We start from the raw sequence: 56,571 nt of genomic DNA, 5'->3' as shown, positions 1-56,571 counted from the left end.
GTCGGCGACGGTGACCACACCGGTGGTGGCGTTGATGGCGAAGCGGCCGCCGGCGTTGTCCACCAGTTCGTATTGGGTGATGGTGGCACCCGCGTCGTCGTCCACGCCCTTGGCGGTCACACCGACCACGGTGCCGTTGACGGCGTTTTCGTTGACCTGGTTGGCGGCCGTGTCGCTGTCGCTGATCGCCACGCCGTTATCGTTCACGTTGGTGACGTTCACGGTGACGGTGGCGGTGGCGGCGGTCTTGCCGTCGGTGGCGCTGACCTGCAGTTGGTGCCGGGTGGCGGTTTCGTAGTCCAGCGTTTTGCCGTTGGCTAGGGTGATGACCCCGGTGCTGGCGTTGATGCTGAACAGGCCGGCGTCGTTGCCGCCGGTGATGCTGTAGAACAGCGGCTCGCCGTCGCGGTCCTGGTCGGTGCCGGTGAAGCGGTCGCTCAGGTCGGCGATGGTGGTGCCGGCGCCGGTGTTCTCGGCAAAGGTGACGCTGCTGTCGGCCAGGCCGGGCGCGTCATCCAGATTGGCCACCTGGATGGTCATGGTATTGGGCTGGGTCGAGAACTGGCCGCTCTGGTCCTGCACGGAGAAGCTGAAGGAGCCGTTGCTGCTGCCGCTGGCGGTGGGGGTGTAGACCAGTGAGGCGATCTGCGCCGCAGTGACCAGCATGCCCACGGTGACGGCGGTGCCGTTCAGGCTCAGGCTGCCGTTGCCCGGCAGACTGTTGATGCGGATGGCCTTGAGGCTGTCGCCGGCATCCACGTCGCTGAAGCCGAACTCGGCGGCACTGAAGCTGCGCGGGGTGCCTTCGTCGGTGCGCACGCTGTTATCGGCGCCGGTGGGGGCATCGTTCAACGGGTGTACGGTGACCGGCAGGGTCAGCGAGGTGGAGGCCTTGTCGCCGTTGGCGCCTTCGGTGGCGGTAGCGGTGACCTTCAGGTCGAAGCTGCCGCTGTAGTTGGCCGGCGGGGTGATGCTCAGGTTGCCCAGGTTCCAGCCGCTGATGTCGGCGGTGGTGGTGCTGCTGGTGGCGGTGAAGCTGTTCACGCCGTCGGTCAGGGTGGCGCCCTCGGGGATCTGCGAGATGCCCACGGAGAGGCTTTCCGAGCCGTCGGTGTCGTTCAGCGAGGCGGTCAGGCGCGACAGCGGGATGCTGCTGTCCTCGTCGCCTTCGTTGGCGTTGTAGAGCTGGTAGTAGCCCTTGCCGTCGCTGCCATGCAGATCCGACAGGTGCAGGCCGTTGCCGGTCAGGTCGCTGGCTTTGGTGTAGAGCTGCACGTTGGCGCTGGACAGGTCCTGCACCGGGCCGTTGCCGACCTTGACGTTGACGTCCAGGGCGCCCGGGCCGCTCTGGTTGTGCTGGTAGATGTCCAGGGTGTAGTAGCCGCTCTGCTGGGCGGTGTAGCTGCCGCTGAACTGGCCGCCGTTGCCGCCCCAGGTGGCGCTGCCCACGGTGGTGCCGCCGACCACGACCATCACGCTGTCGTCGCCGGTGCCGCTGAAGGTGTAGGTCTGGCCCGCTTCCAGGTAGATCAGGCCGGAGAGCTTGTTGGCCACGCCGGCATTGACGCTGTCGATGTGGGCATCGCTCAGGTTGCCGCTGCTGGTGGGGGTGCCGGCGGCGTCGATGGCGCTCTTCAGGGTGGCCGGGTTGACGCCATTGCCGCCGCTGCCCAGGGCCAGGTTGTTCCAGCTCTGCTGCAGCAGACCGGTGGCTGCGGGGGCTGTGCCGGAGCCGGGTGCCTGGGTGCCCAGGTTCGGGGCATCGGCCACGGCCTGGATGCCGACCTGAACGGTGGCCGTGCTGTTGCCGCCCTTACCATCGGTGATGGTGTAGGTGATGGTGTCCGCGCCGCTGTAGTTGCCGGTGGGGGTGTAGACGAGCTTGCCGTCGACGATGCTGACGTTGCCGTGCTGTGCGGTGGCACCGGTCAGGGCCAGGCTGTCGCCATCCACGTCGCGGTCGTTGGCCAGCACGTCGAGGGTGACGGTGGTGTCTTCCTGGGTGGTGGCGGTGTCGTTGACGGCTGTCGGGGCATCGTTCACCGGCTTGACGGTGATGTCGACCACGGTGTCGACCACGCCGCCCTTGCCGTCGCTGACGGTGACCACGAAGCGATCCGGGCCGTTGTAGTCGCCGTTGGGCTTGTAGGTGTACTCGCCGGTGTTCGGGTCGAGGGTCAGGGTGCCGTTGGCGGTACCGGTCTTCACGGTGTAGGTGAGGGTGTCGCCGTCCACGTCGGTGGCGGGGATGCGGCTGGTCAGGGTGCCGTCCTCGTCCACGTTGGCGGTGCTGTTCGGGGCCACCGGGGCATCGTTGACCGGCTTGACGGTGACGCTGACCACGCTGGTGGTGGTGCCGCCGTTGCCATCGCTGATGGTGACGGTGAAGGTATCGCTGCCGTTGAAGTCCTTGGCCGGCTGATAGGTGTAAGTGCCGTCGGCATTCATCACCACGGTGCCGTGCTGCGGGCCGTTGCCGTTGGCGATGCTGTAGGTGAGGGTGTCGCCGTCGATGTCGTTGCCGGTCACGCGGCCGTCGACCGGGGTGTCCTCGTCGGTGCTGATGCTGGACGGGGTGGCGGTCGGGGCGTCGTTCACCGGTTTGACGGTGATGTTGACCACGGTGTCGGTGACACCGCCTTTGCCGTCGCTGACGGTGACCACGAAGCTGTCGTTGCCGTTGTAGTCCTTGCCCGGTACGTAGGTGTACTCGCCGTTCGTGTTGAGGGTGAGGGTGCCTTGGGTGGTGCCGGTCTTGAGCGTGTAGGTGAGGCTGTCGCCGTCCACATCGGTGGCCGGGACACGGCTGGTCAGGGTGCCGTCTTCGTCGACGCTGGCGGTGTTGTTCGGAGCCAGCGGGGCATCGTTGACCGGATTGACGGTGACGTTGACCACGCTGGTGGTGGTGCCACCGTTGCCATCGCTGATGGTGACGGTGAAGGCGTCGCTGCCGTTGAAGTCCTTGCCCGGTTGGTAGGTGTAGGTGCCGTCGGCGTTGAGGGTGACGGTGCCGTGCTGCGGGCCGTTACCGCTGGCGATGCTGTAGGTGAGGGTGTCGCCGTCGATGTCCCGGGCGATGACCTTGCCGTCGACCGGGGTGTCTTCGTTGGTGCTGATGTTGGACGGGCCGCTCACCGGTGCGTCGTTGATCGGGTTGACCTTGATGGTCACCACAGAGTCGGCGTAGGCGCCTTTGTCGTCGTAGACGCGGATGGTGAAGGCGTCGTTGCCGTTGTAGTCCTTGTTCGGCGTGTAGGTGTACTCGCCGGTGACGGTGTTGAGCAGCAACGAGCCGTGGTTGACGCCGCTCTGGATGGTGTAGGTCAGCTTGTCGCCATCCACGTCACTGGCGACGATCTTGCCGTTGACGCTCTGGTCCTCATCGGTTTCCTTGGCCTGGTCAGCGGTGACCGGGGCATCGTTGACCGGATTGACGGTGACGTTGACCACGCTGGTGGTGGTGCCGCCGTTGCCATCGCTGATGGTGACGGTGAAGGCGTCGCTGCCGTTGAAGTCCTTGCCCGGCTGGTAGGTGTAGGTGCCGTCGGCGTTGAGGGTGACGGTGCCGTGCTGCGGGCCGTTACCGCTGGCGATGCTGTAGGTGAGGGTGTCGCCGTCGATGTCCCGGGCGATGACCTTGCCGTCGACCGGGGTGTCTTCGTTGGTGCTGATGTTGGACGGGCCGCTCACCGGTGCGTCGTTGATCGGGTTGACCTTGATGGTCACCACGGAGTCGGCGTAGGCGCCTTTGTCGTCGTAGACGCGGATGGTGAAGGCGTCGTTGCCGTTGTAGTCCTTGTTCGGCGTGTAGGTGTACTCGCCGGTGACGGTGTTGAGCAGCAACGAGCCGTGGTCGGCGCCGCTCTGGATGGTGTAGGTCAGCTTGTCGCCTTCCACGTCGCTGGCGACGATCTTGCCGTTGACGCTCTGGTCCTCGTCGGTCTCCTTGGCCTGGTCGGCGGTGATAGGCGCATCGTTGACAGGGGTCACATCGATGCTGACGAGGCTGGTGGTGGTGCCGCCTTTGCCATCGCTGACGGTGACGGTGAAAGCATCGGGCCCGTTGTAGTCCTTGTTCGGGCGGTAGGTGTAGCTGCCGTCGCTGTAGAGGGTGAGGGTGCCGTTCTGCGGGCCGTTACCGCTGGCGATGCTGTAGGTGAGGGTGTCGCCGTCGATGTCGCGGGCATCCACCTTGCCGTTCACCGGGGTGTCTTCGGCGGTGCTCAGGTTGGCCGGGTTGGCGGTCGGTGCGTCGTTGACCGGGTTGACGGTGATCCGCACCACGGTGTCGACCACGCCGCCCTTGCCGTCATCGATGGTGACGGTGAACGAGTCCGGGCCGTTGTAGTTGGCATTGGGCTTGTAGGTGTACTGGCCGGTCGCGTTGTCGAGCACCAGGGTGCCGTTGCTGGTTCCGGTCTTCAGGGTATAGGTCAGGCTGTCGCCATCGGCGTCGGTGGCGTTCAACTGACTGGTGAGGGTGTCGTCCTCATCCACGCTGACGTTGGCGTTGTTGACCACCGGCAGGTCATTGATCGGGGTGACCGCCAGGTTGATGGCGCCGCTCACGGTGCCGGTGCCGTCGTTGACGCTGTAGGTGAAGCTGCCCACGGTGTCGCCGGCCTTGTAGTCGGCGGGGGCGTTGTACTTCAGCCCCTGGAGCTGGGTGCTGGTGAGGGTCTGGCCATTGCTGACCAGGGTGCCATCGGCGAGGGTGACCTGGCCGACCACCGGCAGGCCGGTGACGGTGATGGTGAGTGCGTCGCCGTCCACATCGGTGGGCGCTGCGATGTTCAGCGGGGTGCCGACGCTTTCCTCGTTGACGGTGAGGGCGTGGCTGTCCACTACCGGCAGGTCGTTGACCGCAGTGACGCCCACCTTGACGGTGGCGGTATCGGTGCCGCCCTTGCCGTCGCTGACGGTGTAGGTGAAGGAACCGGTGCCGTTGAAGTTGGCGGCCGGGGTGAAGACGACCTTGCCGTTGACCAGGGCCACGGTGCCGTTGACCGCGTTCTGCACGCTGACGATGGTCAGGCTGTCGCCGTCCACGTCCGTATCGTTGCCCAGCAGGGTGGCGGGCTCGATGGTCAGCGGGGTGTCTTCAGCGGTCACCAGGCCGTCGAGGCCGTGGCTCAGGCTGTTGCCGCCGAGCACGGTGTAGCTGCCGCCTTCGGGACGCATTTCCACCTTGAGCAGGGCCTGGCCGCCCTGGTCCCAATAGATGATCTGGATCTGGTGGGCGCCGCCGGCGGGCACGTTGAAGGTGGCGAACTCGCGGGCGGTCGGGCCCTGGTTGCCGTTGTACTCGGCCACCACCTTGCCGTCGATGACGATGCTGAAGCCGTCGTCGGCAGTGACGCGGAGCTGGTAGTTGCCAGCGGCCAGGTTGATCGAGCCGCTCAGCTCGACGATGGCGTCGGAGCTGTTGGCCGGCGCGGTGCTCAGGCTCGCGGCGTCGCTGCCGAGAAACTTCTGCAGGTTGCCGTTGCCGCCCAGGTGGCTGTTGGTGCCGTTGCCGTAGTTCAGCGAGGTGGCGGTGAAGGTGGCGTCGGCAGCGTGCTTGGCGATGAAGTCCTTGACCATCGCCAGGTTGCTCAGGTTCGGGCCGTCGGTGCCTTCGCGGTAGGCGTAGTAGCTGCCCTTCAGGCCGCTGAGGGTCGGGGCGTCGTCGCGGGCATCGGGGGCATCGTTCACCTGGGTGACGTTGATGGTCACGCTGCCGTTAACGGTGGCGGTGCCGTCGTTGACGCTGTAGGTGAAGCTGCCCACCGGGTCGCCGGCCTTGTAGTCGGCGGGGGCGTTGTATTTCAGGCCCTGGAGCTGGGTGCTGGTGAGGGTCTGGCCATTGCTGACCAGGGTGCCGTCGGCGAGGGTGACCTGGCCGACCACCGGCAGGCCGGTGACCTTGATGGTAAGTACGTCGCCGTCGGCGTCGGTGGGCGCCTTGAGGCCCAGCGGGGTGCCGACGCTTTCTTCGGCCACGGTGAGGGGCTTGCTGTCCACCACCGGCAGGTCATTCACCGGGGTGACGCTGATGGCGACGCTGCCGTTCACAGTGGCGGTGCCGTCGTTGACGCTGTAGGTGAAGCTGCCCACTGGGTCGCCGGCCTTGTAGTCGGCGGGGGCGTTGTACTTCAGGCCCTGGAGCTGGGTGCTGGTGAGGGTCTGGCCATTGCTGAGCAGGGTGCCGTCGGCGAGGGTGACCTGGCCGACCACCGGCAGGCCGGTGACGGTGATGGTGAGCGCGTCGCCGTCCACATCGGTGGGCGCCTTGAGGCCCAGCGGAGTGCCGACGCTTTCTTCGGCCACGGTGAGGGGCTTGCTGTCCACCACCGGCAGGTCGTTCACCGCAGTGACGCCAATGGCCACGCTGCCGACCACGGTGGCCGTGCCGTCATTGACGCTGTAGGTGAAGTTGCCCACCGGGTCGCCGGCCTTGTAGTCGGCGGGGGCGTTGTACTTCAGGCCCTGCAGTTGAGCGCTGGTGAGGGTCTGGCCGTTGCTGACGGTGCTGCCGTCGGCCAGGGTCACGCGGCCGACCACGGGCAGGCCGGTGACGGTGATGGTGAGCGCGTCGCCGTCCACATCGGTGGGTGCCTTGAGGCCCAACGGGGTGCCGACGCTTTCCTCGGCCACGGTAATGGCGTTGCTGTCCACCGCCGGGGCGTCGTTGCGGCCTTCGATGGTGATGCTGGCACTGGTCTTGACCAGGCCACCCTGGCCGTCACTGACCTCGTATTCGTAGTTCAGGACCAGGTTCTGGCCCTTGGCCAGGTAGTTGTAGGCGGACGGGTCCACCTTGAGGCTGTTGCTGGCGGCGTCGAAGGTCACACCGGCGGCGTTGCCGGTGCCGATCTGCTTGAGGTTGACGACGCTGAGTACGTCCTTGGCGTCGACGTCACTGGCGTTCTGCAGCAGGTCGATGCTGTAGGCCGGGGCGTCTTCGTTGGTCACCGAGGTGACGGCACCGCTGACCACCGGGGCGTCGTTGCTGCCGGTGACGGTGATGGTGACGTCACGGCTGGCGCTGGCGTTGCTGCCATCGGTGACGGTCACGCGGTAGACCAGGGTCAGGGTCTCGCCGGCAGCCAGGTAGTCCAGGGAGCCGGCCGGCACGCTGTAGGTCCAGTGCACGGAGCCCTGGCCGTCGCCGGTGGCGGAGTCGCTGAGGGCGGCGGCGAGGTTGCCCAGGGCGGCTACGGTCTGGCCATTGCCGTTGGTGGCGCTGACCAGTTGGGTGCTGACGCTGTGGGTGTCGTTGAGGTCGGCGTCTTCGAAGCCGATGTCGCCGGTGGCGCTGAGGTTGCCGGCGTTCTCGCCCGGCACGCCGTCGGCACGCTCGGTGACGCTGCCGCTCTGTACGGTGGTTTCCAGCACCGGGGCGTCGTTGCGGCCTTCGATGGTCAGGGTGGCGGTGGTGGGGGTGACGCCACCGTTGCCGTCGACCACGTCGTAGCTGTAGGTGAGCACCAGCTTCTCGCCGGCGGCCAGGTAGTTGTAGGCGTTGGGGTTGACCTGCAGGGTGCTGCCCGAGACGGTCACGCCGGCGGTGTCGCCGCTGCCGACCAGCTTGACGTTGGCCACCGAGAGCACGTCGCTGCGGTCCACGTCGCTGGCGTTCTGCAGCAGGTCGACCTGCTGGGCGCCGGCGTCTTCGTTCGTGGTGGTGGTGATGGCCGCGCTGACCACGGGGGCGTCGTTTACGCCGTCGATCACCACGGTGGCCTGGGTGGTGACCAGGCCGCCATGGCCGTCACTGACCTGGTACTCGTAGGTGAGGGTGACCTTCTCGCCCTTGGCCAGGTAGTTGTAGGCGCTGGGGTCGAGCACCAGGGTGTTGCCGCTGACGGTAACGCCGGAGGCATCGTTGCCGCTGGTTTCGCGCAGGTTGACGACGTTGAGCACGTCCTTGGCATCGGTGTCGCTGGCCTTGGCCAGCAGGTCGATGACCTGGCCGGCGGCGTCTTCGTCGGTGCCGACGCTGATGGCGCCGGTGACCACCGGAGCGTCGTTGATGCCGGTGATGGTCAGGGTCAGCACGCTGTCGCTGCTGAGCTGGCCGTCAGTGGCGGTGAACGGAACCTGGATGACCAGCTTCTCGCCGTCGGCCAGGGCCTGGTAGGCCGCGTTGCTCGGGTCCAGGGTCCAGGTGCCGTCGGGGTTGAGGCTGAAGCCGGCCGGGGCGTTGCCCTTGAGGCTGAAGGTCAGTTTGTCGCCGTCGACGTCGGTGGCGGCGAGCTGGCCGCCCACGGTGGGGCCGTCTTCGGTGGCGCCGGCGCTGGTGGGGCTGGCCACGGGCGCATCGTTGACCGGGGACACGTTGACCGTGGCGGTGGCGCTGGTGGAGGTGGCGCCATCGTTGTCCACGGCCTGGTACTGGAAGGTGGTGGTGCCGTTCCAGTCGCTGTCCGGTACGAAATAGACCGGGCCGGTGACGTTGTCGCCGGCTTTCAGCGGGGTGCCGCCAGTGGCCGAGGTGTAGAGCTGGCCATGCTGGGGCAGGCCGGTGATGACGAAGCCGGTGACGCTGCCGTCGACGTCGCTGCCGGCCAGGTCGACCTGGATGCGTGCGGGCTGGTCTTCACTGCCGCTGACGGACACGGCGCTGGCCACCGGGGCGTCGTTGGTGCCGGTGACGGTGATTTCCAGGTTGGCGGTGTTGCTGGCACCGAATTCGTCGGTGACGGTGACTGGCACCTTGATCACCCGCTGCTCGCCGGCCTTGAGGCTGTCGTAGGCGCTGTGGCTGCTGTCGAAACTCCAACTGCCGTTGCTGTTGAGGGTCAGGCCGTCGACGGTGGCGGGGGTGGTGAAGGTCAGTTGGGCGCCGGTGTCGACGTCGGTGGCGATCATCTGGCCGGTGATGACGCCATCGCCTTCATTGGCTGCGGCGGTGGCGGCGTCGATCTTCGGCGCATCGTTGGTGCCGGTGACGGTGATGGTCAGGGTGCTCTTCGCATTCAGGCTGCCGTCGCTGACGCTGTAGGGGATGGTCAGGGTCAGGACTTGCCCCTTGGCCAGACTCTGGTAGCCGGCGGCGCTGGGGTCGAGTGTCCAGGTGCCGTTGGGGTTGAGCTGGAAGCCGTCCGGGGCGGGGCTGTCGAGGGTGTAGGTCAGCTTGTCGCCGTCGACATCGCTGCCGTCGAGCTGGCCGCCGATGGGGGCGGCGTCTTCTTCGGTGGCGGCGCTGGTGGCGCCGGCCACGGGGGCATCGTTTACCGGGTTGATGGTCAGGCCGATGCTGTCGTTGTCGCTGAGCTGGCCATCGCTGGTGCGCACGTTGAGGGTGTCCGGGCCGTTGTAGTCGGTGGACGGGACGTACTTCAGGCCCTGCAGGGCGGCGTTGATGGCCTGGGCGCTGCCGGAGAGCACCAGGGTGCCGGTGCCGTTGCCGCTGAAGGTCACGCCGTTGCCGAGGCTGCCCAGGGTCAGGGTGCCGTGGCCGACGCTGAGGGTGGTGGTGAGGGTGTCGCCGTCCACGTCGGCGACGCTGATGGCGTTGCCGTTGGCGGTGCTGAAGGTCTGGCTGCCGTCTTCGTCGAGGGTCTGGGCGCCAGGGACGCTGTTGACCGGGGCGTCGTTGATCGGGTTGATCACCAGTTGCAGCGTGCCGGTGGTGCTCAGGGAGCCGTCGCTGAGGGTGTAGGTGACGGCTGGCACCACGCCGCTGTAGTCGGCGTTGGGGGTGAAGGAGAACTCGCCGTTGGCCAGCAGGGTGAGCTTGCCCACCGACAGGTAGGCGGTGTCGCCGGCCTGGTAGTTCTGCCCGGCGATGCTGAAGCCGGTGACGCTCAGTTTGGTGCTGTCGACGTCGCTGTCGTTGGTCAGCACGTTGCCGGTGGCGACGCTGTCCTCATCCAGGGTGACGGTGTCGTCCACGGCCACCGGGGCATCGTTGGTGCCGTTGATGGTGACGGTGACGCTGGTCTTGGTGCCGTCGGCACTGGTGACTTCGAAGGTGTCCACCAGCTTCTGGCCGACGTTCAGCTCGTTGTAGGCAGCATTGGCGACATAGCTCCAGTTGCCGGCGGCGTCGATGCTGAAGGTGCCGTAGGTGCCGGCGGTGCCGCTCTGGGCAACGAAGGTGGCTGGGCTGTCGACATCGGTGATGGTCAGGGCGCCACCTGCGCTGAGGGCGCTGTCGGTCTCGTCCAGTCGCACGTCGGCGCTGCTGAGCACGGCGGCGTCGTTGGTGCCGTTGATGGTGACGGTGACGCTGGTCTTGGTGCCGTCGGCGCTGGTGACCTGGAAGGTGTCCACCAGTTTCTGGCCGACGTTCAGCTCGTTGTAGGCGGAATTGGCGATGTAGCTCCAGTTGCCGGCCGCGTCGATGCTGAAGGTGCCGTAGTTGCCGGCGGTGCCGGTCTGGGTGACGAAAGTGGCCGGGCTGTCGACGTCGGTGATGCTGAGGGTGCCGCCGGTGGTGAGGGCGCTGTCGGTTTCGTCCAGTTGCACGTCGGCACTGCCGAGCACGGCAGCGTCGTTCACGCCGGTGACGGTGATGGTCAGGGTGCTGGTGCTCTTGGCGCCGAACTGGTCGGTCACTTCATAGGGCACGGTGAGGGTCAGCTTCTGGCCTTCGGCGAGGGACTGGTAGGCGGCGTTGCCAGCGTCCAGGGTCCAGGCGCCGGTCTGCGGGTTGAGGCTGAAGCCGGCGGGGGGCTGGTTGGTGAGGCTGTAGCTGAGCACCGCACCCTTGTCGGCGTCGCTGGCCTGCAGGGTGCCGCTGACGGTCTGGTCTTCGGTGACGTCGGCGCTGCTGGCGGTGGCGATCGGTGCGTCGTTGGCACCGTTGAAATTGATGGTGATGACGCGGGTGTCGCTGGCGCCGGAGGGGTCGCGCACGGTGACGACGAAGCTGTCGCTGGCCTGCTCGCCGTCCTGCAGGCCGTTCACGGCCTGGGCATCCACGACATAGGTATAGGTGCCGTCGGCATTGACGGTCAGCTCGCCGTAGGCGCCTTTGCCGCTGCCGCTCCAGGTCAGTTGGGTGTCGTCCACGTCGGTGGCGGTCAGTTGGCCCTTGATGTCGGCGAAGGTGTCCAGGCCGGCAGTGTCGTTGACGTCGGCGGTGTAGGTGCCGCTGGCCACCGGGGCGTCGTTGACCGGGGTGATGCCCAGGTTGACGGTCAGCGGGGTGGAGGCGCCGCGGCCATCGGTGGCGGTCACGACGAAGCTGTCGGCGCCGTTGTAGTCCTGGGCCGGGGTGTAGGTCCAGGTGCCGTTGGGGTTGAACACCAGGGTGCCGTTCGCCGGGCCCTGGGTGACGCTGAAGGTGATCAGGTCGCCGTTGGCGTCGCTGGCGGTGAAGGTGCCGCTGATCGGGGTGTCTTCCGGCGTGCTCAGGCTGAAGGTGGTGATGAGGCCGCCATCGGCACCCGTGAACTGCGGGGCGATGTTGGGCAGCCCGCCCTGGGTTTCGTCGGTGCCGGAGGCTCCATTGGCCAGACCCTGGGTGGCAAAACCGATCTGCGCCTCAACGACACCGCCGGTGGGGTCCAGCAGGACGAAGCTGCGGCCACCGCCGGCTTCACCACCACTGGTGGTGCCGCCTGCGCTGGTGGCGCCGGCTGCGGTGGCTTCGAAGGCCTGGGTCGGGTCGACGCCAGCGGCGATGGCCTGTTGCAGCTCTTCGGCGCTGGGTGCGGTCTGGGCGGCGCCGTCATCGGCGACCTGCGGGGCGAAGTCATTGCTGGCCCAGCGAGTGTCGCGGCCCAGGTCGATCAGGCGGCCGTCGGGCAGCTCGATGGTGACCATGCTGGCCGCACCGGTGACGATCTCGTCACCCTGGAAGATCCGATCTCCCTCGAAGAGCTGACGCTGCACACCCTCGGCGGAGAGTGCAACGACCTGGCCGATGACGCTTTTCACTACGGCTACGACAGTGCTCATGGGGGTGAATCTCCTGGTTTGGCTTCAGCTTGCGGCGCCGAGTCGTTCCAGAGGTGGATCGGCGCTGCATTCCTTCAATGATTCGGTGGTGTTGGAAAGTTGGCGTCAGTAATTTGGCTTATTCTCGTTAGCTATTGAGCATATGCCAAAGTATTGACCAATTGACTGCCATCCTAAACAATTGCCTACGTAATGTCACTTTGATATTCGCAGCTAATTAGGATAGTTCTGACAGAAGGATCAGGACTGACTTGGGTCACGGATTTCTGCTCGCTGTTTGAGCAAAGTTGACGCCAATCCCCTGACGGAATCTTGCCCGGACAGAAACCCATCGAATCTCTGAAAAGGATGCCTTTCATGCGTCTGCGCTTCGCTACTGCCTTGCCCCTTGCTCTTGTCGCCAGCTTCCCCCTGCATGCGCAGACCCTGCAGGAGGCCATGCAGCGTGCGATCGAGTACCACCCGGAAGTCCAGGCCGGGGTGAATGCCCGTCTGTCGGCTGACTACCAGTTGAAGGCTGCGAAGGGCGGCTACCTGCCGCGCGTCGACCTGGTGGCCGGCTACGGCCGTGAAGGCAGTGACAACACCACCACCCGTGGCCAGGGTGACCACTGGAAGACCATGACCCGTGGTGAGTCGGCGCTGAGCCTGCAACAGATGGTGTTCGACGGCTTCGCCACCTCCAACGAAGTGGCGCGCCAGCAGGCTACGGTGAACTCCCGCGCCTATTCCTTGCTGGGCACCTCCGAGCGCACCGCGCTGGACGTGGCGCAGGTGTACATCGAAGTGATCAAGCGCCAGGAGATGGTCCGCCTGGCCGAGGAGAACCTGAAGAGCCACCAGCGCATCTATGACCAGATCACCCTGCGCAGCACCCGTGGGGTAGGGCGCCTGGCCGACCAGGACCAGGCCGAGGCGCGCCTGGCCCAGGCCCGCAACAACCTGATCACCGAGCAGACCAACCTGGCCGACGCCCGCACCAACTACTTCAGCGTGGTGGGCACTGATCCGCTCGAACTGACCGAGCCGTCCGGCCTGCCGGGCCAACTGCCCACCGACTTGGCGGAGGCCCGCCGTGCCCTGCTGGAAAACAGCCCGATCCTGCGTTCGGCCGAGTCCGACGTGGCCGCTGCGGAGAAGCAGTACGACGCCGCCAAGTCCACCTTCTACCCGCGCTTCGACGCCGAGCTGCGCCGTGGCGCCGATAACGACCTGGACGGCCAGAACGGTCACGTCAACGAATGGCAGGCCATGCTGCGCATGCGCTACAACCTGTTCGCCGGCGGCAGCAACAAGGCTGACCTGGAGTCCAAGTCCTATCAGGTGAACCAGGCCCTGGACATCCGCAACAACGCCCTGCGCGTGCTCAACGAAGACCTGGGCCTGTCCTGGAACGCCCTGGCCAACGCCCGCGAGCAGTTGCCCATCGCCCAGCAGTACGTGGACTACAGCAGCCGCGTGCGCGAGTCCTACCAGAAGCAGTTCAGCATCGGCGAACGCACCCTGCTGGACCTGCTGGACAGCGAGAACGAGCTGTTCACCGCGTCCCGTCGCCTGGCCGAGATTCGCTACCTTGAGCTGTTTACTCAGTACCGGATCAAAGCCACCATGGGCGAGCTGCTCAAGAGCCAGGGTGTCGTCGCGCCCATGGCGAGCGTCGTTCAGAGTGAGCTGAAGCCCGAAGTGAACCTGCCGGGCCTCAACTGAGCAGCGCCCAACCCCCGTACCGTTGAAAAGAGTGTTCCAGCGTGGATCAAGAAGCCAGTCGATTGCCCTTCACCAACGATCCACGCGGACAGCTCGATGATCCCCTGCTCGACAGCCTCCTCAGCCTCTGCCTGCAGCACCAGCGCCCGGCCAGCCGGGCCATGCTCACGGCGGGGCTGCCGCTGCCCGGTCAGCGCCTGACCCCCGAACTGCTGCCCCGTGCGGCCGCCCGGGCCGGCCTGCAGGGGCGCCTGCTGCAACGCAAGCTGGAGCAGATCCCGACCATTGCACTGCCGGCGATGTTGATCCTCAGGGAGGGCCGCTGCGCCGTGCTGCTGGGCTGGGAGGCCAACGGCGATGCACGCCTGCTGCTGAGCGAGAGCGACGGCGGTGAGGTGCGCGTCCCCCGCGAGACCCTGGCCGAGGACTACGCCGGCCAGGCCTTCTTCGCCCAGCCTCGGCACAAGTTCGACCTCAACCACGGCACGCTGATCCCCCGGGTCAAGCACTGGTTTCGCGACACTCTCAAGCGCTCCCGCTGGCTCTACGTCGACGCGGTGGCGGCCAGCCTGCTGATCAACCTGATCGGTCTCGGCGCACCGCTGTTCGTGATGAACGTGTACGACCGCGTGGTGCCCAACCAGGCCGCCGCCACCCTGTGGGTGCTGGCCGTGGGCATTTCCGGCGCCTACGTCTTCGACCTGCTGCTCAAGACCATGCGCGGCCTGTGCCTGGACCTGGCGGGCAAGAAGACCGACATGATCATTTCCGCCACGCTGTTCGAGCGCATCGTCGGCATGGCCATGAAGCACCGACCCGCGCGGGTCGGCAGCTTTGCCCAGAACATCCATGAGTTCCAGACGCTGCGGGACTTCCTCGCTTCGCTGACCATGACCAGCGTGATCGACCTGCCGTTCACGGTGCTGATCCTGCTGGTGATCGGCATCCTCGGTGGGCACCTGGTGTGGGTGCCGCTGGTGGCCTTCGTGCTCGCCGGTACCCTCGGCTGGCTGTTGCAGAAGCCTCTGGTGGAGACCATGGATCGCACCATGGCGCTGTCCGCCGAGCGCCAGTCGAGCCTGATCGAGACCCTGGCCGGTCTTGACGCGGTGAAGGTGAACAACGCCGAGAGCGAGCGCCAGTACCTCTGGGAGCAGACCATCGGCACCCTGGGCCGCCTCGAACTGCGGGTGAAGATGCTCTCCAGTCTGTCGCTGAACCTGACCCTGATGATCCAGCAACTGGCCGGGGTGGTGATGATCGTCGCCGGGGTCTACATGATCATCGCCGGTGACCTCAGCATGGGTGGCCTGATCGCCTGCTACATGCTCAACGGCCGCGCCCTGGGTCCGATGACCCAGCTCTCCGGTCTGATCACCCGTTACCAGCAGGCGCGGCTGACCATGATCTCGGTCAACCAGATGATGGCGCTGCCCCAGGAGCGCCACGAAGACGAGCGGCCGCTGACCCGCCAGGGCCTGCAGGGTGCCATCGAGTTCCGCCAGGTCTCCTTCACCTACCCGAACCAGCAGAACCCGGCGCTGAACGCCATCAATCTGATCATCCGTCCCGGCGAGAAGGTCGGCATCGTCGGTCGCAGCGGCTCGGGCAAAAGCTCCCTCGCCAAGTTGATCGTCGGGCTCTACCAGGCTGATTCCGGCAGCCTGCTGGTGGATGGTGTGGACGTGCGCCAGTTGGACGTCAGCGACCTGCGCCACAACATCGGCTACGTGCCCCAGGACATCCAGCTGCTGGCCGGTACCCTGCGTGACAACCTGGTGTCCGGCGCCCGCTACGTCGAGGATGAGGCCGTGCTGCAGGCTGCCGAGCTGTCCGGCGTACACGAGTTCGCCCGGCTGCACCCCCAGGGCTACGAGCTGCAGGTGGGCGAGCGCGGCCAGAACCTCTCCGGCGGCCAGCGGCAGAACGTCGCCCTGGCCCGTGCGCTGTTGCTTGATCCTCCGATCCTGCTGCTCGACGAGCCCACCAGTTCCATGGACAACACCGGCGAAGAACGCCTGAAACAGCGCCTGGCGGCCGTGGTCGCCAACAAGACCGTGCTGCTGGTCACCCACCGCGCTTCCATGCTGTCCCTGGTGGACCGCCTGGTGATCGTGGACAAGGGGCAGATCATCGCCGACGGTCCGAAGGATGCCGTGATGGAAGCGCTGAAGAAGGGGCAGATCAGTGTCGCGTAAGTCGATGGGCGAAGGCCTGCTTGGCTACTTCAAGGGTCAGGAGAGCCTGGCCGACCAGCCATTGCCGGAAGTCAGCAAGGCCCTGGTGGAGGACGCGCCCCGGGTGGTGCGCCTGACCATCTGGACGCTGATCGGCTTCACCCTGTTCCTTGGCCTGTGGGCGCATTTCGCCGAGATCGACGAGGTGACCCGGGGTGAAGGCAAGGCGATCCCGTCGTCCAAGCTGCAGAAGATCTCCAACCTCGAGGGCGGCATCATCTCCGAGCTGTTCGTCCACGAAGGCCAGGTGGTGGAGGTGGGTGACCCGCTGCTGCGCCTGGATGCCACGCGCTTCCAGTCCAACGTCGGCGAGACGGAGGCCGACCGCGTGGCCATGGCCCTGCGCGTCGAGCGCCTGAGCGCCGAGGTGGACGACCGCGAGCTGGTCATCCCCGATGAGCTGCGGCAGAAGGCCCCTGGCCAGGCCGAGAGCGAAGAGGCGTTGTTCCGCAGCCGCCGGCAGCAGCTCAAGAACGAGGTGGCCGGGCTGGAGCAGCAACTGGTGCAGAAGCAGCAGGAGCAGCGCGAGTTCGTCTCCAAGCAGGGCCAGTACCGCAACAGTCTGCAGTTGTTGCGCCAGGAGATCGCCATCTCCGAGCCGCTGGTGGCGGAAGGGGCCATCTCCAAGGTGGAGGTCCTGCGCCTGAAACGCTCCGAAGTGGAAGTGCGCGGCCAGTTGGAGGCCACCAACCTGGCCATTCCCCGGGCCGAATCGGCCATCAAGGAAGTCGAGCAGAAGATCGCCGAGACCCGCTCGCGCTTCCGCAGCGAGGCGCTCACCCAGCTCAACGAGGCGCGCACCGACCTGAACAAGGCCAAGGCCACCGGCAAGGCGCTGGAGGACCGGGTCAACCGCACCCTGGTCACATCGCCCGTGCGCGGCATCGTCAAGCAGCTGCTGGTGAATACCATCGGCGGGGTGATCCAGCCGGGCAGCGACCTGGTGGAGATCGTGCCGCTGGACGACACCCTGCTGGTGGAGGCACGCATCCGGCCCCAGGACATCGCCTTCCTCCACCCCGGACAGAAGGCCATGGTGAAGTTCACCGCCTACGACTACACCATCTACGGCGGGCTGCAGGCCGATCTGGAGCAGATCGGGGCGGACACCATCACCGACGAGGACGGCAACAGCTTCTATCTGATCAAGCTGCGCACCCGCAAGAGCCACCTGGGCAGCGACGAGAAACCGTTGCTGATCATCCCCGGCATGGTCGCTTCGGTGGACATCATGACCGGCAAGAAGAGCATCCTCAGCTACCTGCTCAAGCCGATCATCCGTGCCCGCGCCGAGGCTTTGCGCGAGCGCTGATTCACAGCTCGGGCAGGCGAGGGTGGACAGCTCGCCGTTCGTCACCTAGGGTCTGCGCGGCCGGCGACCGCGCAGGCCGAGAGACCCAGTTTCCACCGCGTACGCAGGAGCGCTCATGGACGAATTCATGCAGGACGCCATCGACGAAGCCCGCCAGGGGCTCGCCGAAGGGGGCATCCCGATCGGTTCGGTGATCGTGCACCGCGGCCGCATCATCGGCCGTGGCCACAACCGCCGTGTGCAACAGGGCAGCGCCATCCGCCACGGCGAGATGGACGCCTTCGAGAACGCCGGCCGGCAGAGCGCCAGTATTTACCGCGAGTGCGTGCTGTACACCACGCTGTCGCCGTGTGCCATGTGCAGTGGCGCCATCCTTCTTTACGGCATTCCCAAGGTGATCGTCGGCGAAAACCACACCTTCCTCGGTGAAGAGGCGCTGTTGCGCTCGCGCGGGGTCGAGGTCGAGGTGCTGCAGGACGCCACCTGTATCCAGTTGATGGAAGACTTCATCGCCGCCCGCCCTGAACTCTGGAACGAGGACATCGGCGAATAGGCGAGCGGATCGCCTGCCCGCGCGTTCACGGACGACCCCATGCACACTCCACCACCCACCTTCGGGGCGGCTGCTCCTGAGCCCTTCCTGCGCCGCAACTGGCCGGCGTTGCGCCGTGCCTGCTATGTCTTCGGGGTGCTGGCGGCCCTGCCGTTCGCCCTGCTGTGCCTGCTGATACCGGGCGGGTCGAGCGTCGGACTGCTGCTGACCACCGGCGCCTGGCTGGGCATGGCCGGCCTGGTGTGGACGCTGTTCATCGAGCCCGAGGAGGCGGGCGGGCTGGCCAACCTGTTCGCTTTCTGCCTGCTGCTGGCCGGTGAGCTGGCCTTCCTGCCGCTCTCCATGGGGCTCCTTCTCGGGGCCATGCCGGCCGGGCTGTCGGCCTTGCTCGTATGGCCGCCCCTGGTGGGGCTGCACTACATGGTGCGTATCCTGCTGGCCATGCGCGAGAGCGGCGACGTGTTCGCCCTGCGCCTGCTGGCGGGCCTGGGTGTGGTCATTGCCGTCGGTGTGCCGTTGTACTGGGTAACCCGCGACCAGCCGGCTGCCCAGGTCATTTCCGCCACCCGCCCGGCAGCGGAGATCACGCTGCTGCGGGAGGGCCCGGCTCGCTTCGCCGAGGTCACGGTTGCCCCGCTGCTGGCCGCCGGGTATCGCACCGTGCACGCGGACGGCCGTACCTACCAGGCCCTGCCACGGGGCGCGAGGCGCTCCGTGCCCTGGGCCGGTGAGCCCTCGCGCTATGTGGTCACTGAGCGTGTCAGCCTCATTGCGGATTCCGAACCAGCCGCCTGGCGCAGCGATGTGGAGGTGCTCGATCAGGCCGAGGACCTGCGCCTGGGCAATCGCCAGGCCTGGGTCGGCGACGGCCGGCCGGTGATCGGCCAGGCGCCCGACGGGTACCCCGAGTTGCGGAATGCGCCTGCCGCCAGCTTCCTGCAGAAGGTGCTGGTTCCGCCGCCGCGCATCAATCTCCCCTGGGGCTACCCGGAGACACCGTTGAACCTGCATGAACTGCAGCCCGCCACCCTGGTGGACCCGGCTCTGTTCGCCGGGCGCCCGGCCGGCTGTGGTGCCGTCAGCGTGCGCCCCAGCCCGGCCGGCTACAACAACGAGCTGGCGGGCCAGGGCTGGTGGTATCAGCCCGACGCCGCCATACGCCAGGTGGCCTGCCTTGGCGACAGTTACCTGCTGCTCAGCGGCTGGCACCTGGGCGTTATCTCCCTCGATCACGTCGACCGTTACGGCCAACTGCTGGGTCAGTACCGCCTGGACCTGAAGGCCACCGACGGCAGCCGCGAGGCGGGCCAGGTGGCGCTGCTCTCGGCGGACAGCCGAGGCGGGCGGCTCTACCTGCACTTCGGCACGCTGAGCTGGGAACACCTGAACGCGCGGGCCACCCGCTACGACCGTGAACTGGCCGTGGACTTCGCCCTCGGCAGTCGCCCCGTCTACTAGTCATGGACAGCTTCCTGGGCGTGGTCGGCCGCCTGCTGGGCGAACTGGTGGCGGAGGTGCTGCTGCGCTGGGTGCTGTTCAGCGTCGGTCGCGTCGTCCTGCGCCTGGGCACCCTGGGGCGCTACCCCAGGGGCCACTGGTTGGACGATGGCTGGGAGAGCGCGCTGGTCTGCGCGGTCGGTCTGTGTGTGCTGATCGGCGCACTGGTGTGCGTATTCAAAGTGATCGGGTGATGGCTCGGCGGCCAGTGCGGCCGCCGCAAGAAAGGGGTCATAGGTCGCTGAGGATCTTCATTTTCAGGCTCTGGTACTCGGCCTTCGAGAGCTTGCCCGACTCGAACTGCTGCTTGGCATCGGCCATGGCCTTGGCCAGCTTGTCGGCGCTGGCGAAGGCGGTTTGCGGGTTGACCAGCTTGGACAGCCCCTGGAGGGCGCCGATGTCGCCCGTCACTTCGGCGTTGAAGATCGGGGTCGTGGTGCTGTCGCTGTCGCCGCTGTAGGAGACGCTGGAGCTCGACTGCGTGGTGCGCTTGCTGGCGCCCGGCGCGGACGGGTCGAAGAGGGTGTCGAAGCGGGTGAAGCCGAGCCCGCGCTCTTCCATGCCGCGGATGCGGTTCCTCTCGCGCCACTCCTGTTCCTGCTGCTGGCAGTACACGTACAGGGCCCGCGCGCTGACCACTTCCAGGCCGTTGATGCGGATCAGCAGGCCGTTGTAGAGGCGCAACCGCAGTTCGGCGCCGAACAGGTCCTGCAGCAGGTTCTCGTCGATGGCGGCGTCCTGCAGGTCCTGCCAGCGGATGTCGTGCATGCGGTAACCGCCGATCAGCCGGCGGCGGAAGATGATCAGCCGCATGTTGGTGGCGACCACCACCTCGCGGCGGTGCTTCAGTGCGTGAAGGCGCAGCTGGTGCGAACTCTGGAGGATGGTCTCGTCCCCCAGCAGCAGGGACTTGATGGTGGTGAGCGCCGCTTCGATCCGATCCATGGAGGCTTTCCGGAGTGTGAAAAAGGACCGCAGAGTGCCATCGGGCTCGGCTCCGGGCAACCCGGTGTGCGGTGCATCACGCTCACGGCCTTGACAGGCCGGGTGGCGTGGCGGTCCAATGCGCGCCTTTCCGATCCACCCCCTTCCCTCAAGTGGTGAAGCCAATGCCCCGCGCCAGCCAACTCGCCTGACACCGACGACGGTTCGACAAGCCTTGTTGCTGGCCGTGCATTCGCACGCTCACTGATCCCGCTGCATCACGTCGTCGGTTTTCCCTGTTTCAAGAAGGAGAAGACCATGACGGACCACGTCCGCGTTTCGACGCTCAACCTCGACTTGTTCAAGTACCCGCGCACGCCTCACCTGGAGTCGTCGCGGCTGCAGCTCGGCGACAGCGATGCCGACCAGCTCGCCTACCGTGACCTGGCCGGCTGCCACCTGGTGGTGGAGGAAAAACTCGACGGCGCCAACGCCGCCATCAGCTTCTCGCCCGGCGGCGAGCTGTTGCTGCAATCCCGTGGGCATTACCTGATCGGCGGCAGCCGCGAGCGCCAGTTCGGCCAGTTCAAGCAATGGGCCTGCGCCCACGAAGCCTGGCTGCTGGAGCGCCTGGAAGACCGCTACGTGATGTTCGGCGAGGTGTGCAGCAAGCTGCATTCGGTGTTCTACGACCGGCTGCCGCACCTGTTCCTCGAGTTCGACATCTGGGACCGCACCGAGCAGGCCTTCCTGTCCACCCGTGCGCGGCATGCGCTGCTGGCGGGCGGCCCGGTGCTGTCGGTGCCGGTGCTCCATGAGGGCCCGCCGCCACCCCGGCTGGACGACCTGCTGCGGCTGGTCGGCCCCTCTCTGGCGCGTTCGCCCGACTGGCGCGCCAGCTTCGAGCGCACCGTACGGCGCGAAGGGCTGGACCTGGCCCGGGCGCTGGCCAACGGCGACCACTCCGAGCACATGGAGGGGCTGTACCTGAAGATCGAGGACGCCCGACACACCCTGGGCCGCGCCAAGTGGGTCCGCCCGGACTTCGTCCAGGCGATCCTCGACAGCGGCCTGCACCATTCACGGCAGCCGTACATTCCCAACCTGCTGGCGCCGGGCGTTGACCTCTACGCCCCGCAGCCGGTGGTGACCTGGGTCAGCCTGGCTGCCCAAGGAGACTGAAGACCATGGACATGGCAACCCTCAGGGCCCTGGTGCCCAACCCCGGCCAGGCGGCGGACTTCGCCGCCTGCCTGGCGGCCATCCCGTCCCTCGGGCGGCTGGCCGATACCCCGCAGGACCCGCTCTACCACGCCGAGGGCGACGTCTGGGTCCATACCCGGATGGTGGTGGACGCGCTGCTGCACCAGTCGGCCTATGCCGCCGCCGATACGGATGCGCGCTTCGTGCTGTTCTTCGCTGCGCTGCTGCACGACATCGCCAAGCCGGACACCACGGTGGTCGACGAAAGCACCGGACGCATCGGCCAGCCGGGCCATTCCCGGCGCGGTGCCATCGATGCGCGCATCCTGCTGTGGCGCGCCGGCGTGCCGTTCGAGCTGCGCGAGCGCATCTGCCGGATCATTGCCGTGCACCAGTTGCCGTTCTTCGCCCTCAGCAGCGACCGCAGCGGGCGCCCGGTGGAGTTCACCCTGCACCGGCTGTCCTGGGAGCTGCCGCTGTGGATGCTCTGCGCAGTGGCGCGGGCGGACATGCTGGGGCGTGGCTTCGACGGCAAGCAGGCGGTGCTGGACGAGATCGACCTGTTCGAACAACTGGCGGAGGAGGAGGGCTGCCTGCACGCGCCCAGGAACTTCGTCGACGAGCACACCCGGGTGCAGTACTTCCGCGGTGCGCGCGTGTTGCCGGACTACCCGCTGCACCGGGCCGTGGAAGGCTCCGAAGTGGTGGTGCTGGCCGGCCTGCCGGCCAGCGGCAAGAACACCTGGCAGGCGCACCACCGACCCGACCTGCCGGTGGTGTCCTTCGACGACGCCCGCGAGGCGCTGGGCCTGCGCCACGGCCAGAACGAAGGGGCCGCTGCGCACTACGCCATCGACCAGGCACGGGCGCTGCTGCGGGCGCGGCGGCCTTTCGTGTGGAATGCCACGCACCTGTCGGCACAGATGCGCAAGAAGACCCTGGACCTGCTCTACGCCTATGACGCGCGGGTGGAGCTGGTCTACCTGGAGCAGCCGGAGGCGGAGATTCTACGGCGCAACCGCCAGCGCGACAGCAGCCTGCGCAACCAGGACATCGCGCGGATGCTGTTCAAGTGGGAGGTGCCGGTGCCCAGCGAGGCGAACCGGGTGGTCTATCAGGTGGTGTGAGGTTTCACCGATTCCAGTGCCGCCGCCAGGTGCGCCAGCATGGCCTCCCAGCCGGCGCGGGCGTTGTCGGCCTGTTCGCTCCAGCGGGTGTCCAGGTGATGGGTCAGTTGCAGCTCGCAGCCGTCGTCCAGGGCGCTGATGTCCACGTCGACGCGGTCGCGCTCGGTGCTGTCCCGGCCGATGCCGAAGGTGAAGGACAGCCGCTGGGGGCGGACCAGTTCGAGGTATTCGCCGACGTGCTCGACCTTCTCGCCGTTACGCAGCTCCACCATCAGCAGGTGGCCGCCCGGGCGGGGATCGAGGTCGACGATGCGCATCTCGCCCCCCGGTGTGGCGAACAGGAAGCGGCAGGCCAGGGCCGGGTTCAGCCAGGCGCTGTAGACCGCGTCGGCCGACTGTGCAAAGCGTCGGTGGGTGTGGAGGGCGAGGGTCGGGGTATCCAGCATGGCGGTTTCCTTGCGGTGCGCAGTTCAGGTCAGGCTGTCGGGGTCGCCGCAGTACATCTGAATGCGTGAACGCAGCCAGCGTTCCGCCGGGTCGTTGTCCTGGGCGCCGCGCCAGGCCATGGACAGCTCGAAGGTGCGGGTGCCGTAGGGCGGGTCCTCCACCCGCAGGCCGCCGGCTGCGGTGAGCACGGCGGCGGTGTAGTCCGGCACCACGGCGACCATGTCGGTGCCAGCCAGCAGGGCCCCCAGGCCGTTGAACTGCGGCACTGCCAGCACTACCCGGCGACTGCGGCCGAGCTTGGCCAGCTCCTCGTCGACGAAGCCGCTGAGATCGCCCGCGTAGGACACCAGGGCGTGGGGGCGCGAGCAGTAATCCTCCAGGCTCAGCAGGCCGGGGACCGAGTCGGCCCGCAGCAGCTTGGAGCGGGCGCGGCGGATAGTCTTGCGCTTGGCGTTGGCCGGCAGTTCTTCCGTGTAGCTGACGCCCACGGAAATCTCCCCGGAGGCGAGCAGGTTGGACATCACCAGGTAGTTGGTGCGGCGCACCACCAGCACCACGCCCGGGGCCTCGGCGCGCAGGCGGTGGAGCAGGGCGGGGAGCAGGCCGAACTCCACGTCGTCCGACAGGCCGATGCGGAACACCGCGTTGCTGGTGGCCGGGTCGAAATCGGCAGCGCGGCTGATGGCGGTGGAGATGGAGTCCAGCGCCGGGGTCAGCAGGGAGAAGATCTCCACCGCCCGCGCCGAGGGCTCCATGCTGCGCCCGGTGCGCACGAACAGCGGGTCGTCGAACAGCGACCGCAGGCGGGCCAGGGCCGCGCTGATGGCGGGCTGGCCGAGGAACAGCTTTTCCGCCGCGCGGGTCACGCTGCGCTCGTGCATGAGCGTCTCGAAGACGATCAGCAGGTTGAGGTCGACTTTGCGCAGGTCGTTCCTGTTCATGCATGGGCTTCCGGAAAAAGTGGGTGAAAAATGAGGCTCCGCGCAGGCGCCGTCAAGCGCCCGCATCATCACCGTTTATGACGACTATTGATCGCTACGGGTGGTTTTGTGGACAAAGCCCGGATAGAGTCCGTGGCCATGTAAAGAGTCACAGGCGAGGTGCGTGATGTCCCGCATGATCCGTTTCCATCAGTTCGGCGAGGCCGACGTGCTCAAGCTGGAAGAGCTCCCCACCCCGGTGCCCGGGCACGGCGAGGTTCTGGTGCGCACCCGTGCCATCGGCGTCAGCTGGAAAGACGTGCTCTGGCGTCAGAACCTGGCCTCCGAGTCGGCACGCCTGCCGTCGGGTGTCGGGTTCGAGATGGCCGGCGTGGTCGAGGCCGTGGGCGAGGGGGTCGATGACCTCGAGCCCGGCGTGGCCGTGGCCAGCTTTCCCGCCAGTACCCCCAACCGCTACCCCACCTGGGGCGACCGGATTCTTCTGCCGCGCAGCGCCCTGACGCGCTACCCGGACGACGTGCTCACCCCGATCGAGGCCGCGGTGCACTACACCCCCTTGCTGATGGGCTACTTCGCGCTGATGGACCTGGCCCGGCTCAAGCCCGGCCAGCGTGTGCTGGTCACCGAGGCCGGCCATTGCCTGGCGCCGCAGACCGTGCAACTGGCCAAGGCGCTGGGGGCGGTGGTCATCGCCTCCACCAGCTACCCCGAGAGTCGCCCGTTCCTCAAGGAACTGGGGGCCGACAAGATCATCGTCACCGAAGAGCAGGACCTGGTGCTGGAGGTCGAGCGCTTCACCGATGGCCAGGGTGTCGAGGTGATCCTCGACCAGTGTGCCGGCCCGCAGATGAAGCTGCTGGGGGATGTCGCCGCCCAGCGCGGCAAGCTGATCCTCTATGGTCTGAACGGTGGCAACGATGCGGCCTTTCCGGCCTGCGCGGCGTTCAAGAAGCACCTGCAGTTCTTCCGTCATTGCGTCATGGATTTCACCGGCGGTGATCCCGAGTCGGGCCTGGAGCGTGATGAGGCGGCCGTCCGCCGCGCCCTGGAGCACATCAACCAGCTCACCCGCGACCACCTGCTCAAACCGAGCATCGACCGGGTCTTCGAATTCGAGGACTTCATCGAAGCCAGCCGCTACATGGAAACCTGCCCGCCCGGCGGACGGGTGGCGATGCGCGTCGCTGACTGACCTGTTCCCTGCGACCTCTTCGATCCGGCGCCTCGTGCGCCGGATTGCGTTGTGGGTGGCGGTGGTTTCAGCCAGGACTGCAGTCTGCCGTCCCACCTCCTTGCCCGGGTAGTCGATTCCTGCCGGATTCTTGCACGATCCTGCCTGTTTCTCTTCGCGTGCGAGACGCCGGTTTTCCGCGCGGTTAGAGTCGGAAGCCTTGCCGGGAGAAGCCCCAACCATGAACTCATCCCTCTCCAACGCCGACCCTGTTTCCGCCGCGCCCCTCGGAGCTCAGGGCCGGTTCGCCCAGTTGATTGAACGATTCGCCAGGGAGGAGGGCGGCAGCGCCACGGCCATCCCCGGGCTCTGGCTGTTTCGTGCCAGCACCCCCAGCGAACCGCTGCATTGCCTCTACGAACCCGCCCTGGGCGTGGTGGTGCAGGGCAGCAAGCAGGCTCAGCTCAACGGCGAGTGTTACCGCTACGGCCCGTCCCAGTACCTGGTCGTCTCCCTCGACCTGCCGGTGATCGGCCAGGTGCTCGAAGCCACGCCCGAGGTGCCTTACCTCAGCATGCGCCTGGACCTGGAGCCCGCTGCCATCAGCGAGATGCTGCTGCAGATCACCGAGCCGCCGCCGCTGTCGGCGTCTGCCCGGGGCATCTCGGTGTGCAGCCTGGACGGTGGCCTGCAGGACGCGCTGATCCGTCTGGTGGGCCTGCTGGACACCCCGGCCGACATCCCCGTGCTGGCACCGCTGATCAAGCGCGAGATCGTCTACCGCCTGCTGATGGGCGAGCGCAGCGCGCAGTTGCGGCAGATCGCCTGCGCCGGCAGCAAGGCCCAGCGCATCGCCCGCGCGGTGGCATGGTTGAAGGCCCATTACCACCGGCCGCTGTCCATCGAGGCCCTGGCCAGCGAGGTGAACATGAGCAGTTCGGCGCTGCATCACCATTTCAAGGCAGTCACCGCCCTCAGTCCGCTGCAGTTCCAGAAACAGTTGCGCCTGCAGGAAGCGCGGCGGCTGATGCTCAGCGAAGCCCTGGACGCCGCCACCGCCGGCGGCCGCGTCGGCTACGAGAGCCCCTCGCAGTTCAGCCGCGAATACAGCCGGCTGTTCGGCGCGCCGCCCCAGCGCGATATCGCCCGCCTGCGGCAGAGCGCCTGAACCGGCCGCTGCTTCGTCGCCCTGAAACCGGGGCCGGCGGCGGCCTTCTAGTCTGAAGAAAACCAGCCAGGCCGCGTGCGGCCGATGACGACCAACCCGATCCCGAAAAGGTGGGCCAACCGATGATTACCCTCAACCTGAATGGCCAGGACACCGCGCTCGACGTAGCGCCCGACATGCCCTTGCTGTGGGCCCTGCGAGACGTGGCCGGCATGACCGGTACCAAATACGGCTGCGGCATGTCGCTGTGCGGCGCTTGCACCGTGCACGTCGACGGCCAGCCCACGCGCGCCTGCGTCACCCCCGTTTCCAGCGTGGTGGGGCGAAAGGTCACCACCATCGAAGCGGTGGCCGAGAACGACGTCGGCCGCGCCGTCCAGGCCGCCTGGCGCAAGCTCGACGTGGTGCAGTGCGGCTACTGCCAGTCCGGGCAGATCATGGCGGCCACCGCGCTACTCAGTGGCAACCCTAAGCCCAGCGATGCCGACATCGATGCCGCCATGAGCGGCAACATCTGCCGCTGCGCCACCTACGTGCGCATCCGCGCGGCCATTCACGAAGCTGCCGGGCAGCTGGCATGAGGAGCGACGCCATGAGCACCTTCGAGCAGGACGCAGCGCCGGAGACCGGCATCTTCAACGTCAGCCGCCGCACCTTCCTGCGCGGCAGTGGCGGGCTGGCCCTGGGGGTGCTGTTCTCGCCCCTGCTGGACGCCGCCGAACTGCTGGCCGGCAACGGCAGCTTCGAACCCAATGCGTTCGTGCGCATTGATAGCAGCGGCCAGGTGACGGTGATCGCCAAGCATGTGGAGATGGGGCAGGGCGCCTACACCGGCCTCGCCACCCTGGTGGCCGAGGAACTGGACGCGGACTGGAGCCGGGTCGTGGTGGAGGGCGCGCCTGCCGACGCCAAGCGCTACAACAACCTGGCGTTCGGACCGTTCCAGGGCACCGGCGGCAGCAGCTCCATCGCCAACGCCTACGAGCAGATGCGCAAGGCCGGTGCCACCGCCCGCGCCATGCTGGTGGCCGCCGCCGCACGGCAATGGCAGGTGCCGGCTGATTCCCTGCGCGTCGAGCAGGGCGTCATCAGCCATGCCGCCAGCGGTCGCAAGGCCGGCTTCGGCGAACTGGCCGAGGCCGCCGCCCGTGAAAGCGTACCGGCCAGCGTCCCCCTCAAGGCCCCGAAGGACTTCCGCCTCATCGGCCAGGCCGTGCCGCGCAAGGACAGCCCCGACAAGACCGACGGCCGCGCCGTGTTCACCCAGGATTTCAAGCTGCCCGGCATGCTGGTGGCCGTGGTGGCCTACCCGCCGCGCTTCGGTGCGGTGCCGGCCAAGGTCGACGCCACCCGCGCCAAGGCCGTGCCGGGCGTGGTGGAGGTGGTGGAATTCCGCGACCTGCCCCACGGCCGTGCCGGCGTCGCCGTGCTGGCGCACAACACCTGGGCTGCCCGCAGCGGCCGGGATGCCCTGACGGTGGAGTGGGACGAGCAGCGTGCCTTCACCCTTGGCAGCGAGGAAATCTTCGCCCGCTACCGTGACGCCGCCGCCCAGCCGGGCACCGTCGCCACCCGCCAAGGCGACGTGGAGCCGGTCCTCGCCAAGGCCCACCAGCGCATCGAGGCGGAGTTCGAATTCCCCTACCTGGCCCACTCGGCCATGGAGCCGATGAACTGCCTGGTGCGCCTCTCCGAGGGCGCCTGCGAACTGTGGAACGGCGAGCAGTGGCAGACCGGTGACCAGGCCTCGGTGGCACGCTTGCTCGGCATCGTCCCGGAGAAGGTCACCATCACCCAGCTCTATGCCGGTGGCAGCTTCGGCCGCCGTGCCAACCCGGTGTCGGACTACCCGCTGGAAGCCGTGGCCATCGCCAAGGCCGCCTGGGACAAGGGCGTGAAGGCACCGGTCAAGCTGGTCTGGACCCGTGAGGACGACACCCGTGGCGGCTACTACCGCCCGGCCTATCTGCACCGCGCGCGCCTTGCGCTGGATGCCGAAGGCCGGCTGACCGCCTGGCATCACCGCATCGTCGGGCAATCCATCATCAAGGGCACCGGCTTCGAAGCGGTGATGATCAAGGACGGCGTCGACCAGACCTCGGTGGAGGGCCTCGCCAACCTGTCCTACGCCATCCCCAATCTGCAGGTGGAGCTGAGCACCCCCAGCGACATCGGCGTCCCCGTGCAGTGGTGGCGCTCGGTGGGCCACACCCACACCGGTTTCGCCGCCGAAGTGCTGGTGGACGAAGCCGCCACCACCGCCGGCAAGGACCCGTATGCCTTCCGCCACGGGCTGCTGGAGAAGCACCCGCGTCACCGGGGCGTGCTGGAACTGGTCGCCGACAAGGCCGGCTGGTCCAAGCCGCTCAAACCGGGCGCGGAGGGCGAGAAGCGTGGCCGTGGAATTGCCGTGCACGAATCCTTCGGCAGCTACGTGGCCCAGGTGGCGGAGGTGACGGTCAAGGCTGATGGCAGCTTCCGGGTGGATCGGGTGGTCTGCGCAGTGGATTGCGGCCTGGCCATCAACCCGGACGTGATCAAGGCGCAGATGGAGGGCGGCATCGGCTTCGGACTGGCGGCTGCCCTGCACGGCGCCATCACCCTGAAGGAAGGGCGCGTGGAGCAATCCAACTTCCACGACTACCAGGTGCTGCGGATGAACGAGATGCCGGTGGTGGAGGTGCACATCCTGCCCTCCGCGGAGAAGCCCACCGGCGTCGGCGAGCCGGGGGTGCCGCCCCTGGCGCCGGCAGTGGCCAATGCGCTCTACGCCGCCACCGGCGTGCGCCTGCGCAAGCTGCCGTTCCCCACCCAGGTCAAGGCCTGACCCGACGGCGAGGTGGCCCTATCAGGCCGCCTCGCCGCGTATCAGTTGGCGCAATGCGCGACGCTCGGCGACGGGTGTGCTCACCTGGAGCATCTCGAAGGTGCCGTCCTCACGGCACAGCGCCACTTCGGTCTCGAAGTGCAGGCGGAACTCGTCCTGGGTCACGTGGGTGACCAGGTAGCTGTTGTCGCTGCAGGCATGGGGGAAGGACATGGCTCGATCCTCGTTTCAGCGTGGCAGGTGCCCGACCCGAGGCATGATGCCGCTGCGCTCCCAGGCGCAGAACTGAAAGGGGCTGATGGTCGCCATCAGCCCCATCGATGATCCCGGCGCTAGGCGCTGAGGCGCACGGCCAGCTCATCCACCTTCACTGCCCAGTCCGCATCCTGGCCGAGGGCGCTGCGCAGGAAGTCACGCTGGGCCTCGTTCCAGAACGGCGCTTCATGGATCTTCCGACCCTTCTCCAGGCGATGGCCCGCGATGAAGGCCTCGATGGCCGGCCGACTGGCGTCCAGCCCGAGTTGTTCGAACAGGGTGGCGAGGGTGTGGGGCGTGGTGTCCATGGTGGTCTCCTGTCGGGTCCGCTGGGTTGGACTCACGATCCGGCGCAACGGTTCGCCTGAAAACACAACGGCGCCATACCACTGGCGCACAGTGCGGAGGCTGGATGCTTCCGCCCGGCCTTGGCGGCAGGTATCTTCCGCACCTTCTGTTTTTTTCAGGACATTTGCCCATGACCCGCTTGCTGTCCCGCCTTGTTGCACTGTGTATCGGCCTGTTCGTGCTGCAGGCCGAGGCGCGGGTGGAGGTGGAGGCGGTGCAGCACCCGACCATCGGTCGCATGTTGGTGGCCAAGGTGTCGGAGGAGATTGCGCCGGGTGACTATGACGCGCTGATGAAGGGCGTGCTGAGCAACCCCGGCCACTTCGCACGCAAGGTGCTGATGCTGGACAGCATCGGCGGCAGTGTGCCCGAGGCGATTCGCATGGGGCGGCTGGTGCGCGAAACCGGCTTCGATACCCTGGTGCCGTCCACCGGCCTGTGCCAGGGAACCTGCGTCTATCTGCTGGCGGCCGGCCGCAACAAGGCCGTGCGCGGTTCGGTGGGGTTGCACCGGCCGTATTACGCCCACGGTGACGCCTCGCGGGATGCGGCGCTGTACCAGGGCGTGCGCTACAACGCCTCGGCCTATTTCCGCGAGATGGGCATTCCCGACAGCCTGCTGGACGATATGCAGCGCATCGACCCGCGCCAGATGCGGGTCCTCGAACCGAAGGACCTGGCGCGCTACCGGCTGATCAGCAGCAAATAAGGCGCGCCGGGTTGCCCGATCAACCCTTGGCGACGTTAACCGGTACGGCCTGCACCACCTGGGTGGGGGCGGCCATCCAGCCACCGGCCACGGCGGCTTCGCGGAAGGCCTGGTAGTGCGGGCTGGCGCGGTGGGCGTCGATGGCAGCCTGGTTGCGGTACAGCTCGTAGAGCTGCAGGCTGCCGTCATCCCCGGCGTAGAGGTCGTAGCGCAGGTTGCCGGGCTCGTTGCGGGTGCCTTGCACCAGGGCTTCCAGGGCCTGCAGGACGACCTCGCGGTGCTTCGGCAGGGGGCTCAGGGTGGCGAACAGGGCGATGCTCATGGCGTTTCCTCGAAAGGGGGAGGCGCGGTGCCTCCCCGATGGATTCACAGCAGTTTCAGCAGGGCGTCTGCTGTGGCATCGGACGAGGCCGGGTTCTGTCCGGTCACCAGCAGGCCGTCCACCGCCACATGGCTGTGCCAGTCGTCGGCACGGCTGTAGAGGCCGCCATGGTCGCGCAGCATGTCCTCGACCAGGAAGGGCACCACCTCGGTGAGCTGCACGGCGGCTTCTTCGCTGTTGCTGAAGCCGGTCACCTGTTTGCCACGCACCAGCGGCTGGCCGTCGGCCGCCTTCACATGGCGCAGCACGGCGGGCGCGTGGCACACCGCGGCCACCGGCTTGCCCTGGGCCAGGAAGGCTTCGATCAGGGCGATGGAGCGGGCGTCTTCGGCCAGGTCCCAGAGCGGGCCGTGGCCGCCGGGGTAGAACAGCGCGTCGTAGTCGTCGGCGCGCACGGTTTCCAGAGGCAGGGTGCTGGCCAGGGCCTGGCGGGCGGCCGGGTCGGCGGCGAAGCGGCGGGTGGCGTCGGTCTGGGCGCTCTCGTCGTGGCTCTTCGGGTCCAGCGGCGGCTGGCCGCCCTTGGGCGAGGCCAGGGTCAGGGCCATGCCGGCATCGAGAAAGTGGTAGTAGGGCGCGGCGAACTCTTCCAGCCAGAAGCCGGTGGCCAGGCCGGTGTCGCCGAGGCGGTCGTGGGAGGTGAGGACCATCAGGATCTTTTTCATGTGCAGTCTCCCGCCCGAGGGGGCGTCGTTTCAGGTTGGCGACCATCCTAGGAGAGGGCGTAGGATTCGAAAATTCGAAAGCTCTTATTGCTGGTATCCAAAAAATGAATATCGCCAACAAGGACCTGAACCTGCTGCTGGTCTTCCATGTGCTCTACCAGGAGCGCAACGCCTCGGTGGCGGCCGAGCGCATGGCCCTCAGCCAGCCTGCCCTGAGCCACAAGCTGAACAAGCTGCGCCACCAGTTGGGTGACCCGCTGTTCGTGCGCGCGCCGCGCGGGCTGACGCCGACGCCTCGGGCCCATGAGTTGGCACCGCGCATCCAGTGCCTGGTGGCGGAACTGGAGGCCTTCTACGAGCACAGCGACGGCCAGGACTTCCTCCAGCGCGCCGAGCGCATCCACCTCTACAGCACCGACTATATGGAGCAGACGCTGCTGCCCGAGCTGTTGCCGGTGCTGCGCCGCGAGGCACCCAACCTGGTGCTGGTGACCCACAACACCCGTGGCCTGCTCCCCCGCGAGGAGCTGGAGAAGGGCACCTGCGACCTGGCCATCGCCGGGTTCTACGCCGACCTGCCGGACACCTTCCACCAACAGCGCCTGCTCAGTGAGGACTTCGTGGTGCTGGCCTGGCGCGACAACCCGCACCTGGCCAAGGGGCTGGACCTCGACGCCTTCGTCGCCTGCGAACACCTGCTCACCACCCTCACCGGCGACCTGGCCGGGCGGGTCGACCAGGCCCTGGCCGCACTCGGTCGCCAGCGGCGGGTGGCGGCGGGTCTCTCCAGCTTCCTGGCGCCGCCCCGGCTGTTGCCCGGCACCGACCTGCTGCTGACCTGCCTGCGCTCGGTGGCCGAGGACGCGGTGGCCCGCGACCCGTCGTTGTGTCTGCATGCGCTGCCGGAGGCGCTGGCCCTGCCGAAGGTGGAGGTGATGCAGATCTGGCACCAGCGCACGGCCAGCGACCCGTTGCGGCGCTGGGTCCGCCAGCAGATCCAGGAGGCTGCCCGGCGCTTGCAGGGCTGAACTGTTGCTGGGGCAACAGATGTTCAGCAATTTGCCCTGCTGTGCAGATTCCAACAGGTGTTCGCGTTAAATAAATAACTGATTAATAAGGAATATTTTTCAGGCACGGGTTGTGCAATCGATCTCTTTGCAAGCGTAAGCGGCTACTCGCAACGCAACAGGAATGATCGAGAACGGACCCATGACCCACCCTTCCGAACCCAAGGACCCGCGTGACCAGGCGCCCCCGCTACTCCCGGCGGCGCTGATCGAGAACGACGCCCAGGCCCTGCACGCCGCCCACGAAGTGGCCAGGCAGGCCCGGGCTGGCGCCGCCCAGCGTGACCGCGACCGCCAGTTGCCCTGGCCCGAAGTGGAACTCTTCACCCGCCTGGGCCTGGGGGGCATTCGCATCCCCCGCGCCTATGGGGGGGCCGAGGTTTCCCATGTGACCCTCGCCGAGGTGTTCCGCATTCTCTGTGCCGCCGACCCGGCACTGGGGCAGATCCCGCAGAACCAGTTCGGCCTGCTCAGCGTGATCGAAAACGTCGGCAATGAAGCGCAGAAGCGCCAGGTGTTCGCCGGCATCCTCGCAGGGCGTCGCCTGGCCAATGCCGGACCCGAGCGCAATACCAAACACACCCTGGAGATCAAGGCGCGCATCACCCGGGGCGACGCCGGCCTGGAGCTGAGCGGCGAGAAGTTCTATTCCACCGGCGCGCTGTTCGCCCACTGGGTGGCGGTCAAGGCCCTGGATGACAGCGGCACCGGCGTGCTGGCCCTGGTGGAGCGGGGCGCACCGGGGCTCGCCATCGTCGACGACTGGTCCGGCTTCGGCCAGCGCACTACCGCCAGCGGCACCGTGCTGCTGGACCGCGTACCGGTGGCGGACGACCTGGTGTTCCACAACAGCCGCCTGGCCGAGGTGCCGAGCATCCAGGGCGCGCTGTCGCAGCTGATCCAGGCGGCCATCGACGCCGGCATCGCCGAGGCCGCCATCGAGGACGCCATCACCTTCATCCGCGAGCGCTCGCGGCCCTGGGTCGACGCCGGCGTCGAGCGTGCCAGCGAGGAGCTGTACACCATTGCCGAGATCGGCCGCCTGAAGACCGAGCTGAACGCCGCCAACGCGCTGCTGGAGCGCGCCGGCCAGGTGCTCGATGAAGTGGCCGCCGCGCCCATCGACGCCGTGGCCGCTGCTCGCGCCTCCATCGCCGTGGCCGAGGCCAAGGTGCTGACCACCGAGATCAGCCTGCTGGCCAGCGAGAAGCTCTTCGAGCTGGCTGGCAGCCGCGCCACCCTCGCCGAGTTCGGTCTCGACCGGCACTGGCGCAATGCCCGGGTGCACACCCTCCACGACCCGGTGCGCTGGAAGGTCCACGCCGTCGGCAACTACCACCTGAACGGCGCCTTTCCGGCCCGCCATTCCTGGATCTGAGGAGGCGCCATGACCATTGCCCATCCCCACCCACACGCCCCCGTGGCAATCATCCGTGACGACGCCGAAGCCCTGGAGGTGGCGCGCCAGGTGGCCGACCTGTTCCGGCCCGGCGCTGCCGAGCGCGACCGCGAGCGCCGCCTGCCCCTGGACGAACTGGAGCTGTTCAGCCGCACCGGCCTCTGGGGCATCAGCGTGCCCCGCGAGTTCGGCGGGGCCGGGGTGTCCCGCGTTACCCTGGCGCGGGTCATCGCGCTGATCAGCGCGGCCGACAGTTCCCTCGGGCAGATCCCGCAAAACCACTTCTATGCCCTGGAAGTGCTGCGGGTGAACGGCAGCCCCGAACAGCAGCGCCGCCTGTTCTCCGCTGCACTGGCCGGCGAGCGTTTCGGCAACGCCCTGGCGGAGATCGGCACCCGCACCGCCAACGACCGCACCACCCAACTGGTGCGGGACGGCGAGGGCTACCGCATCCGTGGCCGCAAGTTCTACTGCACCGGCGCCCTCTACGCCCACCGCGTGCCGACCCTGGTGGTGGCCGAGGATGGCCACCAGTACCTGGCCTTTGCCGAACGCAACGCGCCGGGGCTGACGGTGATCGACGACTGGTCGGGCTTTGGCCAGCGCACCACTGGCAGCGGCTCGGTGGTGTTCGACGACGTGCCGGTGGCGGCCGAGGACCTGGTGTCCTTCCAGGCCGCCTTCGAGCGCCCGACCACGGTCGGGCCTTTCGCCCAGATCCTCCATGCCGCCATCGACGTCGGCATCGCCCGCGCTGCCTACGAGGATGCGCTGGCTTTCGTCCGCACCCGTTCGCGGCCGTGGATCGACGCCGGGGTCGACAAGGCCGCCGACGATCCGTTGCTGATCCACGCCTTCGGCCACCTGGCCATCCGCCTGCACGCCGCTGAGGCCATCCTCGACCGCGCCGGCCGGCTGCTGGACACCGCCAGCGCCGAGCCCACCGCCGACAGCGTGGCCGCTGCGTCCCTGGGGGTGGCCGAGGCCCGTGCGCTGACCACCGAGATCGCGCTCAGCGCCGGCAGCAAGCTGTTCGAGCTGGCCGGTACCCGCGCCAGCCTCGCCGAGCACAACCTCGACCGCCACTGGCGCAACGCCCGGGTGCACACCCTGCACGACCCGGTGCGCTGGAAGTACCACGCGGTGGGCAACTACTACCTCAACGGCGTGCTGCCGCCGCGCCGGGGGACGATCTGATGGCGCGCAAGCAGATCCTCCTCAACGCCTTCAACATGAACTGCGTGGGGCACATCAACCACGGCCTGTGGACCCACCCGCGCGACCGCTCCACGGACTACCGCAGGCTCTCCTACTGGACGGAGCTGGCGCAGTTGCTGGAGCGCGGGCTGTTCGATGGGCTGTTCCTGGCGGACATCGTCGGCGTCTACGACGTCTACCAGGGCAATGTCGACCTGACCCTGAAGGAGAGCATCCAGTTGCCGGTCAACGATCCGCTGCTGCTGGTCTCTGCCATGGCCGGGGCGACCCGCCACCTGGGCTTCGGTGTCACCGCCAACCTCAGCTACGAGCCGCCGTACCTGTTCGCCCGGCGCATGAGCACCCTGGACCACCTGAGCGAGGGGCGCGTGGGCTGGAACATCGTCACCGGCTACCTGGAGAGCGGGGCTCGTGCCATGGGCCGCAGCCAGCAGGTGGAGCACGACCGCCGCTACGACCAGGCCGACGAGTACCTGGAGGTACTCTACAAGCTGTGGCAAGGCAGTTGGGAAGCCGGTGCGGTGGTCAACGACCGACAGCGCCGGGTCTACGCCCAGCCGGACAAGGTGCACAAGGTGGTGCACCACGGCGAGTTCTTCGACGTGGAGGGCTACCACCTCTGCGAACCCTCGCCGCAGCGCACGCCGCTGCTGTTCCAGGCCGGCTCCTCGGCGCGCGGCCTGCGCTTTGCCGGCGAGCATGCCGAGTGCGTGTTCATCAGCGGCAGCAACAAGGCCGCGACCCGCGCCCAGGTGGACAAGGTGCGCGCCGCCGCCGTGGCCGCCGGCCGTGATCCGCAGGCGGTGAAGGTGTTCATGGGCATCAGCGTGATCGTCGCGCCCACCGAGGCCGAGGCCCGCGCCAAGCACGCCGAGTACCTGGCCCATGCCAGTGCCGAGGCGGGTGTCGCCCACTTCGCCAGCTCCACGGGCATCGACTTCGCCGAGTACGGCCTGGACGAGCCCATCCGCCCGGTGAAGACCAACGCCATCGAGTCGGCCACCAACAAGCTGCGCGAAAACAGCCTGACCCGTCGCCAACTCCTGGAGCAGCACGCCCTGGGTGGCCGCTACATCCTGCTGGTGGGCTCGCCGACCCAGGTGGCCGACGAGCTGCTGGCCTGGGTCGACGAGACCGGGCTGGACGGCTTCAACCTCACCCGCATCGTCACCCCGGAGAGCTACGCCGACTTCATCGACCTGGTGGTGCCGGAGCTGCAGGCCCGAGGTGCCTACAAGACCGCCTATGCCGACGGCACCTTGCGCCACAAGGTGTTCGGCGCGGGGGATCAGCTACCGGCGGACCATCGTGGAGCCCGTGTGGGAGCCCGTGTGGGAGCGAATTCATTCGCGAATCGGCCCGAAGGGGCGACCCCGGACTCCCAGGGGAAGGCTGCGCCTTCCATCGCGAATGAATTCGCTCCCACGACCTGAACCCATTACCCACGGATAGAAACCATGCCCAAGCACACCCTCAAGACCCTGGCCCTCGGCCTGCTTCTGGCCAGCGGAATCGCCCAGGCCGCCGACAAGCCCCTCAAACTCGGCACCACCGCCGCCTTCGCCCCGCCCCTGGAAGTGGCGGTGGAGGAGGCGGCCAAGCAGGGCCTCAAGGTCGAGCTGGTGGAGTTCACCGACTGGAACACGCCGAACATCACCCTGGCCAACGGCGACATCGACGCCAACTACTTCCAGCACACGCCCTTCCTGAAGAACGCCAGCAAGGAGGGTGGTTTCAAGCTGAAAGCCTTCGCCCCCGGGATCATCAACAACGTCGGCCTCTACTCGAAGAAGTACAAGGCCATCGCCGACCTGCCGGAAGGCGCCAAGGTGGCCATCGCCAACGACCCCATCAACGGCGGTCGCGGCCTGCAGTTGCTGCAGAAGGCCGGCCTGCTGAAGCTCAAGGAAGGCGTGGGCTACAAGGCGACCCTGGACGACATCGTCGAGAACCCCAAGCACATCGGCATCATCGAGCTGGAGGCCGTGCAATTGGTACGCGCCCTGGACGACGTCGACCTGGCCCAGGGCTACCCGCACTACATCCGCCTGGCCGGCACCCTCGACCCCAACAGCGCGCTGCTCTTCGACGGCATCGAGAACGAGGAGTACGTCATCCAGTTCGTCACCCGTGGGGATTACCAGGACGACGGCCGCCTGGCGAAGTTCGTCGAGGTGTACCAGCACTCGCCACAGGTGCGTGCGGCGCTGGATAAGGCTCATGGCTCGCTCTACCAGCCCGGCTGGCAGTGACGCTCCTGGGATAGGCGTGGGAGCGAATTCATTCGCGAAAGGAGCGCGCAGCGCTGCCAGGGTGACCCCGGCAGGGCAGTCCTTCGCCTGCATCGCGGATGAACCCGCTCCCACTGCAGGGGCGACTTCAGTCGCCCAGGGGCAGCAGCGCTGCCCCAATGGAGTCGAGGAGCAGCCCTGCGGGCTGCCTGGCGAATGAATTCGCCCCTACGGAGGTTCGCCGTGCGGTTTGGTCGAGGGGTGGGTTCTGGTGGGAGCGCGTAGCCCGGGCTTCAGTCCGGGAGCTGTGCCGGATACCCCCGGGCTGAAGCCCGGGCTACTGCCTCTTGCGGTTCCGCTTTTCGGGCTTTAAACAGATTTTCGAGAGGCCCACATGGTCAGTTTCAATCGCAACATCCGTCTGGACCTGTCGCACATCCGGCTGCAGGGATTGGGCAAGGCCTACCCGGGCAGCCAGGGGCCGGTGCAGGCGCTGCAGGGCATCGACCTGGAGATCCGCCGGGGCGAGGTGTTCGGCATCATTGGCCGCAGCGGCGCCGGCAAGTCGTCGCTGATACGCACCCTCAACCGCCTGGAGAAGCCCTCGGTGGGCCATGTGGTGATAGACGAAGAAAACATCGGCACCTTCGACGAGAAGCAGCTGGTGCTGCTGCGCCGCCGCGTCGGCATGATCTTCCAGCACTTCAACCTGATGTCGGCCAAGACCGTCTGGCAGAACGTTGCCCTGCCGCTGAAGGTGGCAGGCGTGGCCAAGGCCGACATCGAGCGCAAGGTCGCCGAGCTGCTGGCCCTGGTGGGCCTGGCGGAGAAGCGTGACACCTACCCGGCGCAGCTCTCCGGCGGGCAGAAGCAGCGCGTCGGCATCGCCCGTGCGCTGGTGCACCAGCCGCAGATCCTGCTTTGCGACGAGACCACCTCGGCGCTGGACCCGGAGAGCACCCAGTCGATCCTGGCGCTGCTGCGCGACATCAACCGGCGCCTGGGTCTGACCATCGTGCTGATCACCCATGAGATGGGGGTGATCCGCGAGATCTGCGACCGCGTGGTGGTGCTGGAGCGCGGCCGGGTGGTGGAGCAGGGCGAGGTCTGGCGGGTGTTCGGCGATCCGCAGCACGCGGTCACCCGCACCCTGCTGGGCCCCCTGCGTCATGAACTGCCGGACGACCTGCAAGGCCACCTGGCCAACGAACCGGTGCCCGGCGGCGACCTGCTGCTGGACCTGCACTTCACGGGAGCCAGCGGCCGCGAGCCGGACCTGCTGGCCATTGCCCAGGGCCTGGGCGCGCGGGTGAGCCTGTTGCATGGCGGCATCGACCGCATCCAGGGACGGGCACCTGCTGGTGCGGGTCGGCCTGGCCGGGCTGGGCAGTACGCAGGTGCTGGAGCGCGCCCATCAACTGGCAGACAAGGTGGAGGTGCGCGGCTATGTCGCCCATGCTTGATCGGCTCTGGACCGGGCTGCTGGACACCCTGCTGATGATCGGCGCCTCGTCGCTGATCGTGCTGCTGGTGGGCATTCCGCTGGCCTTGGTGCTGGTGACCACAGGGCCGGGCGGGATCTTCGAGGCGCGTGTGCTCAACCGCACCCTGGGCAGCGTGGTGAACGTGCTGCGTTCGGTGCCCTTCCTGATCCTGATGGTGGCGCTGATCCCCTTCACCCGGCTGATCGCCGGCACCAGCTACGGCGTCTGGGCCGCGGTGGTGCCGCTGACCATCGCCGCCACGCCGTTCTTCGCGCGCATCGCCGAGGTGAGCCTGCGCGAGGTGGACTTCGGCCTGGTGGAAGCGGCCCAGGCGATGGGCTGTCAGCGTCGTCACATCATCTGGAACGTGCTGCTGCCGGAGGCGCGGCCGGGCATCGTCGGCGGCTTCACCATCACCCTGGTGACCATGATCAACTCATCCGCCATGGCCGGCGCCATCGGCGCGGGCGGGCTCGGAGACCTGGCGTACCGCTACGGCTACCAGCGCTTCGACACGCAGATCATGCTCACGGTGATCATCGTGCTGGTGCTGCTGGTGACCCTGATCCAGTTCGGCGGCGACCGCCTGGCGCGGTTGCTGAACAAGCGGGCCTGAGGGCTTTTACTGGAGCAACAGCCCGGCAACAGGCTGTTGCCGGGTTTGCGGCGGCGCGAGGCAGGGGGCGGGCCATGTTTTCTGGCCACCCTCAGCCGGTGGTCTTGCGCCGGGGATCGGGGATGCCGGACCAGAGCTCGTCGAGGTTGCGGAAGTTCCAGTCCGCCGGGGATTCGCGGCCGACGATGCGGTCGCGGCCGGCGAGCTTGGCCAGGTCCACCACTTCCTGGGGGATGGCGGTCTTCAGCCTGGCGGAATAGAACACCTTGACCCGTGGCGTGGTGAGGGACTTCTCGTGCTGTTCCATCACCACGCCCAGTCGCCCGCTCTCCAGGCGCACCAGTGAGCCGGTGGGGTAGATGCCGATGGATTTGACGAAGGCCTGGAAGACCAGTTCGTCGAAGTGGTCCTTGCTCCATTCGGCCATGCGGCGGATGGACTCGGCCGGGTCCCAGCCGCGCTTGTAGGGGCGGTCGGAGGTGATGGCGTCGTAGACGTCGCAGACGGCGCCCATCTTGGCCATCAGGCTGATCTGGTCGCCGGCCAGGCGGTGCGGGTAGCCGGTGCCGTCGACCTTCTCGTGATGGTGCAGGCAGACGTCCAGCACCAGGGCGCTGACCTGGTGGCTCTCCAGCAGGATGCGCGTGCCTTCCTCGGGGTGCTTGCGTACGCACTGGAACTCGTCGTCGGTGAGCTTGCCGGGTTTGTTCAGCACGTCCATGGGGATGGCCATCTTGCCGATGTCGTGCAGCAGCCCGGCCAGGCCGGCCTCGCGCACCTGGGCTTCGCCCAGGCCGAGCTGGCGCGCGAGGGCGATCATCAGCGCGCACACGGCAACGGAGTGCATGTAGGTGTATTCGTCGGCGGTCTTAAGCCGAGCCAGGCTGATCAGCGCATTGGGGTGGCGAAGCACCGAGTCGGAGATTTCCTGCACCAGGCCCTGGGCGTCATCGACGCTGATGGCCTTGCCCATGCGGGCGTCGCTGAACATGCTCACCACGGCGTCCTTGGCCTTGGCGCAGAGCATGGCGGCGCGGCTGACCTCGCTTTCCAGGTCGGCACGCTCGATGGGCGGTGCCTGCTCGGCGGCGGCCAGGCGGGCGTCGATCTCGGCTTCGGCCTCCTCGACGCTGACGCTGGCCTGGTCCTGGTGGATATCCAGCCCCTTGCTGGTGTCGATCCAGACTTCATGGACATCGCTGTTGCGGATGCGCTGCAGGTCCTTGTCGGTCTTGACCACGAACTTGGCGCGGAAGAACGGGTGGTCCATCCATGAACCGCAGAACTCCTGCACGTACATGCCCAGTTGCAGGTCGGTGGTGGCAATGCGTTTGAGTGTCATGGCACTACTCTGACGGGGGAAAGGCGCTCGGCAGGGCCGGCTGACTTCACTATAGGCGGGCGATGGCCGGCTTTGTAACGCTGCCTGCAAGCTTGCACGGCTGTTCTATCTTGAGTGAAGGCGCCGCGTGGCACGCGGCGTTCCTTCTTCGCCCGACGACCGTCCGGCGGCCAAATGGCACCGTGCCATATTCGTCTAGTCTCTCTGTCAATCAGGGAAAGCGAGTAGCAGGGAATGCAGGATTCTTTCAGCACCGAGCCGGTGATCCTGATCGTCGATGACCAGGCCAGCGACGTCCTCATCCTCAGCGAGGCGATCCGCGACCTGGCGTCCATTCATGTTGCCAACGGTGGGCCGGGGACGCTGGATGTTGCAAGGGCCTGCCGCCCGGACGTGGTGCTGCTGGACATCCAGATGCCGCTGATGGACGGCTTCGAGATCTGCCGGGCGATCAAGTCGGACCCGAAGTTGCGCGGGGCCTCGGTGCTGTTCGTCACCGCCCACAGCGGTCCGGAGAACGAGCTGAAGGCGCTGGAGAGCGGTGCCCTGGGCTTCATCCGCAAACCACTGAACCTGCCGCTGGTCCGCGCCCACGTGCGCGCTCACCTGGACCTGCGTGAGCAGGCCAAGCGGGTGGCCTGTTTCGATGCGCTGACTGGCCTGCCCAACCGCGCATTGCTGCAGGACCGTGCTGCCCAGGCCATCCAGAAGAACCGGCGCGGTGAGGGGCGGGTGGCGATGCTGATGCTGGATCTGGACAACTTCAAGTTTCTTAACGACACCATCGGCCATACCACCGGGGACCAGGTGCTGCGCGAGGTGGCCCAGCGGCTGTCTGCGGCGGTGCGCTCGGTGGATACGGTGAGTCGCCAGGGCGGCGATGAGTTCGTGGTGCTGCTGCCGGACGTGCAGGGCTTCGACGCGGTGGGGGATTTTGCCGACCGGCTATTGGGGATCATCGCCCAGCCGCTGCTGATCAACGGCAACCGTTACGATCTCTCGGGGAGCATTGGAATCAGCTTTTTTCCCGACGATTGCGACAATTTCGAGTCGCTTTATCGCTATGCCGACGCGGCGATGTACCAGGCCAAGCAGGAGGGTCGCAATCGCTTCCGCTTCTTCTCCGAGCAGATCGAGAACAGCACTCGGGCCCGCCACATGCTCGAACGGCACATGCGCCGGGCGCTGGAGCAACGGGTGTTCGAGGTGTTCTACCAGGCCAAGGTGAACGTCACCGACGGCCGCCCCAGTGGCATGGAGGCATTGGTGCGCTGGCGCACCTCCGACGGGCAACTGGTGTCGCCGGCGGACTTCATCCCCCTGGCGGAGGAGACGGGGCTGATCATCCCCATCGGCAAGTTCGTGATGCTGCAGGCCTGCAACGATGCCCAGCGGATGATCGCCATGGGCTGGCCGGTGTGCATGAGTGTGAACATCTCGGCGGTGCAGTTCCGCGAGGAGAGCTTCCTGGGCATGGTCACGGCCATCCTCGAGGAGTCGGGCCTGCCGCCGAACCACCTGGAGCTGGAGATCACCGAAGGGGTGCTGGCCCACGATATCGACCGCACCCGAGCCATCTTGCTGGCGCTGAAGGAGATCGGCGTGCGCATCGCCATCGATGATTTCGGCACCGGTTATTCCAGCTTGGCCTACCTCAAGCGCCTGCCCATCGATGTGTTGAAGATCGATCAGAGCTTCGTCCGCGAGATGCTCACCGACCGCAGCGATGCGGCCATCATCGAGGCGGTCATCCGCCTGGCTCAGGCCCTGGACCTGGAGCTGGTGGCCGAGGGCGTGGAGTACCCGCAGCAGGCTCGGCGCCTGCAGGAACTGGGCTGTCAGTTGATGCAGGGTTACCTGTTCTGCCGGCCGCTGCCCTTCGAGGAGTCCTGTGGCTTTCTCGCCGAGCAAAGCGAGCACCCGCGCTGCTGGACGGCGCTGGACGGTGAGGGGGAGGCCGAGTGAAAAACCGCGGTCAGGTGTCCGTTCCGCTGGCAGCCATGCTGCTCACGGCGCTGGCGGGCATGCTGGTGACCGGGTTGCTGGCCGGGTGGCTGGAGCGGGCCAACCAGGCCCGTCTGCACAAGGCGCTGAGCGCTGCCGCCGAGCGGGTCGCCGATGGTGTGGTCAAGCGTCTGGAGCTTTACCAGTACGGCCTGCGGGGGGCCCGGGGCACGTTGCTGACCACCGGAGAGTGGGGCATGAGCCGGGAGCTCTTCGGGCGTTATGCGCGGTCGCGGGATGTGTCCAGGGAGTTTCCGGGGGCGCGCGGATTCGGCCTGATTCGCCGTGTCCCCAAGAATGAGCTTGAGGCATTCCTGGCGCGGGCGCGGGCAGACGGACCGGCCGATTTCCGGCTCCATGAGTTGTCTCCTCACGATGGCGAGCATTTTGTCATCCAGTACATCGAGCCCCTGGCAGGTAACGAACCTGCCATCGGGCTGGACATCGCCTCCGAGCGCAACCGCCGTGAAGCGGCGTTGTCGGCGATGCGCAGCGGTGAGGTTCGCCTGACTGCACCCATCACCCTGGTGCAGTACCTGGGCAAGCCCCATCAGTCGTTCCTGATCCTGATGCCGATCTATCGCGAGGGCGTGGTGCCGCTCACCGAGGCCGAGCGGGAGCGCCAGTTGATGGGCTGGAGCTATGCGCCGCTGATCACCGAGCAGGTGCTGCAGGGGTTGGAGCTGGTGGATGAGTCGGTGCGCCTGCGCCTCTGGGACGTCAGCGAGGGCGAGGACGAACCGCTGTTCTACGAGGGCTCCGGGGCAACCTCGGAGGTCCCCGAGCTCTTGCAGGAGCGGGTGTTGCGAACGTTCTATGGGCGGCGTTGGCAAATTGAGCTCGCTGCGCTGCCGCTGTTTGCCGAGCGCTTGAACACGGCGTCGCCCGCCCTGGTCTGGGGCGGGGGCAGCGGGCTCAGCCTGCTGCTGGCGGCCTTGCTGGGGGCGAGTCTGGTCAGTCGGCGGCGCAAGCACCAGGTTCAGGCAGAGCAGGCGCGGCTGGCGGCCATCGTCGAGAACTCGGCCGATGGCATCGTTGGCCAGACCCTGGGGGGCGTGATCACCAGTTGGAATCAGGGCGCCGAGACAATCTTCGGCTACAGCGCCGAGCAGGCCATTGGTCAGGAGCTGGTCGGGCTGGTGGTGCCGGAGCGCGGCCACGATCAGGAGGAGGCGCTGCTGCACCAGGCCCTGCTGGGGGAGCGCATCAGCCTGTACGAGACCCGTTACCGGCGGCAGGACGGCAGCCTGGTGCATGTGGCTCTTTCTATAGCGCCGATCCTGGATGGCCTGGGCCGGGTGGTGGGCATCTCGCGCACGGTACGCAACACCACAGCGCAGAAGCAGGCGGAGGCGCGCATCCTTGAGCTCAATGCGGGGCTGGAGAGCCAGGTGGTCGAGCGCACCGCCCAGTTGTTGCGCACCAACGTGTTGTTGGATGGCGTGCTGACTGCCGCTACCGAGGTGTCCATCATCGCCACCGATCCGGACGGGCTGATCCGCGTGTTCAATCGCGGAGCCGAGCGCTTGCTGGGCTATTCGGCGGAGGAGCTGGTGGGGCGCCAGACGCCTGCGCTGCTGCATGTGACCGAGGAGGTGGTAGCTCGTGGTCGGGAGCTGTCCGCCTACTACGGCAAGCCGTTGCAGGGCTTTCGGGTGTTCGTCCAGGTGCCTGAGCTGGAGGGCTCCGAGGCGCGGGAGTGGACCTATGTGCGCAAGGATGGCAGCCGCTTCCCGGTGACCCTGGTGGTGACCGCCATGCGCGATGAGCACGGGCGAATCACCGGTTACCTGGGCATTGCCCTCGACATCACCGAGCGCAAGGCCACCGAACGCCGCCTGGCGGAGAGTCTGGCTACAACTCGTGCGGTGCTGGATACGGCGGTGAACCCGGTTATCACCTTCGACGGTGAAGGACGCATCCAGACCTTCAATCCTGCGGGTGGCGTGGTGTTCGGGGTGTCGCCCGAGCACATGGTCGGGCGCTCCATTGAGGACCTGATCGAGCCGGTGTCTCTGGAGCGCTTCCACGAACTGCTGACTGGCTACGAGCAACCGTTGGAGGGCTTGGGGCCCAGCGGCATGGAGCTGTGGGGGCGACGCAGCGACGACAGCGCGTTTCCCATGCAGGTCACCCTGGCGCCGATGCAGGTGGGGGGCGAGCAGCGCATAGTCTGCGTGGTGACTGACCTCAGCGAGCAGTACCACCAGCGCAAGGAGTTGGTGGCTGCCCGTGACCAGCTATTGCTGGCCTCGGAGGTGGCGGGGTTGGGTATCTGGTCGTGGTTCCTGGATGACAACCGGCTGAACTGGAACGACCGCATGTTCGAGCTGTATGGGCAGCCTCGCAGCCTGCGGGAGCAGGGCCTGACCTTTGACCATTGGCGCCAGCGGGTGCATCCGGACGACATGGATCGCGTCGTGGCGCAATTGCAGGGCGCCATCGCCGGGACGGCCGTCTACGATCCCATCTTCCGCATCGTGCGGCCGGACGGGCAGGTGCGCTACATCCAGGCAGCGGCGCAGATCGAGCGGGATTCCCTGGGACGACCGACCCGGGTGACCGGGATCAACCTCGACATCACTGCTCAGCGCGAGCTGGAGTCGCGCCTGCGGGACGCTCGCGACAAGGCGGATGCGGCCAGCGCGGCGAAGAGTTTCTTCCTGGCCAACATGAGCCATGAGATCCGCACGCCGATGAACGCGGTGCTGGGCATGCTGCACCTGGTGCAGGACACCGGGCTGGATAGCCGCCAGCTTGACTATGTGCTGAAGGCGCAGTCGGCGGCACGCTCGCTGCTGGGGCTGCTCAACGACATTCTGGATTACTCCAAGATCGAGGCCGGCAAGCTGCAGCTCGACCCGCACCCGTTCGAGCTGGAGTCGCTGATGCGTGATCTGGCGGTGGTGCTGGCGGGCAATCAGGGCGACAAGGATGTGGAGGTGATGTTCGACCTCGACGCCAACCTGCCGCTGCACCTGGTGGGGGACAGCTTCCGTCTGCAGCAGGTGCTGATCAACCTGGGCGGCAATGCGCTGAAGTTCACCAGCCGGGGCCAGGTGGTGGTGGCTTTCCGGCAATTGGCCTGCGACGACGACTCGGTGCTGCTGCAGGTGTCGATCAGCGATACCGGCATCGGTATCAGTCCGGAGCAGTTGGAGCGGATTTTCGACGGTTTCACCCAGGCCGAGGCGTCCACCTCGCGGCGCTTTGGCGGCACGGGGCTGGGGCTGGTGATCTGCAAGCGCCTGGTGGAACTGATGGGCGCCGAGCTGAAGGTGGAGAGCCGGCCAGGGGAGGGCAGCCGCTTCTGGTTCGATGTGCGGCTGGGCATCAGCGAGCCGGTCGCTGCGTTGCGCAGCGAATGCCCCTGCGTGGATGCACCGCTGCACCTGCTGGTGGTGGACGACAACCCGGTGGCGGGGGAGGTGTTGCTGCGCACGCTGTTGTCCCTGGGCTGGCGCAGCGAATACGTGATGTCGGGTGAGGCGGCCGTTTCGTCGGTGCAACAGGCTGCCCGACGTGGCGACCCGTTCGATCTGGTGCTGATGGACTGGCGCATGCCGGGGCTGGACGGTCTGGCCTCCAGCCGTGCCCTGGCGGCCTTGGGGGCTTCGGCACCTCGGGTGGTGATGATCACCGCCCACGGCAGCGAGGTGCTGGCGGACCAGCAGCAGAAGGGGCAGGCGCCGTTCGCGGCATTCCTCACCAAGCCGGTGACGCCGCAGCAACTCGCCACTGCCGTGCAGCGGGCGATCTGGGGCGAGGAGGGGGATACGGGCCAGCCGGCGGGTGTGGCGCGTATCCGTCATCTGTCCGGGCTTCGTCTGCTGGTGGTGGAGGACAACGCCCTGAACCGTCAGGTGGCTTCCGAGCTTCTCATGGGGGAGGGGGCCGAGGTGGCCCTTGCGGAGGGCGGTTTGGAGGGCGTGCAGGCGGTGCTGGCGGAGCCGGAGCGCTTCGATGCGGTGCTGATGGACATCCAGATGCCGGACATCGACGGCCTTGAGGCCTCACGGCGCATCCGCCTGGATGAGCGCTGCCGGACGCTGCCGATCATTGCCATGACCGCCAATGCTTCGGAGCAGGACCGGCGCACCTGCCTGGAGGCGGGGATGAACGATCACGTCGGCAAGCCGGTGGACATCCAGCAACTGACCCGGGTGCTGCTGTTCTGGACCGGTGGGGGCGCGCGGGCACCGCTGGAGCCCCCGCCGCCCCGGGCCGAGCCGGATGCACAGGTGCTGCTGGAGCCGCCGGCGTCGATCCTTTCGCGCTTCGCCGACAACCTGACGCTGCTGCAGACGGTGCTGGTCAGCTTCCGCGAGGAGACCGAGCACCAGTTGGATCAGTTGCAGCAGGCCCGTGACGACGCTGATCTGCGCGGTGTGCTGGCGGTACTGCATGGCATCAAGGGCAGCACGGGCACCATGGGCGCGCGGGCGCTGTCGCATCTGGCCATGGAGCTGGAGAGTCGGGGGCGCGGACTGACGCCGGATACAGCGGCCCCTTTCCTTGAGGACCCGAGCTGGCTGCTGCAGTTGCGGGCACTGCTGGTGGAGAGCAACCAGCAGCTGCTGGAGCAGTTCCAGGTGGACGCTTTGGTCGGACAGGGTCAGGAGCCATTGCCGGCGCTGGATGAGGGCGCCTGGCGGGAGGTGCTGCAGCAGACGCTGGAGCTGCTGGCCAGTGGCTCGATCCAGGCATTGGACCGCGCGCGGGAACTCAAGGGGCGCGCCCCGGAAAGCCTGCAAGAAGCGGCGGCAGCTTTTGCCGCGCGGGTGGAGCGCCTGGACTTCCAGGGCGCTCAGGCCTTGGCTCGGGATCTCCTGCCCAGTGATACGGCGTCTTCGTCGGACTGACGGGTATCGGTGTTGATACCAGACTCCTGGAGGCGTTGTGAAACGGGTGACCGCCGGCGCTCAAGCCGGCTCGTTGAGGGCCAGGAACCGTTGCCGTCGAGCGTGGCGGAACAACGCGGGGGCCTGCGTGCTCACCGGGAAGCGCCTGCGGCTGGTCAACGGCCAGTAAGGCGGGATCGATCAAGGTGAGGCTCTGCGCCCGCGGAGTAAGGCGGAATGAAAAAGGCCCCGGTATCGCTACCGGGGCCTTGAGGCATCCGGCTGGGCCCGAGGGCCCGCCGGTGAACAGTCCCTATTAGTGGAACTGGTTCATGGTGTTGTCTTTACCGCTTGCCTTCAGAGCCGCTTCGCCAGCGAAGTACTCTTTGTGGTTGTCGCCGATGTCGGAGCCAGCCATGTTCTGGTGCTTGACGCAGGCGATGCCTTGGCGCAGTTCCTGACGCTGAACACCCTTCACGTAGGCCAGCATGCCCTGGTCGGCGAAGTAGCCTTTGGCCAGGTTGTCGGTGGACAGGGCCGCAGTGTGGTAGGTCGGCAGGGTGATCAGGTGGTGGAAGATGCCGGCGTGGGCGGAACCGTCACGCTGGAAGGTACGGATCTTCTCGTCTGCAACCTGGGCCAGTTCGGTCTCGTCGTACTCGACGCTCATCAGCTTGGCGCGGTCATAGGCGGAGACGTCCTTGCCTTCAGCGGCCCAGGCGTCGAATACCTGCTGGCGGAAGTTCAGGGTCCAGTTGAAGGACGGGCTGTTGTTGTAGACCAGCTTGGCGTTCGGGATGACCTGACGGATGCGGTCAACCATGCCTTTGATCTGGCCAACGTGCGGCTTCTCGGTTTCGATCCACAGCAGGTCGGCGCCGTTCTGCAGGCTGGTGATGCAGTCCAGTACGCAGCGGTCTTCGCCGGTGCCCTGACGGAACTGGAACAGGTTGGACGGCAGGCGCTTGGGACGCAGCAGCTTGCCTTCGCGGTTGATCACCACATCGCCGTTCTTCAGTTCGGCGGCGGAGATCTCTTCGCAGTCCAGGAAGGAGTTGTACTGGTCGCCCAGGTCGCCCGGCTGCTTGGTCACGGCGATCTGCTTGGTCAGGCCGGCACCCAGGGAGTCGGTACGGGCAACGATCACGCCGTCGTCCACACCCAGTTCGAGGAACGCGTAGCGAACGGCGTTGATCTTGGCGAGGAAGTCTTCGTGGGGAACGGTCACTTTGCCGTCCTGGTGGCCGCACTGCTTCTCGTCGGAAACCTGGTTCTCGATCTGGATGCAGCAGGCACCGGCTTCGATCATCTTCTTGGCCAGCAGGTAGGTGGCTTCCGGGTTACCGAAGCCAGCGTCGATGTCGGCGATGATCGGGACGACGTGGGTTTCGTAACCGTCGATCTGGGCCTGTACTTCGGCTTCCTTGGCCTTGTCACCGGCGGCGCGTGCAGCGTCCAGGGCGGTGAACAGCAGGTCCAGTTCGCGGGCGTCAGCCTGGCGCAGGAAGGTGTACAGCTCTTCGATCAGGCCGGCGACGGCGGTCTTCTCGTGCATGGACTGGTCGGGCAGCGGGCCGAAGTCGGAACGCAGGGCGGCAACCATCCAGCCGGACAGGTAGAGGTAGCGCTTGTTGGTGGTCTTCAGGTGCTTCTTGATGGAGATCAGCTTCTGCTGACCGATGAAGCCGTGCCAGCAGCCCAGGGACTGGGTGTAGACGGAGGCGTCGGCATCGTACTCGGCCATGTCCTTGCGCATGATGGCCGCGGTGTACTTGGCGATGTCCAGACCGGTCTTGAAGCGGTTCTGTACACGCATGCGAGCTGCGTACTCGGGGTTGATCGCGCTCCAGCTGCTGCCGTACTTCTCTTTCAGCGCGGCAACGGCTTTGATCTCGTTCTGATATGCGGACATGGTCAATCCTTCAAATGTGTATGGTTGAGCACCAACTTCCCCGGGCAAGGACCTGGAAGGCCATGGCGGGTTGCTCACCGCAGTACGCTGAGAATGGACCAGAGCGAGTGTGAACTCGGAGGGAGGGGTCGAAACGAACGGTGCAGGCGGCTTCGGTGATCGCTACCCGTGGCGCTTTCGGCTCGTGGATGCCTTGACGCACGAATAGGGGTGAAGTTTCGTCTGCCAGTTTCGCGGTGCTTCCCCGTCCCTCAGGACAACCTCGTTCCAGTCGCAACCTCGTCGCACTGCCTTTTGGGCTACACAACACGGGTCGGCTCGTTGGTCTGGAGCACGGCCCGGAGGCCCGTTTCAGGGCCCCTGGTTAGCGGGAGCGGGGCCATCATGCGCCTCAAACAGGTGTTCGTCAAACGTTTTTGTAGTGTTTTTTTATGGCTACTACAAAAGTCGTGTGTGCGACTGGATGGTCAGTTGGAGAGGGCTCAGTCGAGGCTGTCGACCTTCAGGCGCAGGGTCATGTTCTCGCCGCCTTGGGTGGTCTGGCGGTGCAGGAAACCACTGCTGTCGCTCTGGCTGGACTCGTTGACGCCGCCGACGGTGATCCATTCGCCGAGCCGGCCGCTGACGCGGGTGTCGGTGCTCTGGATGTCGATGGCGCCCGGTTGGGACTGGCTGAGGCGGTCACGGTTGCTGCTGAGGCTGACGTGCACGGTCTGCCCGGTGACGCTGGCGGTGACGTAGAAGCCGCGGGTGACGTTGCGGTATTCGGTGTTGGTGTAGACCTGCCCATAGGGCCCGGTGCTGGCGCTGGTGATGGGTACGCTCTGGCCGACCTGGATGAGGGCGGGATAGCCCTCGGTGGCCTGGACCTGCTGGACACCGCCGCCCCGGCTGTCGGTGCTGCGGCGGATGATGCGCACCTGGTCGCGGCCGTTGACTTCGCCACGGCCGGCCTGGACGTCGACGCCGCCGACGCTGGCCGAGCCGTTGACGCTGTAGCCCCGGTCGTCCTGGTAGTTGCTGTCGCTGGTGTCCACCGATATCAGCAGGCGGCGCGGTGCGGTGTCGAGCTTGTCGAGCACGCCGCGCAGTTCCTGGATCTTCTGCGGGGAGGCATTGACGATCAGCTGGTTGCCGTAGGCGCTGACCCGACCTTCGCTGCCGATCACCGACTGCACCACCGGCATCACGTCTTCGGCGGTGCGGTAGTTGAGCGGGATGACTTCGGTGGCGGCTTGCAGAGGCAGGCTCAGGGCCAGACACAGGGCGGCGAGCAGGGCGCGTGGCGTCATAGCAGGAAACTCCGCAGGTCGGGGTCGCTGACGCTCTGGTCCCAGGCCTGGTCGAACTGGACCTGGCGCAGGCGGCAGCGGCCGGGGTCGTTGTACAGGGCGTAGCCGGCGAAGCTGTCCAGTTCCGGGCGCATCAGCAGGCCACGGTCGTCCACCAGCAGGTAGGCACACTCGTCGTTGGCGTGGTCCGGGTTGAGTCGGCGGATCTGGCTGTTGCTGGACAGGCGGCGCACGAGGTTGAGCAGGCGGTGGCCTTCCTTCACCGGGCGGGTCACGTCCCGGATCAGGATGCGCAGGCGGTTGCGCGGGTTGGCCAGAAGGAAGCGGGTGCAGGCCGTCTGGATGCTGCTGTGGTGATAGAGCCAGGACTCCAGGTCGGGTGTGTAGAGGTTGAGGTTGCGCTGGGCCTGTTGCAGGAGGGCCAGGGCGTGGGCGCGGGCCTCCTCGGGTTTGGCGAAGCGCTGCAGGGTGTCGTGCTGGCCGAGCACGAACGGGGCGGGTTCCCAGGGGGCGGGTTCGCGCAGATCCGGGACCGGGTTATGGACATCGAAACGCCCCGGTGAATGGAATTCGATGGCAGGCAGATCAGCCTCGATCTCTTCGTTTTCCGGGACGTTCGATTCCATGGGGACCTCTATTGGCTGTCGCGCACCATATCCACGTGGGGGATACCGGCTTCGATGAACTCCTCGCTGACCACGCGGAAGCCATGGCGTTCGTAGAACGGCGTGGCGTGGACCTGGGCCGAGAGCATCTGCTGCTTGAGGCCGCGGCGTTCGGCCTCGGCGATCACTGCTTCGAGCAGGCGATCACCGACATGCAGGCCGCGCCAATCCTTGAGGACCGAGACACGACCGATGTGGCCGTCGGGCAACAGGCGCGCGGTGCCGATGGCGTACTCGTGCTCGAGGGCGAGGAAGTGCACGGCGTCGGCATCCTCGGCATCCCACTCCTGTTCAGGCGACACGGATTGCTCGGCGATGAAGACGGCCTCGCGGATGCGTCGCAAGTCAGCGTTGTCCTTCTGCCAGTCGGCGATTCGGACGTGAATCTCACTCATCGGCAAACTCCAGACTTCCTTGCTTGATCAGTTCCCACAGAAGCTTACGCCCGTCTTCGTCAGCCAGCCATCGGCCGAGGTTCTCGATGTGCAGTGCATCGCTGGAGCACACCAGGCGCAGCAGTTCGCGCAGGGAGGAGGGCAGCAGACGGCTCTGGCCGCTGGCGAAAAGCACCAGGCCGATGTCCACTTCCGACCAGGCCATGCGCGCGCTGGGGTTGCGGATGATCACGGCGCCGTCTTCGATGGCGCCGACGAAGGCTTCTTCATCGACTTCGATGCCGGTGACCAGTTCGGGGTAGCGCGGCTCGGTCATGAACTGGCCGAACCAGGTCAGCAGCAGGCGCTCGTCGCTCATGTGCTCGGCGATCAGGGCCTTGAGGCGGTCGAGGGCGTCCTGCTGGATCTGGTGCGGGTCTTCGACCGGCTGGATGTCGGCGTCGCTGTAGCGCTCCTCGTCCGGGATGAACTGGGCGAGGAAGTCGGTGAAGTGGGTGAGCACTTCGGCGGCGCTGGGGGCGCGGAAGCCGACCGAGTAGGTCATGCAGTCGTCCTCGGCGGTGCCGAAGTGGGCGAGGCGCGGCGGCAGGTAGAGCATGTCGCCGGGTTCCAGCACCCATTCGTCGGTGCCCATGAATTCGGCGAGGATGCGCAGGTCGCCGTGGGGCAGCAGCGGGCTGTCGGCGTCGCACATCTGGCCGATGCGCCAGCGGCGGCGGCCGTGGCCCTGGAGCAGAAAGACGTCGTAGTTGTCGAAGTGCGGGCCGACACCGCCGCCCGGGGCGGCGTAGCTGATCATGATGTCGTCGATGCGCCAGTTGGGCAGGAAGCGGAAGTGTTCCAGCAGTTCGCCGACTTCCGGGGCGAACTGGTCGACGGACTGCACCAGCAGGGTCCAGTCGCGCTCTGGCAGGTTCTGGTAGGTGTCCTCGGCGAAGGGGCCGCGACGTAGCTCCCAGGGGCGCTCGCCGTGTTCGAGGATGATGCGCGACTCGACTTCCTCTTCCAGGGACAGGCCGGCCAGCTCATCAGGGGAGATGGGGCTTTCGAAGCCGGGGATGGCCTGGCGGATCAGCAGCGGCTTCTTCTGCCAGTAGTCACGGAGGAATTCGCGGGCAGAGATGCCGCCGAGGATTTGCAGGGGAAGATCGGAAGTCATGGCAGTGAACCTGTGAAATAAAAACGCCCGGCACGGCCGGGCGTATGGAGGCGGTTGCCCGTCAGATGCGCTTGGCCTGGGCCACGGCGTTGCCGATGTAGGCAGCCGGGGTCAGTTTGCGCAGTTCGGCCTTGGCTTCGGCAGGGATGGCCAGACCGTCGATGAAAGTCTGCAGGGCTTCGGGGCCGATGCCCTTGCCGCGGGTCAGTTCCTTCAGCTTCTCGTAGGGGTTCTCGACGCCGTAACGACGCATGACGGTCTGCACCGGCTCGGCCAGGACTTCCCAGCAGGCGTCCAGGTCTTCGGCGATGCGCTGGGCATTCAGCTCCAGCTTGCTGATGCCCTTGAGGCTGGCTTCATAGGCGATGACGCTGTGGGCGAAGCCGACGCCGAGGTTGCGCAGCACGGTGGAGTCGGTCAGGTCGCGCTGCCAGCGGGAGATCGGCAGCTTGCTGGCCAGGTGCTGGAACAGGGCGTTGGCGATGCCGAGGTTGCCTTCGGAGTTCTCGAAGTCGATCGGGTTGACCTTGTGCGGCATGGTGGAGGAGCCGATCTCGCCTGCAACGGTCTTCTGCTTGAAGTAGCCGAGGGAGATGTAGCCCCAGACGTCGCGGTCGAAGTCGATGAGGATGGTGTTGAAGCGGGCGACTGCATCGAACAGTTCGGCGATGTAGTCGTGGGGCTCGATCTGGGTGGTGTAGGGGTTCCAGTTCAGGCCCAGGTCGCCTTCGATGAATTCGCGGGCGTTGGCTTCCCAGTCGATGTCCGGGTAGGCGGACAGGTGGGCGTTGTAGTTGCCGACGGCGCCGTTGATCTTGCCGAGCAGCGGGACGGCGGCCACCTGGGCGATCTGGCGCTCCAGGCGGTAGACGACGTTGGCCATTTCCTTGCCAAGGGTGGTGGGCGAGGCGGGCTGGCCGTGGGTGCGGGACAGCATGGGAACGTCGGCAAAGCGCACGGCGAGATCGCGGATGGCATCGGCCAGTTGGCGCATGAGCGGCAGGATCACCTGGTCGCGGCCTTCGCGCAGCATCAGGGCGTGGGACAGGTTGTTGATGTCCTCGCTGGTGCAGGCGAAGTGGATGAACTCGCTGACCTTGGCCAGTTCCGGTAGCGTGGCGGCCTGCTCCTTGAGCAGGTATTCCACGGCTTTCACGTCGTGGTTGGTGGTGCGTTCGATTTCCTTGATGCGCTCGGCATGCTCGAGCTGGAAGTCTTCGGCGAGCTTGTCCAGCAGGGCGTTGGCTTCGGCGGAGAAGGGCGCCACTTCCGGAACGCCGGCGTGGGCGGCGAGGCGCTGCAGCCAGCGCACTTCGACCTGGACGCGGAAGCGGATCAGGCCGTATTCACTGAAGATCGGACGCAGGGCGCTGGTTTTGCCGGCGTAGCGGCCATCGACGGGGGAAACCGCAGTGAGCGAAGAGAGCTGCATGGAGGGGGTCTCGGGCAGGTCGGTCAACGAAAAGGGCGCACATGATACATGAAAACCGACCCGGTCGCCGCGCTCGACCGGTCGCCTTCCGGCGACCGGTTGTTGGGGTCACCCTCGCAGCAGGGGGTAGAGCTCGGCGAGCAGCTTGCGACGGCTGAACAGCAATTGCCAGCGGTGGCCGCCAAGCTGGCGCCAGAGGCGGGCTGAGCGGATGCCGGCGAGCAGCAGGGCGCGGATCCTGGCGGCGTTGGTGGGCTGTTGCAGGTAGCGCATGTCGCCATGCACCTGGATGCGCTGGCGGAAGGTGCTGAGGGTGTCCTGGTAGAGCGAGGCACAGGAGGCGACGACGTTGTCGTGGGCCGGGCCGAAGTGCTGGACCTGCTGCTGGATCTGGTCGAGGCGGCTGCCGATCTGGTCGAGCATGTCGTCGCGCTTGGCCAACTGGCGTTCGAGGGTGAGCAGCGACAGGGCGTAGCGCAGGGGCTCGCGCTGTAGGCTGGCAGGCTCGCGTTCGAGTGCGCTGACCAGGGCCTTGTAGCCGTCGCGCAGGTTGATGTCGTCGCCGCCGTACACGTCCAGTGTGCTTTTCGGATCGCGTACCAGCAGGCTGCCGATCATGCAGGCGAGGGGGGCTTCGCTGATCTGCCCGGTCTTGGCGATGCGGTCGACCAGGGCAGCGGCTTCGAAGACGCCGCCAAGGGCGATGAGCTGTTCGTTCAGCGGGGCCATCAGGTGCGTTCCTCGCTGTACCAGGGCTCGGCACTTTCGATCACGCCGCCGCCGAGGCACACCTCGCCGTCGTAGAAGACCACGGACTGGCCGGGGGTGACGGCGCGCTGGGGCTCGGCGAAGACGGCGCGGTAGCCGTCGGCTGTCTTCTCCAGGGTGCAGACCTGGTCAGCCTGGCGGTAGCGCACCTTGGCGGTGAGCGGGCGCGGGGCGTCCAGTTCGATGGGGTTGACCCAGAAGATCTCGGAGGCGAGCAGGGCGCGGGAGAACAGCCACGGGTGTTCATTGCCCTGACCGACCACGAGGACGTTGCGGGCGACGTCCTTGGCGAGGACGTACCAGGGCTCGTCGCTGGCGTCCTTCATGCCGCCGATGCCCAGGCCCTGGCGCTGGCCGATGGTGTGGTACATGAGGCCGTGGTGGCGGCCGATGACGTCGCCATCGGTGGTCTCGATGTCACCCGGTTGGGCGGGGAGGTATTGCTTGAGGAAATCGCTGAAACGGCGTTCACCGATGAAGCAGATGCCGGTGGAGTCCTTCTTCTTGGCGGTGGCCAGACCGTGTTTCTCGGCGATGGCGCGGACTTCCGGCTTTTCCAGTTCGCCGACGGGGAACAGGGTGCGGGCGATCTCCTTGCCGCCGACGGCGTGCAGGAAGTAGCTCTGATCCTTGTTCGGGTCCAGGCCTTTGAGCAGTTCGGTGCGGCCGTCGATATCGCGGCGGCGCACGTAGTGGCCGGTGGCGATGAGGTCGGCGCCGAGCATCAGGGCGTAGTCGAGGAAGGCTTTGAACTTGATCTCGCGGTTGCAGAGGATGTCCGGGTTGGGGGTGCGGCCAGCCTTGTATTCGGCGAGGAAGTGCTCGAACACGTTGTCCCAGTACTCGGCGGCGAAGTTGGCGGTGTGCAGCTTGATGCCGATGCGGTCGCAGACGGCCTGGGCGTCGGCCAGGTCTTCCTTGGCGGTGCAGTACTCGGTGCCGTCGTCCTCGTCCCAGTTCTTCATGAACAGGCCTTCCACCTGGTAGCCCTGTTCCATCAGCAGGAGGGCGGAAACCGAGGAGTCTACGCCGCCGGACATGCCGACGATGACGCGGGTGTTGGCTTTATCGGACATGGGGATCTGTTGCTGCTGCAAAAAGAACGGGATTCTACCAGTTGCGGCGAATGGGGGCGATCAGGCCGGGTCGCGGATCAGGGCCAGGGGAAAGCGCTCACCTGTCAGGTAGTCGTCGACGCAGCGCAGGACGAGGCGGCTGCGCCAGCGGTCCTGCTGGGCTGCCAGCTCGTCACGGGTGAGCCAGCGCGGGCCGATGATGCCGTCGTCCAGTGCCAGGTCGGGGCGATGGCGCAGGGGGCGGGCGGCGAAGCAGACGCGCTGGTAGGTCACGCCATTGCTGGGGGCGGTGTACAGGTAGATGCCGG

Annotated in this window: 39 protein-coding genes and 1 pseudogene (1 of these 40 cut by a window edge); 22 read left to right on the top strand and 18 right to left on the bottom strand. The window is 66.9% G+C overall.

The features are described 5' to 3' along the window. The coding region (locus A9G05_RS11580; RefSeq protein ID WP_069561114.1) for a retention module-containing protein at nucleotides 1–11,892 on the bottom strand (11,892 nt) is incomplete at its 3' end. 357 nt (nucleotides 11,893–12,249) lie between these two features. Between A9G05_RS11580 and A9G05_RS11575 the strand changes: the two genes are divergently transcribed. From A9G05_RS11575 to A9G05_RS11550, 6 genes are all read left to right on the top strand, one after another. After that, on the top strand, nucleotides 12,250–13,599 hold the full coding sequence (locus A9G05_RS11575) for a TolC family outer membrane protein (protein ID WP_069561113.1): 1,350 nt from the start codon (nucleotides 12,250–12,252) through the stop codon (nucleotides 13,597–13,599). 41 nt (nucleotides 13,600–13,640) lie between these two features. Next, on the top strand, nucleotides 13,641–15,797 hold the full coding sequence (locus tag A9G05_RS11570) for a type I secretion system permease/ATPase (protein ID WP_069561112.1): 2,157 nt from the start codon (nucleotides 13,641–13,643) through the stop codon (nucleotides 15,795–15,797). Between the two features lie 4 nt (nucleotides 15,798–15,801). Beyond that, entirely contained in the window at nucleotides 15,802–17,148 is a 1,347-nt protein-coding gene (locus tag A9G05_RS11565; protein ID WP_069561111.1) for an HlyD family type I secretion periplasmic adaptor subunit, read from the top strand. 115 nt (nucleotides 17,149–17,263) lie between these two features. After that, on the top strand, nucleotides 17,264–17,701 hold the full coding sequence (locus A9G05_RS11560; protein ID WP_069561110.1) for a nucleoside deaminase: 438 nt from the start codon (nucleotides 17,264–17,266) through the stop codon (nucleotides 17,699–17,701). Nucleotides 17,702–17,740: 39 nt separating this feature from the next. Beyond that, the gene (locus A9G05_RS11555) at nucleotides 17,741–19,159 is read left to right on the top strand and encodes a hypothetical protein (protein ID WP_069561109.1); all 1,419 of its coding nucleotides are present in this window, start codon (nucleotides 17,741–17,743) and stop codon (nucleotides 19,157–19,159) included. 2 nt (nucleotides 19,160–19,161) lie between these two features. Continuing rightward, nucleotides 19,162–19,392 carry a hypothetical protein gene (locus tag A9G05_RS11550; RefSeq protein ID WP_069561108.1) on the top strand — a complete coding sequence of 77 codons (231 nt, stop codon included), beginning with the start codon at nucleotides 19,162–19,164 and terminating at the stop codon, nucleotides 19,390–19,392. A 37-nt stretch (nucleotides 19,393–19,429) separates the two neighbouring features. On the opposite strand, the gene A9G05_RS11545 is transcribed toward A9G05_RS11550, so the two are convergent. Further along, nucleotides 19,430–20,143: a PH domain-containing protein gene (locus A9G05_RS11545; protein WP_069561107.1), complete on the bottom strand. Its 714-nt coding sequence runs from the start codon at nucleotides 20,141–20,143 to the stop codon at nucleotides 19,430–19,432. Between the two features lie 297 nt (nucleotides 20,144–20,440). On the opposite strand from A9G05_RS11545, the gene A9G05_RS11540 reads away from it, so the two are divergent. Beyond that, a complete protein-coding gene (locus A9G05_RS11540) occupies nucleotides 20,441–21,304 on the top strand; it encodes an RNA ligase family protein (protein WP_069561106.1) in 864 nt (287 codons plus the stop codon). 5 nt (nucleotides 21,305–21,309) lie between these two features. Continuing rightward, nucleotides 21,310–22,452 (top strand): AAA family ATPase, encoded by a 1,143-nt coding sequence (locus tag A9G05_RS11535; RefSeq protein WP_069561105.1) that lies wholly within the window; start codon nucleotides 21,310–21,312, stop codon nucleotides 22,450–22,452. On the opposite strand, the gene A9G05_RS11530 is transcribed toward A9G05_RS11535, so the two are convergent. Together A9G05_RS11530 and A9G05_RS11525 are read right to left on the bottom strand one after the other, a co-directional pair. Then, nucleotides 22,440–22,898 carry an SRPBCC domain-containing protein gene (locus A9G05_RS11530; protein ID WP_083265594.1) on the bottom strand — a complete coding sequence of 153 codons (459 nt, stop codon included), beginning with the start codon at nucleotides 22,896–22,898 and terminating at the stop codon, nucleotides 22,440–22,442. The two genes, A9G05_RS11535 and A9G05_RS11530, sit on opposite strands and share 13 nt — an antisense overlap. Nucleotides 22,899–22,922: 24 nt before the next feature. Next, a complete protein-coding gene (locus A9G05_RS11525; RefSeq protein ID WP_069561104.1) occupies nucleotides 22,923–23,840 on the bottom strand; it encodes a LysR family transcriptional regulator in 918 nt (305 codons plus the stop codon). 166 nt (nucleotides 23,841–24,006) lie between these two features. Here A9G05_RS11525 and A9G05_RS11520 point away from each other — a divergent pair, with 166 nt between their 5' ends. The 4 genes from A9G05_RS11520 (at nucleotide 24,007) to A9G05_RS11505 (ending at nucleotide 29,006) form a co-directional block, all read left to right on the top strand. After that, nucleotides 24,007–25,032, top strand: coding sequence for a zinc-dependent alcohol dehydrogenase family protein (locus A9G05_RS11520; protein ID WP_069561103.1), 1,026 nt, complete (start codon nucleotides 24,007–24,009; stop codon nucleotides 25,030–25,032). 220 nt (nucleotides 25,033–25,252) lie between these two features. Continuing rightward, complete coding sequence (locus A9G05_RS11515) at nucleotides 25,253–26,179, top strand: AraC family transcriptional regulator (RefSeq protein ID WP_083265593.1); 927 nt, start codon at nucleotides 25,253–25,255, stop codon at nucleotides 26,177–26,179. A 122-nt stretch (nucleotides 26,180–26,301) separates the two neighbouring features. Then, entirely contained in the window at nucleotides 26,302–26,760 is a 459-nt protein-coding gene (locus tag A9G05_RS11510) for a (2Fe-2S)-binding protein (RefSeq protein WP_069561102.1), read from the top strand. 11 nt (nucleotides 26,761–26,771) lie between these two features. Next, complete coding sequence (locus tag A9G05_RS11505; RefSeq protein ID WP_069561101.1) at nucleotides 26,772–29,006, top strand: xanthine dehydrogenase family protein molybdopterin-binding subunit; 2,235 nt, start codon at nucleotides 26,772–26,774, stop codon at nucleotides 29,004–29,006. Nucleotides 29,007–29,027: 21 nt separating this feature from the next. On the opposite strand, the gene ptrC is transcribed toward A9G05_RS11505, so the two are convergent. Then, nucleotides 29,028–29,219, bottom strand: coding sequence for a type III secretion system co-regulatory protein PtrC (gene ptrC, locus A9G05_RS11500; RefSeq protein ID WP_069561100.1), 192 nt, complete (start codon nucleotides 29,217–29,219; stop codon nucleotides 29,028–29,030). Nucleotides 29,220–29,338: 119 nt separating this feature from the next. After that, nucleotides 29,339–29,569 (bottom strand): DUF2789 domain-containing protein, encoded by a 231-nt coding sequence (locus A9G05_RS11495; protein WP_069561099.1) that lies wholly within the window; start codon nucleotides 29,567–29,569, stop codon nucleotides 29,339–29,341. Nucleotides 29,570–29,739: 170 nt separating this feature from the next. On the opposite strand from A9G05_RS11495, the gene A9G05_RS11490 reads away from it, so the two are divergent. Then, complete coding sequence (locus A9G05_RS11490) at nucleotides 29,740–30,318, top strand: hypothetical protein (protein ID WP_083272548.1); 579 nt, start codon at nucleotides 29,740–29,742, stop codon at nucleotides 30,316–30,318. 19 nt (nucleotides 30,319–30,337) lie between these two features. Here A9G05_RS11490 and A9G05_RS11485 read toward each other — a convergent pair whose 3' ends face one another. Together A9G05_RS11485 and A9G05_RS11480 are read right to left on the bottom strand one after the other, a co-directional pair. Next, the gene (locus tag A9G05_RS11485) at nucleotides 30,338–30,640 is read right to left on the bottom strand and encodes a putative quinol monooxygenase (protein WP_069561098.1); all 303 of its coding nucleotides are present in this window, start codon (nucleotides 30,638–30,640) and stop codon (nucleotides 30,338–30,340) included. 44 nt (nucleotides 30,641–30,684) lie between these two features. Beyond that, complete coding sequence (locus tag A9G05_RS11480; protein ID WP_069561097.1) at nucleotides 30,685–31,362, bottom strand: type 1 glutamine amidotransferase domain-containing protein; 678 nt, start codon at nucleotides 31,360–31,362, stop codon at nucleotides 30,685–30,687. 104 nt (nucleotides 31,363–31,466) lie between these two features. Here A9G05_RS11480 and A9G05_RS11475 point away from each other — a divergent pair, with 104 nt between their 5' ends. The 7 genes and pseudogenes from A9G05_RS11475 (at nucleotide 31,467) to A9G05_RS11445 (ending at nucleotide 39,377) form a co-directional block, all read left to right on the top strand. Continuing rightward, nucleotides 31,467–32,390, top strand: a complete 924-nt coding sequence (locus tag A9G05_RS11475; protein WP_069561096.1) for a LysR family transcriptional regulator — start codon at nucleotides 31,467–31,469, stop codon at nucleotides 32,388–32,390. Between the two features lie 181 nt (nucleotides 32,391–32,571). After that, a complete protein-coding gene (locus A9G05_RS11470; RefSeq protein WP_069561095.1) occupies nucleotides 32,572–33,807 on the top strand; it encodes an SfnB family sulfur acquisition oxidoreductase in 1,236 nt (411 codons plus the stop codon). Between the two features lie 9 nt (nucleotides 33,808–33,816). Continuing rightward, the gene (locus tag A9G05_RS11465; protein ID WP_069561094.1) at nucleotides 33,817–35,025 is read left to right on the top strand and encodes an SfnB family sulfur acquisition oxidoreductase; all 1,209 of its coding nucleotides are present in this window, start codon (nucleotides 33,817–33,819) and stop codon (nucleotides 35,023–35,025) included. Continuing rightward, a complete protein-coding gene (locus A9G05_RS11460; RefSeq protein ID WP_069561093.1) occupies nucleotides 35,025–36,479 on the top strand; it encodes an LLM class flavin-dependent oxidoreductase in 1,455 nt (484 codons plus the stop codon). The genes A9G05_RS11465 and A9G05_RS11460 overlap by 1 nt, the downstream gene beginning before the upstream one ends. Before the next feature lie 24 nt (nucleotides 36,480–36,503). Further along, complete coding sequence (locus A9G05_RS11455; protein ID WP_069561092.1) at nucleotides 36,504–37,298, top strand: MetQ/NlpA family ABC transporter substrate-binding protein; 795 nt, start codon at nucleotides 36,504–36,506, stop codon at nucleotides 37,296–37,298. Between the two features lie 373 nt (nucleotides 37,299–37,671). Continuing rightward, nucleotides 37,672–38,740: pseudogene (locus tag A9G05_RS11450) on the top strand (methionine ABC transporter ATP-binding protein). Then, the gene (locus tag A9G05_RS11445) at nucleotides 38,724–39,377 is read left to right on the top strand and encodes a methionine ABC transporter permease (protein ID WP_069561091.1); all 654 of its coding nucleotides are present in this window, start codon (nucleotides 38,724–38,726) and stop codon (nucleotides 39,375–39,377) included. The pseudogene A9G05_RS11450 and the gene A9G05_RS11445 overlap by 17 nt, the downstream one beginning before the upstream one ends. 91 nt (nucleotides 39,378–39,468) lie before the next feature. Here the strand turns inward: A9G05_RS11445 and A9G05_RS11440 are convergent, their stop codons facing one another. Then, nucleotides 39,469–40,719, bottom strand: coding sequence for an HD-GYP domain-containing protein (locus tag A9G05_RS11440; RefSeq protein WP_069561090.1), 1,251 nt, complete (start codon nucleotides 40,717–40,719; stop codon nucleotides 39,469–39,471). 234 nt (nucleotides 40,720–40,953) lie between these two features. Between A9G05_RS11440 and A9G05_RS11435 the strand changes: the two genes are divergently transcribed. Both A9G05_RS11435 and A9G05_RS11430 read left to right on the top strand, forming a co-directional pair. Beyond that, nucleotides 40,954–42,684: a bifunctional diguanylate cyclase/phosphodiesterase gene (locus tag A9G05_RS11435; protein ID WP_069561089.1), complete on the top strand. Its 1,731-nt coding sequence runs from the start codon at nucleotides 40,954–40,956 to the stop codon at nucleotides 42,682–42,684. Beyond that, nucleotides 42,681–47,585, top strand: coding sequence for a PAS domain S-box protein (locus A9G05_RS11430; RefSeq protein ID WP_139131132.1), 4,905 nt, complete (start codon nucleotides 42,681–42,683; stop codon nucleotides 47,583–47,585). Before A9G05_RS11435 ends, A9G05_RS11430 begins: the two co-directional genes overlap by 4 nt. A gap of 295 nt (nucleotides 47,586–47,880) precedes the next feature. On the opposite strand, the gene A9G05_RS11425 is transcribed toward A9G05_RS11430, so the two are convergent. The 9 genes from A9G05_RS11425 to A9G05_RS11385 all read right to left on the bottom strand — a co-directional run. Next, nucleotides 47,881–49,476 carry an isocitrate lyase gene (locus A9G05_RS11425; protein ID WP_069561088.1) on the bottom strand — a complete coding sequence of 532 codons (1,596 nt, stop codon included), beginning with the start codon at nucleotides 49,474–49,476 and terminating at the stop codon, nucleotides 47,881–47,883. Between the two features lie 482 nt (nucleotides 49,477–49,958). Continuing rightward, complete coding sequence (locus A9G05_RS11420) at nucleotides 49,959–50,768, bottom strand: secretin N-terminal domain-containing protein (RefSeq protein WP_069561087.1); 810 nt, start codon at nucleotides 50,766–50,768, stop codon at nucleotides 49,959–49,961. Then, nucleotides 50,765–51,394 carry a histone acetyltransferase HPA2 gene (locus A9G05_RS11415; protein ID WP_069561086.1) on the bottom strand — a complete coding sequence of 210 codons (630 nt, stop codon included), beginning with the start codon at nucleotides 51,392–51,394 and terminating at the stop codon, nucleotides 50,765–50,767. Before A9G05_RS11415 ends, A9G05_RS11420 begins: the two co-directional genes overlap by 4 nt. 8 nt (nucleotides 51,395–51,402) lie before the next feature. Then, nucleotides 51,403–51,828: a GNAT family N-acetyltransferase gene (locus A9G05_RS11410; protein WP_044406283.1), complete on the bottom strand. Its 426-nt coding sequence runs from the start codon at nucleotides 51,826–51,828 to the stop codon at nucleotides 51,403–51,405. Next, complete coding sequence (locus A9G05_RS11405) at nucleotides 51,821–52,987, bottom strand: cupin domain-containing protein (protein ID WP_069561085.1); 1,167 nt, start codon at nucleotides 52,985–52,987, stop codon at nucleotides 51,821–51,823. The genes A9G05_RS11410 and A9G05_RS11405 overlap by 8 nt, the downstream gene beginning before the upstream one ends. Nucleotides 52,988–53,048: 61 nt before the next feature. Continuing rightward, nucleotides 53,049–54,419, bottom strand: a complete 1,371-nt coding sequence (purB, locus tag A9G05_RS11400) for an adenylosuccinate lyase (protein WP_069561119.1) — start codon at nucleotides 54,417–54,419, stop codon at nucleotides 53,049–53,051. Between the two features lie 108 nt (nucleotides 54,420–54,527). Continuing rightward, nucleotides 54,528–55,148 carry a high frequency lysogenization protein HflD gene (gene hflD, locus A9G05_RS11395; RefSeq protein ID WP_069561084.1) on the bottom strand — a complete coding sequence of 207 codons (621 nt, stop codon included), beginning with the start codon at nucleotides 55,146–55,148 and terminating at the stop codon, nucleotides 54,528–54,530. Then, nucleotides 55,148–56,263, bottom strand: a complete 1,116-nt coding sequence (mnmA, locus tag A9G05_RS11390) for a tRNA 2-thiouridine(34) synthase MnmA (RefSeq protein ID WP_069561083.1) — start codon at nucleotides 56,261–56,263, stop codon at nucleotides 55,148–55,150. Before mnmA ends, hflD begins: the two co-directional genes overlap by 1 nt. A 60-nt stretch (nucleotides 56,264–56,323) precedes the next feature. Further along, nucleotides 56,324–56,571: the 3' portion of an NUDIX hydrolase gene (locus tag A9G05_RS11385; RefSeq protein ID WP_069561082.1), read on the bottom strand. 199 nt of this gene lie beyond the right edge of the window; 248 of the gene's 447 nt are visible here — the last part of the coding sequence; its start codon lies off the right edge, out of view — the gene reads right to left on this strand; its stop codon occupies nucleotides 56,324–56,326.

The organism is Pseudomonas sp. ENNP23 (assembly GCF_001728945.1).
GTDB lineage: Bacteria > Pseudomonadota > Gammaproteobacteria > Pseudomonadales > Pseudomonadaceae > Metapseudomonas > Metapseudomonas otitidis.
Note: the sequence above shows the minus strand (reverse complement) of the source record. Positions and strands in the feature narration are given on the sequence as shown.

Coding starts and splice junctions, on each gene's coding strand:
- A9G05_RS11505 (WP_069561101.1), top strand. CDS start 26,772: ATGAGCACCTTCGAGCAGGACGCAGCGCCGGAGACCGGCATCTTCAAC.
- A9G05_RS11415 (WP_069561086.1), bottom strand. CDS start 51,394: ATGGAATCGAACGTCCCGGAAAACGAAGAGATCGAGGCTGATCTGCCT.
- A9G05_RS11405 (WP_069561085.1), bottom strand. CDS start 52,987: ATGACTTCCGATCTTCCCCTGCAAATCCTCGGCGGCATCTCTGCCCGC.
- A9G05_RS11575 (WP_069561113.1), top strand. CDS start 12,250: ATGCGTCTGCGCTTCGCTACTGCCTTGCCCCTTGCTCTTGTCGCCAGC.
- A9G05_RS11540 (WP_069561106.1), top strand. CDS start 20,441: ATGACGGACCACGTCCGCGTTTCGACGCTCAACCTCGACTTGTTCAAG.
- A9G05_RS11465 (WP_069561094.1), top strand. CDS start 33,817: ATGACCATTGCCCATCCCCACCCACACGCCCCCGTGGCAATCATCCGT.
- A9G05_RS11480 (WP_069561097.1), bottom strand. CDS start 31,362: ATGAAAAAGATCCTGATGGTCCTCACCTCCCACGACCGCCTCGGCGAC.
- A9G05_RS11410 (WP_044406283.1), bottom strand. CDS start 51,828: ATGAGTGAGATTCACGTCCGAATCGCCGACTGGCAGAAGGACAACGCT.
- A9G05_RS11485 (WP_069561098.1), bottom strand. CDS start 30,640: ATGAGCATCGCCCTGTTCGCCACCCTGAGCCCCCTGCCGAAGCACCGC.
- hflD (WP_069561084.1), bottom strand. CDS start 55,148: ATGGCCCCGCTGAACGAACAGCTCATCGCCCTTGGCGGCGTCTTCGAA.
- A9G05_RS11495 (WP_069561099.1), bottom strand. CDS start 29,569: ATGGACACCACGCCCCACACCCTCGCCACCCTGTTCGAACAACTCGGG.
- A9G05_RS11440 (WP_069561090.1), bottom strand. CDS start 40,719: ATGACACTCAAACGCATTGCCACCACCGACCTGCAACTGGGCATGTAC.
- A9G05_RS11555 (WP_069561109.1), top strand. CDS start 17,741: ATGCACACTCCACCACCCACCTTCGGGGCGGCTGCTCCTGAGCCCTTC.
- A9G05_RS11475 (WP_069561096.1), top strand. CDS start 31,467: ATGAATATCGCCAACAAGGACCTGAACCTGCTGCTGGTCTTCCATGTG.
- ptrC (WP_069561100.1), bottom strand. CDS start 29,219: ATGTCCTTCCCCCATGCCTGCAGCGACAACAGCTACCTGGTCACCCAC.
- A9G05_RS11515 (WP_083265593.1), top strand. CDS start 25,253: ATGAACTCATCCCTCTCCAACGCCGACCCTGTTTCCGCCGCGCCCCTC.
- A9G05_RS11445 (WP_069561091.1), top strand. CDS start 38,724: ATGTCGCCCATGCTTGATCGGCTCTGGACCGGGCTGCTGGACACCCTG.
- A9G05_RS11460 (WP_069561093.1), top strand. CDS start 35,025: ATGGCGCGCAAGCAGATCCTCCTCAACGCCTTCAACATGAACTGCGTG.
- A9G05_RS11510 (WP_069561102.1), top strand. CDS start 26,302: ATGATTACCCTCAACCTGAATGGCCAGGACACCGCGCTCGACGTAGCG.
- A9G05_RS11550 (WP_069561108.1), top strand. CDS start 19,162: ATGGACAGCTTCCTGGGCGTGGTCGGCCGCCTGCTGGGCGAACTGGTG.
- A9G05_RS11455 (WP_069561092.1), top strand. CDS start 36,504: ATGCCCAAGCACACCCTCAAGACCCTGGCCCTCGGCCTGCTTCTGGCC.
- A9G05_RS11420 (WP_069561087.1), bottom strand. CDS start 50,768: ATGACGCCACGCGCCCTGCTCGCCGCCCTGTGTCTGGCCCTGAGCCTG.
- A9G05_RS11425 (WP_069561088.1), bottom strand. CDS start 49,476: ATGTCCGCATATCAGAACGAGATCAAAGCCGTTGCCGCGCTGAAAGAG.
- A9G05_RS11535 (WP_069561105.1), top strand. CDS start 21,310: ATGGACATGGCAACCCTCAGGGCCCTGGTGCCCAACCCCGGCCAGGCG.
- A9G05_RS11470 (WP_069561095.1), top strand. CDS start 32,572: ATGACCCACCCTTCCGAACCCAAGGACCCGCGTGACCAGGCGCCCCCG.
- A9G05_RS11525 (WP_069561104.1), bottom strand. CDS start 23,840: ATGAACAGGAACGACCTGCGCAAAGTCGACCTCAACCTGCTGATCGTC.
- A9G05_RS11545 (WP_069561107.1), bottom strand. CDS start 20,143: ATGGATCGGATCGAAGCGGCGCTCACCACCATCAAGTCCCTGCTGCTG.
- A9G05_RS11520 (WP_069561103.1), top strand. CDS start 24,007: ATGTCCCGCATGATCCGTTTCCATCAGTTCGGCGAGGCCGACGTGCTC.
- A9G05_RS11490 (WP_083272548.1), top strand. CDS start 29,740: ATGACCCGCTTGCTGTCCCGCCTTGTTGCACTGTGTATCGGCCTGTTC.
- A9G05_RS11530 (WP_083265594.1), bottom strand. CDS start 22,898: ATGCTGGATACCCCGACCCTCGCCCTCCACACCCACCGACGCTTTGCA.
- A9G05_RS11560 (WP_069561110.1), top strand. CDS start 17,264: ATGGACGAATTCATGCAGGACGCCATCGACGAAGCCCGCCAGGGGCTC.
- purB (WP_069561119.1), bottom strand. CDS start 54,419: ATGCAGCTCTCTTCGCTCACTGCGGTTTCCCCCGTCGATGGCCGCTAC.
- A9G05_RS11435 (WP_069561089.1), top strand. CDS start 40,954: ATGCAGGATTCTTTCAGCACCGAGCCGGTGATCCTGATCGTCGATGAC.
- mnmA (WP_069561083.1), bottom strand. CDS start 56,263: ATGTCCGATAAAGCCAACACCCGCGTCATCGTCGGCATGTCCGGCGGC.
- A9G05_RS11565 (WP_069561111.1), top strand. CDS start 15,802: ATGGGCGAAGGCCTGCTTGGCTACTTCAAGGGTCAGGAGAGCCTGGCC.